The sequence below is a fragment of the Thiogranum longum genome (genome assembly GCF_004339085.1).
Classification (GTDB): domain Bacteria; phylum Pseudomonadota; class Gammaproteobacteria; order DSM-19610; family DSM-19610; genus Thiogranum; species Thiogranum longum.
The window spans coordinates 2,177,413-2,235,083 of sequence record NZ_SMFX01000001.1 but is presented as its reverse complement, the minus strand read 5'-3'; the positions used below and the strand labels follow the sequence as shown (position 1 = coordinate 2,235,083).

Genomic DNA, 57,671 nt, shown 5'->3' with positions numbered 1-57,671 from the left:
CGGCTGCAGGAAGTCCTGTACGAGGTCATGCAGGATGAACGTCTGGGGCACCTGAATGAAGAGCCTGAAGAAGAACAAGGCATTGATGTCGGTGACTTGCCGGTTATTGATGTTGATGAATTCGAGAAGCTGGAATTGCTGGGTGGTGGAGATGACCAGTTTATGCGTGACATCATCACCAACTTCGAAAGTGATGCCAGTCGGGATCTGCGTGCACTTGAGTCTGCTGTAGCCAGTCAGGATCTGATTGTATTCCGTGACAGCGCACATGCCCTGAAGGGGGCGGCAATGTATCTGGGCTTGCAGCAACTGGCCTGGTTGAGTGCACAGGCACAGAACATGACGGAGCAGGACTTCCTTGAAAACGGTATTGATCAGCTGGTGGTTTTACGGCGCGCGACAGACGGCGCGCTGGAAGCCTTGCGGAAACGGGTAAACAGTCCGCGCAAGACGGGCTGATCTGTTACGTCGACGAGGGCTGCCTGCGGTCGATGACCAGCGGAGGATGCTGGGACCGCTGTTGCCGGCTTTGTGCGCGGGCAAAATAGGCCATGAGCCTGCGATTTTTTTCGCTGAGTTGCAGTGCCGTGTCTACCCAGTGCTCCACGATGTCATACAGTTCGTCATAACTGACGGGCATGGCCCGGTCGACAGCCGCCTGGAAGCCGTGCAGTCCGGGTGCAATGTCATTGTGGCGCTGCATATAGTTGGCAACCGCTTCGCGGCCCTCCCCGTCAGCGGCCAGTACATCGATAACGCCCATCTCATAAAGTTCTTCAGCCGTGTGTACCCGTCTGTCCATGATCAGTCGACGAGCCATCGAGGGTGTAATCTTACGTGTCAGCAGGGAAATGGCACCCATGCCTGGAAACATACCGAAGCTTAACTCGGGGAATCCGAAACGGGCCGATTCCTCAGCGATGATGACATTATTTGAAAGTGCGGCTTCAAATCCTCCACCCAGGGCTTCACCCTGTATCAGTGCGATGGTGGTAAACGGGATGTCGTAGTGGGTTACCGAGGCAAACTGGATGTCGATGCATTTTTTTGCATAGGTCAGCAGGCCATCCCGGTCATGTGTCTCGATAAGTTCAATGAAGTGAGTAAGGTCGCCGCCCAGGTTGAATGCGCGTGTATCTGACGAAGCCAGTACCTGGAACAGGAGGCGGTTGTTTATGCCGGACTGATGCTGTTGCTGGGCTGTCTTGCGAATAGAGTGCTGTGCAGTCGCCAGGTCATTCAGTAGTGCCGATGTAAAGCATGGCCGGCCACTGAATCTGAATTCCACCCAGACGGCATTTCGTGCCGGATCACTGGTTACTTTGAGGTGTCGAAGTCTGCGTTGAAGAATATCATCATTGCTGTTTTCCACGTTCTGCCTTCTCCCGTGTCCAGCCAGAATGACTCCGGCCATATCTTGCCCACAGAGGGTGCCAGAAACCCCCGATGTTGTACAACCCTAAATTGGATCGTGTACATAGGATTGTGCCGGTAGTCAGGCGGGGGTGCCTGAAGGTACACTTCAGTCTTCCTGAATGGCTGGGCGCAGCAACGCCATGGCAAAACCAAAACTCGAGTATCAATGCAGTGAATGTGGCGCACTGGCCCCGAAATGGGCGGGCCAGTGTACGGATTGTGGCGCCTGGAATTGTATGAGCGAGGCGCTTGCCGTTGTATCGGGTGATACTGCCAAATCACGATTTACCAGTTATACCGGACAGGCCGGTGCACAAATCCAGAGTCTCGGCTCGGTTGAGCCAGGGCAGGAATCGCGTATCTCGGTGGGTGTTCACGAGCTGGATCGCGTACTGGGCGGTGGGCTCGTCAGTGGTTCGGTCGTACTCATTGGTGGTGACCCCGGTATCGGCAAGTCCACGTTGTTATTGCAGGCGCTGGCGTCGATTTCCGGTGAGCTGAAGTCACTCTATGTGACGGGTGAGGAGTCGCCCGAGCAGGTTTCCCTGCGTGCATGCCGGCTCGATGCCGGTGCGCAGGACATGCGCCTGCTGGCGGAGACATCCGTCGAGCGGATTATAGAACATGCGCGTATTGAAACCCCCAGGGTCATGGTGATCGACTCGATACAGACACTTCATACCGAACTGCTGCAATCTGCGCCCGGCTCGGTTGGGCAGGTGCGCGAGAGCGCTGCCCAGCTGGTGCGATTTGCCAAGCAGACCGGCACGGCCCTGTTCCTGGTCGGTCACGTGACCAAGGAAGGCACGCTGGCCGGCCCGCGTGTACTGGAGCACATGGTTGATACGGTGCTGTATTTCGAGGGTGACCCCGGTGGCCGCTACCGGGTTATACGCGCGATCAAAAACCGCTTCGGCGCTGTCAACGAGCTGGGTGTGTTTGCCATGACTGACAAGGGTCTCAAGGAGGTTCGAAATCCTTCCTCGATTTTCCTGTCACGACACGATCAGCCGGTGGCCGGCAGCGTTATCCTGGTAACCATGGAGGGGACGAGGCCAATGCTGGTCGAGGTGCAGGCGCTGGTGGATGACAGTCAGTTATCCAACCCGCGGCGGGTGACGCTCGGACTGGAGCAGAACCGGCTGGCGATGCTGCTGGCCGTCCAGCACCGTCACGGCGGAGTGGTGATGAGTGATCAGGATGTCTACGTCAATGTGGTTGGTGGTGTACGCGTCACGGAAACTGCGGCTGATCTTTCTGTACTGCTGGCTGTTCTGTCGAGTTTCCGGGACCGCACCTTGCCAAATGATCTTGTCGTGTTCGGAGAGGTCGGGCTGGCCGGCGAGATAAGGCCGGTACCGAACGGCCAGCAACGTTTACACGAGGCGGTAAAGCTTGGGTTCAGGCGTGCGCTTGTCCCTGCGGCCAATGCACCGAAGTCAGACATCGAGGGTCTGGATATCTGTGCGGTATCGCGCTATTCGGAAGTGATGGACTGGTTTTCCGACCTGTAACTCAGGCCGGTTCGGCTGGTGCCAGCGCTGACAGTTCCCGCTCCAGCAGCGCCATGTCGCCAAGGTTCAGTTCGATCAGCCGACGCAGGTGGGTGATACTGTCAAGGTCGATATCATCACAGCGTAGCCCGATCGTTCCTGATTCCTGGTGGGCAACATGAACATCCATGATGATATCCGGTCCGCCTTCCAGGTGTATATTGAGCTGGTACTGTATATCTTCCGCTGCATTGAAGTCTTCGGGGGTATGTATCAGTGCGCCGTGCAGTGAAATATCCGCCAATGTGCTTTCCCAGCTTTTGTCTTCCCTGTGCAGGCTGATACAGACATCGAAAGGGATACGGCTGAACTTTCGCTGGTCGGCGTGATGGTCTTTGCTGTTCACGTTGCCGTCCTCCTGCGAGGTCCGGTCAGGATCCGAGAAAAACTGCACCTGTAATTCTCCAACACAGATGCGATCTCCACTGCAGAGTTTGCGTGCAGTTTCATCGATCTCCTGATCGTTGACGGTCGGGCGTTGTTCACCGTTTAAATGAGAGAGGTAGTGGCCATTGTTGCGACAGGCAATAATAGCAAGGTTACTGTCTGCGCTTCCGATACGGGTAAAGGCCTTGTCGAGTCGAATTGTGCGACCAAGGTGCGCACCGCTCTGGATTTGCAGCCAGTTATGCCCATCAGAAAAAGGTCGAGTCTGTTCGGGGGCGGGGGCAGGTTCTGACTCGCTGGCCGCAACCGGCTCCCTGGAAAATGTCAGGGTGTGTTTGCCAACCTGAATAGCGTCACCCGCGCTGAGTTCATGCGCGGCTTCGATCTGAGTGTCGTTGACAAACACGGCGGCCTCGTCCGCTACAGGTTCGATGGTGCAGGCGTCTGCCTGTTGCCGGACGATGGCGTGTTGTGGATCGATGGCAAGGCTGTCGATGAAAATCGCGCAGTTACTGTCACGGCCTATAACCGTTTCAGTTTCATCCAGTATAAAGATCTTCAGTTTCTGACCCTTGAATGACAATGTCAGTCTGGCCATATTTTACCCCCTGGCAGTTTAACCAGATGCTTCCCGCTATAGACATCGGCAAGCTGGCCTGAATCTGATGCAGGAACGCGCGAAAAGTCATGGTCTTCGCTCAGGCCTGCTCCGTAACTGGCTGGCGTTTTGTCGGGTGGATGCGTAAAGTTTTTACCAGATTCCCCTGGGTCTGGACAATATCGATCGGGTAGCCTGACAGTAACAGGCTGGTACCTGGCTCGGGAATAGCTTCGAGGTATTCCAGCACAAGCCCATTCAGTGTTTTCGGGCCGTCAGTTGGCAGTTCTATATTCAGTGCCCGGTTGAGCTCCCGAATCGTTGCTGTGCCGGTAACCAGGTAACTGCCGTCTTCTTGCGGCATGATGTCCTTGCTGCGGGTGGAGGGGTCAGTCGTGAATTCACCGACGACTTCTTCAAGTATATCTTCCAGAGTAACGAGTCCCTGTATGTCACCGTATTCGTCGACTACAAGCCCGACGCGCCGTCGTTCACGCTGAAAATTCAGTAACTGTCGATTCAGGGGTGTGTTTTCCGGGATAAACAGTGGTTCGCGGATTGATTTTTCCAGTGCTTCCTTGTCGAGTTCATCAAGTTTCAGCAGGGGAAGGATCTTGCGCAAGTGGATAAAGCCGACAACGTGGTCGATACTGCCCCGGTACACCGGCAGGCGCGTGTACTGGCTGGAGATGATCTGGCGCATGATGGTGCTCCATTCCTCTTCAAGGTCGATACCGGTGATTTCCTTGCGCGGCACCATGATGTCCTCAACGGTGACTTTCTCCAGGTCGATAATATTAAGCAGCATGTCCTGGTGGCGCTTCGGAATCATGGCGCCGGCTTCCAGTACCACGGTACGCAATTCTTCCTGGCTGAGGGTATGCGTTGCATCCTGTTCGGGACGGATGCCCATCATGCGCAATATCGAATTCGCAAAGATGTTGACTACCCATACAAACGGGTAGAGCACGGTCAGCAGTGGTCCATAGATAAAAGCGGCGGGGAAGGCGACCCGCTCGGGGTGCAGGGCGGCAAGGGTTTTTGGCGTTACTTCGGAAAATATCAGTATCACAAGGGTAAGCAGTGCAGCACCTGCCATCAGTCCGGCTTCCCCGGCGATGCGAAAGGCAATAACGGCCGTCAGTGTAGAGGCAAGAATATTGACGAAATTATTGCCGAGCAGGATAAGTCCAATCAGGCGATCCGGACGTTCAAGCAGTTTTTGTGCACGCACGGCGCCGCGGTGGCGTGCGCGAACCAGGTGCCGCAGTCGATAGCGGTTCAGCGTCATCAGTCCGGTTTCTGAACCGGAAAAGAATGCCGATAGTATGATCAGGAGCGCGAGTATGCCGAACAGGACGCTAAGAGGTATGTCGTCCAAGGAGTCAGAACCTTGTTGCTGCAGATAATGTCATTGTAGGCCGGCCTGGCCGGTTTGTCAGGCGTTGCCTGCCAGAATGAGTTCGAGTACCAGCTTGCTGCCGAAATAGGCGAGTGCCAGCAGTGCAAAGCCGCTCAGCGTCCAGCGGATGGCTGTCCGTCCGCGCCAGCCGAATCGCCAGCGTCCCCATAGCAGTATGCCGAAGATGACCCAACCGGCAATCGACAGGATAGTCTTGTGCACCAGGTGTTGCGCGAAAATATCTTCAAGAAAGAAAAAGCCGGTCAGCAGGGCGACGCTCAGCAGGATGAAGCCGGCACCGATCATCTGGAACAGCAGTTTTTCCATGACCTGTAGTGGCGGTAGCGCGCGGATCAGGCCGCCCGGCTGGCGGTTACGCAAGTGACGTTCCTGGATAGCCAACAAAACGGCCTGGAAGGCCGCCAGCACGAACAGGCTGTAGGCCAGTACCGAGAACAGGATGTGGGTATCGAGCTGCCAGCTGGCTGATGTGATGGCGTGCTGGCTGGGATAGGCAGCCGCCAGCCCCAGCGTCGCCGCCGTGACAGGTAATAACGGGATGCCGATGGATTCAACCGGTTGCCAGATAGCGACCAGCAGTAACAGGATAACGGTCAGCAAGGCCGTCAGCGAGGCGGCGTTGAAGAAGCCCAGGTTGATACCATGGCCGGTAATCAGTTCAGGGTAGAGTACCAGGGCATGCAGGACCACGGCCCCGATACCGGGCAGGAGGATAATCTTTCGACTGGCACACAGCGAGGACTCGCAGCCACCAAGACGCATGGCCAGTCCGACAGTGGTCAGCAGGTAGAGCAGTATGGCGGGTAGGGCGAGTCCTGTCGCATTCATTTGGCAATGATGGCACAAGCTACCGGGTGCTTAAAGCCTTGCCGTGTTGCCGTGTGGAAATCGCCCGCCAGTGTCACCAGTGGCTGACGTACAGCGTCAGTTGTGTTTTCTATGTTGCATGGGTCACGTATATGAGGCCGAAAAAGGCCTGAAACTGTGAGCCGGTTCACATTTTCCTTGTGAATTGCCGTGGCACGGTACTCGCATTACCGGTATCAGGTGATAACCGGAATCAAGACAATGGAACTGAGAATACTTGGATGCAGCGGTGGTATCGGTACAGAAATGACCACAACTTCCTTGCTGGTTGACGGCGATATCCTGATCGATGGCGGGACCGGTCTGACCGAGCTCGAACTCGATGAGATGAAAGCCATTCGGCATATCTTTGTCACGCATTCGCACCTGGATCATATTGCCGGCATCCCCATGCTGCTTGATTCTGTATTTGACTATATTCGTGAACCGGTCGTGCTGCACGCCCGGGCGGAGACACTGCGCGCCCTGAAGGATCACATCTTTAACTGGCAGATCTGGCCGGATTTCTCCTGCCTGCCCAGTGCTGATGCACCGGTGCTGCGCTTTGAGGAGATGAAGCCGGGTGAACGGATTCAGGTCGGCAACCGGAGTATTGAAATGATTGCGGTCAACCATGCGGTACCGGCGGCCGGTTACCGGGTCCAGAATGGTGTCGGCAGTTTTGCGTTCAGTGGCGATACCACCAGTAACGAAGGCTTCTGGACGGCGCTCAACCGTCACGATGCGCTGGATATGCTGATTGTCGAAAGTGCCTTTCCTGATGAGGATCGAGAACTGAGCAGCAAGGCGCGGCATTACTGTCCAGGGCTTCTGGCGGCCGACCTGAAAAAACTGCGCCATCGGCCACAGCTGTTTCTGACCCACCTCAAGCCTGGCAGTGAAGAACGAATTATCGACCAGTGTCGCGACCAGATCGAGTTCCTGGACGTGCAGCGTCTGTGCGGGGGCGATCGCTTCACGCTATAATCCCGCCATCAATCAGCGGGAAGATTTTTCATGTTCGAGAATCTGACAGATCGCCTGTCCGGCACGATCAAGCGCCTGCGCGGGCAGGGGCGCCTCAGTGAAGACAATATCAAGGAGGCCCTGCGCGAAGTGCGCATGGCCCTGCTTGAGGCCGACGTGGCGTTGCCGGTCGTCAAGGAGTTCATCGACAAGGTGCGCGAGCGTGCCGTCGGACAGGAGGTCATGCAAAGCCTGACGCCGGGTCAGGCGCTGGTCAAGATCGTCAACGACGAGCTGGTCGCACTGATGGGCGAGGCCTGCGACGAACTGCAGCTCAATGTGCAGCCTCCCGCCGTGGTGTTGATGGCGGGCCTGCAGGGTTCCGGTAAAACCACATCCACAGCCAAGCTTGCGCGCTGGTTGAAAGAGCGCAAGAACAAGTCAGTTATGGTGGCGAGTTGCGATATTTATCGTCCGGCCGCCATCGAGCAGTTGAAAACGCTGGCCGGTGAGGTGGGTGCCGCTTTCTTCCCCAGCAGTTCCGAGCAGGACCCGGTGGCGATTGCGCAAGCGGCGCTCGAGCAGGCACGCAAGCAGCATGTTGATGTATTGATTATCGATACCGCCGGCCGGCTTCATATCGATGAGCAAATGATGGATGAGATCCAGCGCATCCATGCTGCGGTTCAGCCGGTCGAAACCCTGTTTGTGGTCGACAGCATGACCGGTCAGGATGCCGCAAACACGGCGCGTGCCTTCCATGATGCCTTGCCCCTGAGTGGCGTCATTCTGACCAAGACAGATGGTGATGCACGGGGTGGTGCGGCGCTGTCTATCCGCGCCATTACCGGCAAGCCGATCAAGTTTCTCGGTGTTGGTGAAAAGACCGAAGCACTGGAGCCGTTCCACCCGGATCGTCTGGCATCGCGTATTCTGGGGATGGGAGATGTGCTCAGCCTGGTCGAAGAGGTCGAGCGCAAGGTCGACAAGGACAAGGCCACAAGGCTTGCGAAAAAGCTGCACAAGGGCAAACGCTTCGATCTGACAGACTTTCATGACCAGCTGGAGCAGATGGCGGGTATGGGCGGTCTCGGTGGCCTGATGGACAAGCTGCCCGGCATGAGTCAGTTGCCAAAGAATGTGCGTGAACAGGTCAACGACAAGGATATGGACCGCATGCTCGCCATTATTCGCTCCATGACCCTGAAAGAACGGGCCTTTCCGGATATCATCAAGGGTTCGCGGCGTCGGCGTATTGCGGCTGGCTCAGGAACCCGGGTGCAGGATGTTAATCGGCTACTTAAGCAGTTTACCCAGATGCAGAAAATGATGAAGAAGATGTCCAAGGGTGGGATGAAAAACATGATGCGCGGCCTGAAGGGTAAAATGCCGCAGGGATTTCCTTTCCCCTGAAATAAAAAACGGCGAGCCAGTGGCTCGCCGTAGCAGTAGGACTTTTATAATCTTTCCCCCCTGCCGTCAGTGCTGATTCTCTATTATTTCTGACGGAAGGACTTATCGATTGCCGCGGGCCGTTCTTTAAGACTGCTGGCGTTCAATCGCCCCTTCTACCAACATTATTCCCTAATTGTTACTGACATCGTTCCCTCAACTGACAAACTGAGCAATCTCTATGCCATAAACGTCAAATTCAATAAAAACAACCTGTTACACTAAAGAGACTTCCAGGCTCAAATGTCCGACATAATTCTATGTAAATAATATCGACAATTGGAGGGTTATCCCATAGTCTGAAGGATGTTATTAACTTATTGTAAACAATATGATTGCAGTATATTTGTTGGTATATTTTCGACGCAATTCGGTAGTAAAGAAGATCGACATTTTGTGGAAAATCTTCCGATTCTTGCTTGTCCGCCCCATTTTAGGCAGGCAAAGTACCTGGAGTGGATGGGCTTGACGTATTATTTCTCTGCAAGCCCTTCACTTTCTGTCGGATTCGCGTAAAATGCCCGCTTTTCCGCGCAGGGGATTGCCTTGCGCGTAACTTAAAATTTGTTGTATTTAGAGGTTTTATCCCGATGGTAACAATTCGACTGTCGCGCGGTGGTGCGAAAAAACGACCCTTCTACCATGTGGTGGTCACCGATTCCCGCAATCGTCGTGACGGACGCTACCTTGAGCGTGTCGGTTATTTCAATCCGGTCGCCACGGGTGGCGAGACACGTTTGAAGATCGATGCCGAACGTGTACAGCACTGGGTCAGTCTGGGTGCCCGGACCTCGGATCGCGTCGCCAAACTGCTCAAGGATCAGCAGCAGTAAGCCAACGCGATACAGATTCGCAAATTATTCCGCTGGGCCGAATATCAGGGGTCTACGGGGTGCGTGGCTGGGTTCGGGTCTTTTCCTATACACAGCCGCGCGAAAACATTGTCACATACAAGCCCTGGTTCCTGCGTCGTGACAGCGGCGAATGGCGGGAAACCACCCTGGAAGAGGGGCGCGCCCATGGCAAGGGTGTTGTCGCGAGGCTCGCGGATTGCACTGATCGCGATCAGGCGCAACGGCTGATCGGCTACGAGATCGGTGTTGACCGCAACCGGTTGCCGGTATTGCCACCGGGTGAATACTACTGGAAAGACCTGATTGGTTTGCAGGTCGTGAATACACAGGGTGACGACTTCGGCAAGGTGGATCACCTGCTGGAAACCGGCGCCAATGATGTCCTGGTCGTGAAAGGTGACCGGGAAAGGCTGATCCCCTTCGTGATGAAGCAGGTGATCGTCGAAGTGAACCCTGACCAGGGCCGGATTCTGGTCGACTGGGACAAGGAATTCTAGGGTGACCACACGCATTGATGTGGTGACCCTGTTTCCCGATATGATTCGGGATGCGTGCAGCTGGGGTATCCCGCGCATTGCACAGGAAAAACAGTTGCTGGAACTGGGCCTGTGGAACCCGCGCGACTATACGGATGACCGTAACCGCCGGGTCGATGACCGGCCATACGGTGGTGGCCCTGGCATGGTGATGCAGGTGCAACCGGTGCATGATGCGCTGCAGGCGGCACGAACTGCAGGTAAGGGTCCGGTGATTTACCTGAGTCCGCAGGGTCGACGTTTCGACCAGGCGGCAGCCAGACGGTTTGCAGAACTGCCGCACATGATATTGCTGGCAGGACGCTACGAAGGCATCGATGAGCGTGTTGTCGAGCAGGATGTCGATGAAGAATGGTCTGTCGGTGATTATGTGCTGAGTGGTGGCGAAGCGGCAGCACTGGTATGGATTGACGCCCTTGCGCGCTTGTTACCGGGCGCGTTGGGTGACGAGGATTCGGCAGGGCAGGACTCCTTTATGGACGGCCTGCTGGACTACCCGCATTACACGCGGCCCGAAGTGGTAAACGGCAAGGCCGTGCCGGATGTTCTGACAGGCGGTAACCACGCCGACATAGAACGCTGGCGAAAGAAACAGTCGCTGGGGCGAACCTGGAAACGCAGGCCTGACCTGCTGAAACAGCTTAAGCTCAGTGGTGAACAGAAGGCGCTGCTTGAGGAATATATTCGCGAGCAGCAATCGGCAGAATCGGAACAGGACCCTGGCAGGGGATAGAGAACATGAGCAACATCATTGAAGAACTCGAAAAGGAACAGATGACCCGGGAAGTACCGGAATTTTCACCCGGCGATACCGTGGTCGTACAGGTCAAGGTGAAGGAAGGCAACCGCGAACGCCTGCAGGCGTTCGAAGGTGTTGTCATTGCCAGGCGTAACCGTGGCCTGAACTCGGCATTTACAGTGCGGAAGATCTCTCACGGTGAGGGTGTGGAACGTGTCTTCCAGACCTACAGCCAGAGCATCGACAGTATTACCGTGAAGCGTCGTGGTGATGTACGTCGTGCCAAGCTGTACTATCTCCGTGAACGCTCCGGCAAGTCTGCGCGTATCAAAGAGAAGCTCTGACGTCATGCGGCAGCCTTTGGCTACCGCCCCGACGCAGCACAACGGGCAACCTGACCGCAGGTTGCCCGTTTTTGTTTGTGGCATAAGGAAATACTACCCTGGTCTGGTGGCCGGCCTGTGTTTGCTGGTGTATGCAGCGCTTGCGTTGGCTGTCGATATGTCGGCTCTGCGAGAAATTTCACTGCTCGCAAGCAGCGGTGCACCACAACTTGCGCTGCGTCGTATGGATGCGGAGCAGCCGGCATTCGCGAACAACCCGGTTGACTGGATGACATGGGAACGTGAGCGCTTGCAGATACTCCGTGGCCAGAATATGGACGCTGCATTGGTCAGGCGCATTGAATCCCTGCCTGATGGTATTGATGAGCGGTTCCTGCATTTTGCCAAAACACTCGGTGTCGAATCACAACTTCAGCTCGGAGACATCGACGCAGCACTGGCAGGAACGCGCGATCTGATCTGGCAGCATGGCGCACACGCGGAAGCCGAGCAGCTGGAACAATGGCGGCGTATCGTGGTTCGCGCCTATGTACGCGAAAACCGTGTTGAAGATGCACGCCTTGCACTGTTGCGCTACCGGCAGGATTACGGCACGGATAACAGTGAGTGGCGCTGGTTGAGCGCACGTGTTTCCCTTCAGGCCGGACACCCGCGTTCTGCATTGAAACGGCTGACCGGGGTTGATGATCCTCGTGGCAGGTTTTTGTACAAGCTGGCGGCGCTGGATGCCGGTGAAGAGACTGCAACCCGTATTGCTGAACAGGCCGCCAAACAGGCGACTGATGTCAGCATGCCGGGTTTGCAACGCGCCTGGTGGTCACTGGCAGCACGAGCTGCTGCAAAGGCAAACAAGCCCTACGATGAAGTACGCTATCTGGAGCACGCGCTTGCCCTGCCCTCTGATCCGGAGCTGGCACTGCTGTTTCCTGAAGTGAAAGCAGACACGCTCTGGCAGCGCTACCTTGAACTGGGGCAACAGATTGGCAACGAGGAACAACGTCTGCTCGGCAATGATGACGACTGGTATTTTCCGGCCACCGAGGCAATGGAAAAAGACCCGTTGCGCGCACGGATTTTCTTCGCAGTGCTTGCCGAATATGCGGGTGGCGGGCAACGTCGCTCACTCGCGCACGAGTACCTGGTCGGTCTGCTCGATGAACTCCCGGAAGGCAAGCAACTGGTCCGTACGCTGTATCTCGAAGCTTCACGCTACGCGGAAGCGGATCAACTTCCTGCCATCGTCCGTTACCGTCTGATTGACGAGGCGCTGGAGACGGGGGATCTCGAGACTGCCTCGCGGCTGATGGATGGTCTGGCCGAACCACCGCGCGGGCAAGACCGCTTTGAATGGACGTTGCGCCGCGCCCGGGTCGCTATATATGCGGGCGATGTACCAGCCGGAGTCGCCCTGTTGCAGCAACTTCTGGCAGGGGATGAAGCAGATGACTGGGACAGCAAGCGTGCCGATCGGCTGTTACAGATTCTGTTTGACCTGCAAACCGTGCAACATCATAGCGAAGCTCTGAATCTGTTCGATTTACTGCTGGAAAAGCCGCTGGAAACACAGCAGCGCCGGGAGCTTCTGTTCTGGATGGCGGAGTCATTACAGGCGCTGAAACAGTTTGACCAGGCAGCATACCTGTATATCAAGTCGGCTACATTGACTGACCTGCAGGCCATGGACCCCTGGGCGCAGACGGCACGTTACCGTGCAGCCAAGGCGCTGGTCGAGGCCGGTTTGCTGGATGATGCCCGGAGGATCTATACCAGTCTCATGCGTGCGACACGCGATGCCAGTCGCAAGGCTGTACTGAACAGCGAAATTCAGCGCCTGCGATTGCTGGGTGCTGTAAAAACGGAGGGTAAGTGATGCAATATTCTGCACACCTGTCTTTTGATACAGTTTTCAACAGCCCTGTAGGCCGCCTTGGTATTGTGCTCGATGGTAGCAGTCTGCATACCTTGCGCTTTGTCGATGGCAGAACCGCCATTCGGCCGGCTGTCAATGCGTCGACACGTCGTATACAACAGGCAATACTGCATTACCTCGAATCGCCGGGTGTACTGCCATCAATCCCTCTGTCTGTCGAAGGAACACCGTTTCAGCGCCGTGTGTGGGCCGCCCTGCAAGCAATTCCGGCCGGACAGGTGATGACATACGGGGAACTCGCCGCACAACTGCACAGTGGTGCCCGGGCCGTAGGGAATGCCTGCCGGCACAATCCGACACCCTTGGCCGTGCCCTGTCACCGGGTGGTTCCGAGCCGGGGAATCGGTGGATTTGCAGGCCAGGTGTCGGGCCGGCTGGTTGCGGTTAAACGCCAGTTACTGGCACGAGAGGGTGTTGAAATCCACTGAAAGTGCCCCCATTTGAGTCGGGACAACTTTCGAAACCCGTCATTGCGAGCGTAGCGCGGCAATCTCCCGCAGGCCGGTGCCAGACCGGAAAGATTGCTCCACTGGCCATCAATGACATTACATTTATTTCAGATTTTTAAAGGTCCAGAACATGAGCGTAGAAACACAGAAAGAAACTATGGAATTTCAGGCGGAAGTCCGTCAGCTGATGAAGCTGATGATCCATTCTCTGTATTCCAACAAGGAAATCTTCCTGCGCGAACTGATTTCCAACGCCTCTGATGCCTGCGACAAGCTGCGTTTCGAGGCCCTCTCCAACGATGCGCTGTACGATGGTGACAGTGACCTGAAGATCCGGGTCAATTTCGACAAGGAAGCGCGCACCATAACCGTCAGTGATAACGGTGTCGGAATGTCGCGTGACGAGGTTGTCGACAATATCGGTACGATTGCAAAGTCGGGTACAAAACAGTTTTTCGAGTCACTGACCGGTGACCAGAGCCATGATCTCGAGTTGATCGGGCAGTTCGGCGTCGGTTTCTATTCCTGCTTTATCGTGGCCGACAAGGTCACACTGACCACGCGTCGCGCCGGTGCACCGGCTGACCAGGCGGTTCAGTGGGAGTCTGATGGTGAAGGCAGTTACAGCCTGACCAATGCCGCGAAGGACGGTCGGGGTACAGACATTGTGCTGCACATGCGCGAAGGGGAAGACGAGTTCCTCGATGCGTGGCGCTTGCGCTCCATCATTACGCGCTACTCTGACCATATCTCCATCCCGATCGAAATGCCGTCACAGGAAGAAGGCAAGGAGGGTGAGTACGAGGTTATCAACAGTGCCTCTGCGCTGTGGAAGCGCCCGAAGAAAGAGATCAGCGAAGAGGAATACAAGGAGTTCTACAAGCATGTGGCGCATGACTTCGGTGAGCCGCTGGCCTGGACCCATAACCAGGTGGAGGGTACCCAGTCCTATACCAGCCTGCTGTACATACCGAAAACTGCACCGTTCGACCTGTGGGACCGCGATCGTCGTCACGGTATCAAGTTGTACGTACGCCGCGTGTTTATCATGGATGACGCAGAACACCTGATGCCGCAGTACCTGCGTTTTGTGAGGGGACTGGTGGACTCCGATGATCTTCCGCTCAATGTGTCGCGTGAAATTCTCCAGCAGAATAAATTTATCGACAGTATTCGTGCCGCCTCGGTGAAAAAAATACTCGGCCTGCTGGAAAAAATGGCAAACAACGAACCGGAGAAATATGCGGAGTTCTGGAAACAGTTCGGCCAGGTCATGAAAGAGGGGCCGGCCGAGGATTTTGCCAACCGTGAGCGCATCGCGAAGCTGCTGCGTTTCTCATCGACATATACCGACAGCGAGGAGCAGAACGTTTCTCTGGAAGACTATGTCAGCCGTATGCCGGACGGGCAGGACAAGATCTACTATATTACAGCTGACAGTTTCTCTGCAGCGAAGAACAGTCCGCACCTGGAAGTGTTCCGCAAGAAAGGTATCGAGGTGCTGTTGCTGAGCGACCGTGTTGATGAGTGGCTGGTCTCTCACCTGACCGAATTTGACGGCAAGCCACTGGTTTCCGTCGCCAAGGGCGACCTCGACCTTGGGAAACTGGGTAATGACAAAGAGGAAAAGAAAGATGACAAGGCTGAAGAGGACTACAAGGCCTTCCTCGACAAGCTGAAAGACGTGCTGGCCGATGAAGTCAGTGAAGTGCGAAGCAGCCAGCGTCTGACTGACTCTCCGTCCTGTCTCGTGCTCGGCGAACAGGAAATGGCCATGCACATGCAGCAGCTGCTCAAGCAGGCGGGTCACGATGTGCCGGACAGCAAGCCAATACTGGAGATCAACATGGATCATCCACTGGTCAAACGCCTGCGCGAGGAAACCGATGAGACACGCTTCGCGGACTGGACGCGCCTGTTGTTTGAGCAGGCCATGCTCAGCCAGGGTGGCCAGTTGCAAGACCCTGCTTCATTTGTGAAGCGGCTGAATGAAATCCTTGTCGAGATAGCCGACTGATTGTGGCTTCAGCCGAGGCGAGTGGTGATGTAACAGAAGGGGCGGGCAAGCCGTCGTTGAAAGTCACGGTGTTCAGCGACTATATCTGCCCGTTCTGCTACATCGGGGATCTGCGCCTCAACCGCTTACGTGAACAGTTCGACTTGCGTGTTAACTGGTGTGCCATCGAGATTCACCCCGGCACATCACCGGATGGCCAGCCCATTGAGTCACTGGGTTATGACAGTGAACGCTGGCAGGCCATGATGGCATCGCTGAAGGACATGGCGGCACAGGAAGGCGTGCTTCTGAAGGAGCATGATTTCACAACCCGTTCGCGTTCGGCTCTGTTGCTGGCCGAGTCAGCCAAGCTGCTGGGGCGAGACGTTTTCTACCACTTGCACAATGCACTGTTCGAGGCATTTTTTGTGGAAGGTCGCAATATCGGTGACAGGATGGTTCTCGAGGAACTGGCGCGTAATGCCGGTATGACGGATAGCCAGATTACCGCGGCGTGGGATGAGCCTGAATCAGGCGAAAAACTGGCCCGGTACCGCCAGGCAGCACTTGATCTGGGTGTGAATGCTACCCCCACTTTTTTTGTGGGCGAGCAACGCCTGGATGGCGCCGTACCGTACGCGCAATTACTCGAAGCCGCACACGCTGCCAGTAAATGAGTGAACCGGTACGCATCGACAAATGGTTATGGGCTGCTCGTTTTTACAAAACGCGCAGCATTGCGGCACATGCTGTTTCCGGTGGCAAGGTGCAGCTCAATGGTGATCGTGTAAAACCGTCGCGAACTGTCAGGGTCGGAGACAGCCTGGAGATAAATCGTAATGGACTCAGCTGGCAGATCGAGGTGCTGATCCTGTCTGCGCGACGTGGTCCGGCCAGTGTGGCGCAAGCGTTGTACCAGGAGTCGGAAGAGAGTGTTCGCAAGCGCGAGGCCGTTACCGAGCAGTTCCGGTTGGCATCGGCCAGTACTCCACGCCCGCAGGGTAAACCTGACAAGAAGTCGCGGCGCCAGCTACGCAGTCTGAAATGGTAGTCGCCTGGTGAATCGGCCGGAAACACCGTTGTTGACGGTAGACATTATTATCGAACTGGCCGGCCATCCAGAGCACCCCATTGTTTTAATAGAACGCAAGTATGAACCTTATGGGTGGGCCTTGCCCGGTGGTTTTGTCGATGTCGGGGAAACACTGGAACAGGCGGCGAGGCGCGAGGCGATGGAAGAAACTTCGCTACAGGTTACGCTGACAGCGTTGCTTGGATGTTATTCTGATCCTGCCCGTGATCGTAGAGGGCACACGGTAAGTGCTGTTTACGTGGCAACGGCGCACGGTACTCCGAAAGCGCAGGATGATGCGGCAGCGCTGGCGTTATTCGACCCGGAAAAGTGCCCGCCGCTGGCGTTCGATCATGCATTGATTATCAAGGATTACCTGGTGTTCCGGGAAACCGGCCAGCCGGCGCCGTTACGTGGTTAACAATACGCGGGTTGGTGGATGAAAGCAGGGCGACGCAGGTTGTTAAGAATATTGAGTACCGGATCATCGTGCGGATCTGTGCTGATCTCGAGTGGTTGGCTAACTGTCAGTGTGTTCCGCCAGCTGATGTTGGTCTGTGGAACATCGGTACGGATCAATGCCAGGTCATAGTCTCGTAGCGCCATGGCGATCTGTGCTTCCTGCGCTGACCTGGCACGGAACAGCTGGGTCTGGTTGCCAATCGTGTTTTGTACCAGGTCTGCCAGGCTGTCGTCATCTTCGATATGAAGAATTTTGGGAGGTCTGCCGGCGGCACGTTGACCGGCCTGCTTCAGGGCAAAAATCAGACGGGCATAATCCGCGGAACGTGACAGCCAGTCAGGGCCACTGTCTTTCTTTTCGGTTTCGCGCGTGGTGGAAATAACCAGAACGGAGGTGCGGGGGTGTTCCTGCCGCAGTTCCATGGCAAAAGAAATACCGTCACGATCTGCCAGTAACAGATCTATGGCGATGCCGTCATAGTGATGCTGCCAGAGCAGTTGCCGGGCATCCTCTGCTCGCGTCACACAATCCACCTGGATGCCAGCGGCACTAAAGCGTTTGCGGAGTGGTTCGAGTTTTCCCCTGTCGGACGAGCAAAGTAAAAGGCGCGTAAAACTGATGTCTTGTGAAGGCATGTAGCGTCTGTTTGGTTGGAATTAGATAATCACCCGTAACGGCTGTGCGGGGGAAAAATTAAGCCAAATCGGAGTGTTTCGAGGGTTCTTTTTATATACGTGTTTAACCCCTTGTGTTTTGATGTATTTTTGAAGCAGTCATGCATTTCTGCGCGGCTTTCAGTAACATATGGCGCCTTTGCAGGAAGTGGCAAACCGCCACGGTATAACCGGAGCCAACATGCGCCCATTGCAGCTTTTAACGATCCTTGAAACAGAATTCGAGAGTGTTCAGCACGGCCAGCACACGCCGGTAATGCTGTGGGGGCCACCCGGTGTCGGGAAGTCCCAGATTGTCGCCCAGATTGCCGCCCGCCACGAGGTGCCGGTGATTGATATCCGGTTGTCGCAAATGGAGCCGACCGACCTGCGGGGCATCCCTTTCCGTACCGGCGACAGTGTCGAATGGGCAGTGCCAGCCATGCTTCCGGACAGCGAACGCCATGGCGAAAAAGGGATTTTGTTTCTTGATGAAATAACGTCCGTACCCCCCAGCGTATCGGCGGCCGCGTATCAGCTGATCCTGGACCGTCGGCTGGGAGCCTACGAGGTCCCGGAGGGATGGGCGATTTTTGCTGCGGGCAACCGCCAGGGTGATCGCGGTGTGACCTACAGCATGCCGGCGCCATTGGCCAACCGTTTCTCACACTACGAGCTGGACGTGAATCTCGATGATTGGGTCGCCTGGGCCTACGCCAATGGCATAGACGAACGTCTGATTGCTTTTCTGCGGTTCCGGCCGGAATTGTTGTTTGAATTCGACCCGGCCCATAACCCGGTGGCCTTTCCTTCGCCGCGCTCCTGGGAGTTTGCACACCGTGCGCTGCAGAAGTTTGGCAGTAACTCTGCCGTACTGGTGGAAGCCCTGCAGGCGTGCGTGGGGCCGGCTGCCGGAATTGAACTGCATGCCTTTGTCGATAACCTCGACAAGCTGCCGGACATCGATGCCATAACGCGGGGTGAAAAAGTCGGTGTACCGAAGGAAACCGACCTGCAGTATGCCGTAGCGTCGGCGTTGGTGGGTCGCGCCATCCGTGTTCGTGATGACGAGGACGCAGAAAAAATCTTCGGTAATATCATCGATTATGCAGGCTTCTTCCCCCAGCGCGAAATGGGTGTGATGCTGATTTCCGATATGCACCGTGCCATCGGGCAGGACCTGTTCCAGGTGCCACAGTTTTCCAGGTGGGCCAAGGCTGTCGCTGATGTGATGCTGTTCGATATGTAGCATGTCAGACGATATCGAAACCAAACTCAGTGCTGCACGCACCCGGTTAATCCTTGACCGGCCGTTTCTCGGTGCGCTGGTATTGCGTCTGCCAATGCATGCGACAAAACCGGAGCGCTGCCGGACGATCGGTACCGATGTGCGCGCGCTTTACTACAACCCCGAATACATCAGCCAGCTATCGCTGGATCAAACCCAGTTCGTACTCGCACACGAGGCGTTGCATTGTGCCCTGTCGCATTTTGCCCGTCGCCAGCACCGCGTCAAACAGCGCTGGGATGTGGCCTGCGACCTGGCGATTAATCCCCTGTTGATCCAGGACGGCCTGAAGCCACCCCCCGGCGTGCTGTTGAGAAGCGGGTTCGAAGGCATGATGGCCGAGGAAATCTATCCTTTTATCGAAGAGGATACCGAGGAAGAAACGCATGACGACCACTTGTATGACCAGGAAAATAATTCAAAGGGATCTTCATCTGGCGGGTCTTCATCGGAAGATGATTCTCGATCCGGGGATGGGAGCAGCCAGGATAATGATTCCGAACCGGAACAGGGTGGTCAGCCGCAGCCACTGAGCGAGACAGAGCAGGAGCAGCTTGCCGTGCAATGGCGTCAGCGACTTGCAGGTGCGGCGCAACAGGCCAAGCAGGCAGGCAAGCTGGGCGCAGCCATGATGCGGCTGGTCGATCACCTGCTACAACCTCAACTGCCATGGCGCATGTTACTGGCACGTTACATGACAGCCGCTGCACGCGATGACTATAGCTACCAGCGTCCGTCAAGACGCGAGGGCGACGCCATACTGCCTACTCTGAAGAGTGCCCAGGTCAACGTGGCTGTGGTGCTGGACACCAGCGGTTCTGTCAACGATACCGAGATGATGGAATTTGTCACCGAAATTGATGCTATCAAGGGCCAGATTCGTGCCCGGCTGATGTTGCATGCCTGTGATGCGGCGTTATGCAAAAACGGGCCGTGGATTTACGAGCCCTGGGAAGCCTTTACGCTGCCTGAAGGCATTTATGGCCGGGGTGGTACACGCTTTGTCCCGGTTTTCGAGTGGCTGGATCATATCGATCAAAAGCCTGACTTGCTGGTGTACTTCACCGATGCACAGGGTGAATTTCCCAAAACAGAGCCCGCCTATCCTGTGCTTTGGTTGGTCAAGGGCAAGGCCAAAGTGCCCTGGGGTCAGAGAATCCAGCTCAACTGAGCGAATTTCCCGCTGCTCCAGCTTCATAAATCTTCCGCATCCCCTTATATATTCTATTGTGTGTCGTTCATGCGCGGGGCTGAGGATAATTGCTGTACCTGTTATCATCCCGGTGGCAGCTGGTTATAGCTTACTGCCAGGACAGCGTGGAAGGAGGAACCAATATGAGAATTATTTTACTGGGCGGCCCCGGTGCGGGCAAAGGTACGCAGGCCAACTTCATCAAGGAACGCTACGGAATTCCGCAGATCTCCACGGGCGATATGTTACGCGCTGCAGTCAAGGCGGGAACTCCGCTCGGTATCGAGGCCAAAAAAGTGATGGATGCCGGTGGCCTGGTTTCTGACGACATAATCCTGGGCCTGGTCAAGGAGCGCATTGCCCAGGACGACTGCAAGAACGGTTTCCTGCTCGATGGTTTTCCACGCACACTCGCGCAGGCAGAGGCGCTGCGCGAACAGGGTATTGATATTGACGCGGTCGTTGAAATTGATGTCGATGACGAGGAAATCATCAAACGCATGAGTGGTCGTCGTGTGCACCCGGACTCGGGGCGTACCTACCATGTGGTTTTCAATCCACCGAAAGTGGAGGGCAAGGACGATGTCACCGGTGAGCCGCTGGTGCAGCGAGACGATGACAAGGAAGAAACGGTGCGTAAGCGTTTACAGGTTTACCATGAACAGACGGAACCCCTGATCGGCTACTACTCCAGATGGGCGGATGAAGGTGGCCCGGGTGCGCCGCGTTATATTCGTGTTCCCGGTGTCGGTAAAGTCGAGGAAATTCGCGACGCAATTTTCTCGGCGCTCGGCTGATGCGCTGAATTCGACTACCCGGCTGATTTCACAAGGCGATTCCCGACCCGTTTTTGTCAGAAAACTGTCGTCCGGGGCGCCTTTGTCGCGCAGAAATGCAGTCGAGATATGCAGTGCAATGATTCAGAAATTAGCCTTTTTATTGTAAGAAAATGTCTATATAGGCGTACGGCCATAAAATTTCAGTGGGTATGATCCAGTCACAAATCTCCGCTATTTCACTGATATAACTGTCAAAAAATTGCCGCGTTAATGTTTTGTGGCGGAATTCAAAAAAATCACCTTTGTTCAATAATTTCAAATGCTTTATGAAAGGACGCAGATATCTGTCCAGGTGTCGATTGTCCTTTTGATGTAACCAGAGTAACTTTCTGGACTGAGTAAAAAATTGAATTTCCGGCAGGGCCGGCAAAAAAACAACAATCGGTTAAACAACAATAAAACGATAGAGCCCGACAGGGCGATGGTGTCGTAGGAGTTTTGGTCAACAGAATGGGCGCAACAAATCTCAGTGGGATTGAAGCGGCTGGTGTGCACAAGATATTGAGCATGCTGGATGCGCTGCGCCATTCGCAGACCGGGAGTGTTATCTACCGGCAGGTCGAGCGCATGCTCGATGATGTGGTTGATAACCAGCATGTTGTCGAGCGTGCCTACGTCACCTTGATCAACCAGTTGCTGAGCGCCTATCTTAACCATCTCCGGGAGGGGTCCCCGTTACAGGTGCAGGTGCGCTTGCTTCAGGCCCGCCTCCAGCCTCCACTGACGGCAGGTGACCTGGAAATCCTGCGTGATTATGTCGAGCTTTACGCTACCCAGATCGAAGCGATTCGTAACCTTGATTCAGGCCTTTTCCAGAATGCAGTCAATCCGCTGCTGGAGTCATTCGGCATTATCGATACACAGCCTGTCGCAGAGGTGCCCGCACAGGAAACGCCTGTCGAAGCTGAACCGGTTCCTGAGCCCGTCGAGATTGCTGAGCCTGAAGCAGCTGCACCCGTCGAGCAGGCCTATACCGAAGCAAGACAATCGGCTGAGCCGCCGTCTGCCCGGCTGGACCGGGTAGACGTCGAAGAGGAGCACGAATGGCCGTTCAGTCGTGCTGATGATCGCGCCGAGGCGCGCCGGGCGGAAGAACAGCAGGAGCAGGATTCAGGCGAAGTGCACCCCGACCAGTCTGACCAGGACGAATCCATACCCCTGGAACAGGGCACAGCCGTTGCAGATGAAAACCAGGTCGATAACACATACCGCAGTCACCTGGATTCAAAACGCCGTGATATCCAGAAACTCCAGTCAACACTGAACGAACAGGTGAAAGGTACCATTGCGCAGAACGAGGAGTTCGGGGTGCTGCTGGAAGTTGTCCTCGGCGAACTGCGTCATGCCGGTGAAGGCAAGGAGCTGGAAGACCTTCGCTGGACCCTGATTCGCGAGATCGAAAAGCTGACCAAGGGCCATCATGATCTTGCCGAGAAGCTGGACAATACACATCATTACTTGCAATTGATCGAATCTGACAGTCGTCAGCTCAGTGACGAACTGACGCGTGTCAGGCTGCTCAGTCTTACCGATGAATTGACCGGGTTGCCGAACCGACGTGCCTTCCTGCGTCGTATCGAGGATGAAGTTGCGCGTGTGCAGCGCTATGGTTTCCCGCTGTCGCTGGCATTGATTGACCTCGACCATTTCAAGCAGATCAACGACAAATATGGCCATGCAGGCGGCGATGAAGTGTTGCAATTGTATTCCAAGAGCATTCTTTCCATCTTCCGGCATCATGACCTGGTGGCACGCTATGGCGGGGAAGAGTTTGCTGTGTTGTTACCCAATACTGATGCAGAAGGGTCGATGCGCGCCCTGACCAAGGTAAGAAAGCGTGCCCAGGAAACTCGCTGGCAGGCGAATGGCGAGATGATTCCGATTCCGACTTTTTCTTCCGGTGTATCCCTGTACAAGCCGGGTGAGACCGCGAGTGCGTTTATCGAACGTGCAGACAAGGCCTTGTATCGGGCCAAACGGCTGGGCCGTAACCGGGTTGAACTTGATGCGACCTATAGCGGGGATACCGAGTCTGAACATGATGAACCATCATCGTCGGATGACCAGTCCGGTGAACGTCACCAGCGTGGCGATAACTGATTCCCTCTCTACTCTTCCTTTCGTTTGTTTTCAAGGTTTTTCCTGCCTGAAGTGCTTGCTACACTGGCGTCACTTCCACTACTGATGTAACAGGATTGCACATGGCGACGATTGAACTCACGAAGGATAATTTCAAGGAAACGATCGAGAACAATGATATTGTATTTCTCGATTTCTGGGCATCGTGGTGCGGTCCCTGTCAGAGTTTTGCCCCGGTATTTGAAGCAGCGTCAGAAGCCAATCCCGATATTGCCTTCGGCAAGGTGGATACCGAGGCCCAGCCGGAACTGGCTGCGAATTTCCAGGTACGCTCCATTCCCATGTTGGCAATCCTGCGTGAGGGAATCATGGTGTTTTCCCAGGCCGGCGCCTTGCCAGCCTCTGCGCTCGACCAGTTAATTGAGCAGGTCAGGGCGCTGGACATGGAAAAGGTACGTGCCGATATCGCTGAACAGCAGGCTGGCAAGAGCGAGCAGTAAGGCTTACCGGAATTCGTCCCGTTTATTGCTCCCCGAGATCACAGAAGGGCTGAACCAGTACATTCTCGCCTTCACTGGCACCGGTGCTCTCCGCCGGGAGCAGAATAAAGCAATTGGCCAGGCTCATGGATCTGAGTACATGCGACCCTTGTAGCCCGGTTGTCGATACCTGCCAGCTGCCATCCATACTGTGTTGAAGTACGCCACGCTGAAATTCCGTGCGGCCAGGTGCCTTTTTTAGCGGGTTGGCACAACGTGCTTCAAAAACCAGTGGCTCGCGCATCTGTATGCCACCCATCTTGCGAATGGCGGGCAAAACAAACTGGTAAAAGGTCACCATTGCCGATACCGGGTTTCCCGGCAGCCCGAAAAAAACCGCGTCGTCCAGTTTGCCAAACGCCAGTGGTTTGCCCGGTTTCATGGCCATGCGCCAGAAGTTGATTTCACCCAGCTCTTCCAGTGTTTCGGTGACAAAGTCGGCTTCGCCGACGGATACACCACCGGAGGTCAGTACCAGGTCCGCCATATCGGCGGCCTGCCTGAAAGCATCACGCACGGCTTCGCGCTGGTCCGGGATAACGCCGAGGTCATGGAAATCGATCCCGGCATTGCTCAGCAGGCCGTACAGTGCATAGCGGTTGCTGTCATAGATCTGGCCGGCCTGCAAAGGCGTGCCGATACTGGCAAGTTCATCGCCGGTCGAGAAGAAAGCTACACGCAGCCTGCGCCAGACACGGATTTCACCGACGCCGACCGATGCCAGCAAACCCAGTTCGGCCGGACCCAGCACCTTGCCCGGTTCGAGCACACTCTGGCCAGTGCGGGTGTCCTCGCCGGCATAGCGCACGTGCTGTCCTGCTTTTACCCCGGCCGGGTCAAACTGAATCTTTTCGCCATCGCGCTCGACCGTTTCCTGCATCAAAACAGTATCTGCTCCATCCGGCATGACTGCACCTGTCATGATGCGGATACATTGGCCCGCTTTTACTTCGCCTGTAAAGGGAGTGCCTGCAAACGATGTGCCGATTATATTCAATGTGCAGGGTGATGCCGTTGAGCAGTCTTCGTGGCGTATGGCATAGCCATCCATGGCCGAGTTTGCAAACGGTGGTACATCGATGGCTGAAACTACGGGTTCGGCCAGTACGCGGTTCAATGCAGCACGTAAATGCAGTTGCTCATGATCTGCGATGACGGGTACGGCGTCGAGAATACGCTGGCGGCCCTGTTCAACGCTGAGCAGTTTTTGTGACGGATCGGCGCAGCAGTCTTTGGTGGTGTCGTTCATGTCTGGGTACCTGTCCGGTTGGTGGCAATGGTTTCGAGAATAAATTCGGCGACCGTCTGTGGCTGGTTTATGTCCAGGCAGGGTAATGTGGTGTCCAGCGGTTCATCCGTGGCAATGGCTATAATGGAAGGGTCTTCAGGGTACAGCAGTGGTTTCCCGGTTGCGGTGCGGTGCAGTTCAATTTTGGGGAATTCGACGTGTCTGAACCCTTCTACCAGTACCAGGTCAACACTGTCCGGCATAATCCGCGCTAGCAGAGCGGCGAGTTGCGGCTCACGAGGTTGTGTATTTTCACCGATCCATACAGTGCGGTGTGGCGATGCGATCAGGATCTGCTGCGCACCGGCTGCCCGCAGGCGATAACTGTCCTTGCCGGGTTTGTCGATTTCAAAATCGTGGTGTGAATGTTTGATCATACCAATACGCAATCCCTGCGCAGACAGCGCAGGCAGCAGCTGTGTCAGCAGGGTAGTTTTACCGGTTCCACTGTAAGCGGCAAAACCGATAACCGGGAAGGGTGCAGTATATTGATTCATGGTCGTGTCAGTGTGGTGATGATGTCAGATACGGCTGCAATTTTTTCTGATCCTGCTCAACATTCAGGTTGATGAACTGTTGTGGTGAATCGGAAAAATCGACGGGTACGGCTCCGATCTCACCAAGCCAGCCGTTGACGGAGCGCTGACCACGTTCGAGATAATCCCGTAATGCCGGTGCAAGCGTAGCATCGAGCAGACAGAACACCGGTTCGATACGCTGGTTGAGGCTGGCAACACAGGCATTGCTGCCGCATTCGGAAAATGCAGCGGCCATACGTGCCGGGTAGTCGTTGTGAACCAGTGGTGCATCGACGGGCAGTGTTAGCAGGTAACGGCCCGGCGCAGCTACGAGACCGGCCAGCATGCCGGCCAGAGGGCCGGGGAAGTTACCCGAGGCGTCTTCGAGTACCGGGTAACCATAGTCGGCGTACTGTTTCAGGTTGCGGTTTGCACTGATCATAAGAGGGCCAGGATGCGTGGCGAAGCGCTCAAGCAGGTGCTCGATAGCGGGTTTCCCGGCAATGTCCATCAGTCCCTTGTCGTGCCCTCCCATACGGCTACCCTTGCCACCAGCGAGAACAAGCAGACTGATTTCCGTGAGAGGTATGGGGTTTCGTGCAGTCATAACGTGTCGGGTTCCGGAAGCCGGAGTCTAGCACGGCATCACTGAAGGGGCGCGATTGTGATACGGTATTGCAGAGTTTCGGACAAACAACAGAGCCATGCCAGCCAGTCTTTCAGGAACAGAACCCGCTGTACCAGGCAGCGAAGCAGACAATGCAGTGATCGAGCGCTTTGTCGATGCCCTGTGGGTGGAAAACGGTTTAAGTGAGAATACCCTGGCGGCCTACCGCCGGGACCTGGCAGGTTTTGCCGGTTGGTTGAAGACACAGGGCGTGCCGTTGGCCGATGCCGGAGCACTCGAACTTAATGCCTACCTTTCCGCGCAGTATCGTTCAGGTCGAAAACTGCGCAGTAATGCCCGGCTCCTGTCGACTATGCGGCGTTTTTATCGTTACCTGGTACGCGAAGGCCGCCGCAAGGATGACCCGACTGCCAGCATACCCTCTCCCAAAATGGATCGACCGCTTCCGCACACATTGAGTGAACGTCAGGTCGAACAGTTGCTTGCTGCACCGGATACTGACCAGCCTATCGGGATACGCGACCGCGCCATGCTGGAACTGTTGTATGCCAGCGGGCTGCGGGTTTCGGAACTGGTGTCACTGACGGCTGACCGGATCAACCTCAACCAGGGCGTCGTCAAAGTGCTCGGCAAGGGCAACAAGGAACGTCTGGTACCGGTCGGTGACGAAGCATTGCGCTGGATGGCCCGCTACCTGGAAGCGTCGCGCCCGGTATTGTTGCGTGGCGCCTCGGTCGAACCGGTGTTCGTCTCGCGCAAGGCCAGCGCCATGACCCGACAGGCATTCTGGTACCGGATCCGGCAATATGCCTTAAAAGTAAAGATTTCCACGCATTTGTCGCCGCATACCTTGCGGCACGCGTTTGCCACGCACCTGGTGAATCATGGCGCTGACCTGCGTGTCGTACAGATGCTGCTCGGACATAGCGACCTGTCTACCACACAGATTTATACCCATGTCGCCCGCGAAAGACTCAGGCAGCTGCATGAACGCCATCACCCCAGAGGCTGAGTCTGGGTTAGAATGCTGAACCGATACACGGAATCACTGTCCAATCCCGGAACCGATTCTAGAATGACAGGTCAAGTTATTGTGAATGCAGTTAAAATAGCCCTTATGGCATTGATGATTCTGTGCTTTCCCACGTTTGTCAGTGCTGATGAGGCAGCTGACAAGGCCGCCATCCGCACCGCATTGGGCGGTGCCGGCGTCACCTCCATCGAAGCAACGCCTGTAGCCGGGCTTTACGAAGTGGTGATTGGTACCCAGGTGGTTTATATCAGCAACGATGGTCATTACCTGTTGCAGGGTGATCTCATCGATTTCAGGACCCGGAAGAGCCTGACCGAGGCGAAACGGGCCAACCTCAGGAAACAGCTCGTCAGCGCGCTCGACGAAAGCAAGATGATTATCTTCAAGCCGGAAAAAGTAAAGCACGTTGTAACCGTGTTTACGGATATTGATTGTGGTTATTGTCGCAAGTTGCACAGCCAGATGGATGAATACCTGGCCAGGGGGATTGAAATTCGTTACCTGTTTTTCCCGCGCTCCGGTGCGCACACAGCGTCTTATGACAAGGCGGTATCGGTCTGGTGCGCGGATGATCGAAAACAGGCACTGACAGATTCAAAGAATCGACGCCCGGTGCCGAAAAAGACCTGTAGTAACCCGATCGACGAGCACATGCGCCTCGCTGAGCAGCTGGGGTTGCGCGGGACACCTTATATTCTGTTCGAGAACGGTCAGTCAGCTCCGGGTTATGTGCCGCCAAAGCAGATGGCCGAAATGCTTGATCAGGTCAGGGTTGGGAGCAAGTAGGCAACACCATCCAACTGGTTCAGGGAGCGAAGATGGAATCCATACTGGATACTCACCGCAAGGCGCGGACAATAAATCTGGACGACGGGAAATACGGTACGATTGCGGAAATTGGTGCGGGGCAGGAAACCGCGCGATGGTTCTTCCAGGTCGGGGGTGCAGCGGGCACTATTGCCAAGGCCATGTCTGCCTACGACATGACCTTCAGTGATTCGATCTACGGCAGTTGCAAGCGTTATGTCAGCCGCGAGCGTTTGCAGGCCATGCTGAAGCATGAATACAGGCTGGTCAACGAACGTTTGCAGAAGAAACGTGGTGATTCCAGCGCGTTTTTTGCATTTGCCAATACGGTAGCCACGCACAGTTTTGTACGCCAGCAGGCGGGGCACGGCTGGCTCGGTATTCGCTTCCAGACGCGATCCGGCGAAGAGGCTTCACAGATCGATGTACACGTGTGTCTGCGCGGGCAGGAAAGTCTTCAGGACCAGGAAACACTCGGCATTCTCGGCGTCAACCTGATTTTTGGCGCGCTCTACCTTCATGAAAAACCCGAGGCGCTGATCAGGTCATTGCTCGATCAACTTTCCTCCGAATTGCTGGAAATCGATATGATCGATTTCAGTGGCCCTGCATTTTCCGATATTGATAATCGCCTGATGGCATTGCGACTGGTGCAATACGGCTTGTCCAGTGCTGCCATGTTCCAGGCTGATGGCAATGTGGTACAGCCAGCCGATGCGCTGTATAAAAAAGCGGTACTGGTTGAGCGCAGTCGTTTCCGCCCACCGACCCACCTCAACATGAATCTGCTCGACAGCGCACATGCAGCGTTTGGCAAAGAGCCTGATGTTAATCCTGATGATGTCATCGTGTTGAGTGAAATGACCCTGCACAATCTGGTCGAGGGAGAAGAAATCGATGTGGAGGATTATCTGCATCGTGCAGAAATTCTTTGTGCGCTGGGCAAGCATGTAATGATTTCAGACTGTGGAGCATTTTACAGATTGGCGGAATACCTGTTTCGTTATACGCAGTGTCCGGTTGGAATAGTGCTTGGTGTGCCGACACTGGAACAGGTATTTGACGAGAAATATTATGAAAGCCTGGAAGGCGGTATCCTGGAATCGTTCGGGCGCATGTTCAGGAATGACCTCCGGCTGTACGCCGGCCCGGCACTGGGCAAGGACGACAATGACCTGGTAACTGTTCACAATCTGAGTATTCCATCACATCTCAAGCACCTGTATCTATATCTTCTGGAGAATGGCTATATCCGCGAATTGTCCGATATCCGCCGCGAATATCTGTCCATATTTTCTCATTCGGTACTGGAGAAAATTCGCCAGGGAGATGACAGCTGGATTGATATGGTTCCGGGTGCCGTTGCGGAGATTATCCGCAAAAAACGCCTGTTCCAGTGTGAGAGCTAGCGAGACGCCAGCCAGTATCTGACAGACATCGTGACAGAATCGTGAGATTTGCGTGATAGCCGCGTGAACTCCGGGCGGTACAAAGTAGCCCGGAGATCATTCCGCATCACACAAATCTACAAGGAGCACGTCATGATGAAAAAATTGATCACAGGCCTGGTACTGGCCGGGGGGCTCAGCGCAACAGCACAGGCACGGGAGCTGACCGTTGAAGTTACCAACCTGACCAATGGGATCTATTACACCCCGCTACTGGTTTCGACGCATAACGGAAACACAGACCTGTTCGAGCCCGGTGAACCTGCTTCAGCCAGTTTGCAGGCAATGGCAGAGGGTGGTGACATCTCCGGCCTGATTTCAGACCTGAAGACGGCAGATGCCGATATTTCGGCCGACCCGGCAGAAGGCCTGCTTGGTCCGGGCGAAACAGCGACCGCTTACCTGAAAACACACAAGCGTAATCGTTATTTGTCGATTGTTGCCATGTTGCTGCCAACCAATGACGGGTTTATGGGGCTGGACGCGCAGCGTATTCCCAAACGCCGCGGTACCTATACCTATTACATCAACGGATACGATGCCGGCACCGAAGCCAACAGTGAAATCATCAATGGTGGGGGCGCTCCGGGTGTTCCCGGCATCCCGGCTGACCCGGGTGGCAACAGTGGAACCGGTGCAACGGGCGTTACCGACAGTGAGCAGAATTCGCTGGTACACATCCATCGCGGTGTTTTGGGTGATATGGATGCAAATGGTGGTATCAGTGACCTGAATGCTGCTGTACACCACTGGTTGAACCCTGTGGCAAAGGTGACTGTTACCGTGCGTTAGAAACCACCTTCTGTCAGCTATTATCCGGAAAGGCTCCCGGTATGCCCGGGAGCCTTTCTTTCAAGACTGTGGCTATAATGACAACAACCCGAATTTCGAGTATTACAGCAGATGGCTTACCGCTTACTTATCGTCGAAGACAATGCCGATATCGCCCAGCTGATCCAGTTTCACGTCCGTGACCTGGGTTGCGATGCAGACATTGCAGGTGACGGAAATACAGCGCTTGAGCTGTTTCGGGAGAACAGTTATCAACTGGTTGTGCTGGACCTTATGCTGCCAGGGCTGGACGGACTGGAGGTGTGCCGGCAATTACGGGTTCATTCATCCCGTGTGCCAATCCTGATGCTGACTTCACGTAGCGCTGAGCAGGATCGCGTCGCAGGCCTGGAAACCGGGGCTGATGATTACATCACCAAGCCTTTCAGTTTCCCGGAACTTATGGCGCGTATCAAGGCACAGTTTCGTCGTATGGAGGCACACGGAAAGCAGGATAACGGGCGGACCATGCCGGTGAATGCGGGTGATATCCTGATCGACACGGCGAGACGGCAAGTGAAGGTTTCCGGGAAGGAAGTTGTGCTGACAGCGCGTGAGTTTGACCTGTTGCTGCATTTCGCCAGTCACCCCGGACAGGTGTTCTCGCGTACGCAGTTGCTTGAAAAGGTCTGGGGATACCATTATGAAGGTTACGAGCACACCGTAAACTCCCACATCAACCGCTTGCGCTCCAAGATCGAGAAAAATCCTGCCGAGCCACACTACATCCTTACAGTATGGGGTGTGGGGTATCGCTTCAACGAAGTGCTGAACTGATGTTTCCCCGTACCCTTTTTTCCAGACTGGCATTGTCACTTACCTTGTTGCTGGCAGGCATCGGTTTGTTGTATGTGCTTCTCAGTACCAGTATGACGCGGCACTACCAGCAGGAGTTTGTTCAAAGTCTGAACCGGGACCTTGCCAGCAAGCTGGTGATTGGCCGCAACCTGCTCAAGGATGGCATGCTGGATCAGAAGGCACTCAAGGAAACCTTCAATCACTACATGATGGTCAACCCGGATATCGAGATCTATCTGCTCGACAGATCCGGTCGTATTCTTTCCTATTCCGCTGACCCTGGCCAGGTGAAACGGGAACGTGTTGACCTCACACCCGTGAAGCAATTTTTTTCTGGTGAAGCGTTTCCGCTGCTGGGTGATGATCCGCGCAGTTATGAAAGACGCAAGGTTTTCTCGGCTGCACGCCTGACGATGGATGACGGGACACCCGCTTACCTTTATGTTGTGTTGCGCGGTCAGGAATATGAACGTCTTGAGGAATTATTCCAGAATAATTTCCTGTTGCAATTGTCAGGAGCTTCTCTGCTGGCCAGTCTTGTGGTCGGGCTGTTGTTTGGCCTTGTGGTATTTCGTCTTCTTACCCGTCGACTCAACCGTTTGGCGGGGCTGATGCAACGTTTCAGCGAGAGTGATTTCGGAGAACCTGTTCGCTGGCCGGTGGAATCACGGCGCAGTGATGAGATCGAGTCGCTGGGCGAAAGTTTTAACCGTATGGCCGAGTGCATTCAGGAACAGATCGAGGCGTTGAAAAAGCAGGACAGCCTGCGCCGTGAACTGGTGGCCAACGTGTCACACGATCTGCGTACGCCACTGGCAGCATTGCATGGCTATATTGAAACCCTGCAGATCAAGGCAGAGGCCTTTGATGCGGAAACACGCTCCAGCTACCTTCATATTGCGTTGCAGCACAGTCGGCGATTGACGAGACTGGTTGACGAGCTGTTTGAACTGGCAAAACTGGACGCAAGTGACTCGCCGGTACAAACAGAGCCATTCGCCGTTGCCGAGCTGGCGCAGGATATTATCCAGAAGTTTCAGCTGCAGGCGGAGCAAAAGGGTGTCCGGCTAAGTCTCGAGTGTGACGACAGCCTTCCGTTTGTCGATGGCGATATTGCACTGATTGACAGAGTTCTGGTCAACCTGATTTCGAATGCCTTGCGGCATACACCGGAAGGGGGGCGTATTACAGTTTCCCTGCGTCAGGAAGACTCCGCTGTGCGAATCCAGGTGGAAGACACCGGTAGCGGGATACCGGAAGAAGATATCCCGAAAATATTTGAACGTTTCTATCGAGGAGATAACGCTGCCCGAAGCGGGCACCACGCGGGCCTGGGGCTGGCAATTGCCCGGCATATTGTCCGGCTGCATGGTGGTGTGATCCGCGTCAGCAGCAAGCCGGGTCAGGGTGCCCGTTTCGAGTTCTCGCTAAATGCCAGTGTTATGGCTTCCTGAAGCTGCTATTCAACAATTACCAGTGTCGCGCTGTGTGTAAACAGAAGATAGCAGCGGACCTTGTATTCCGGCCACAGGCGTACCACTGCCTCACGGTACAATTCAAGCTGCGGACGGTAGTGCTTCACCAGCGCACCGGGGTTTTTCATGTCTGTGATGCGGTGTGACTTGTAGTCGATCAGGTGGACAGTCGTGTCTGTTACCAGCAAGCGATCGATGATGCCGTATACCGTACGGTTATCCTTTCTGTATTGCACCGGGACCTCGTTCCACTGCCGGGAATCCTGCGCGAATATCCAGCCAAGTTCTTCCTTGTCAAACAGGGTCTGCACTTCTTCACGACAGGCAGCAAGCAGACTGTCATCAGGCCGGATACCCTGTTCTTTCGCAATACGGTCGATTATCGTGCTATTGACCGCTTTCTGGCCAGTAGCCAGTTGTAACATGCGATGGATGATAATGCCCCGCAGTTGCCCCGACGCTTCGCCTGAACAAAGTGCATTATCGTCAGCGCTGCGACTGGGTGCGATTTCATACTCAGGTTGTCCGATACAGATTGGCTGTTGCAGGCGTTCATCGACCAGCACTTCACTCTCCGGCGATTCGGTCGCCGAAGCGGGTTTCACGACAGGTGTTCCAAAGCGGTGCCGCCAAACAGTCTCCGGTTGCGTTGTTCCACAGAGGGGGTTGCTGATCTGGCCGTACCAGCCGAGCTGATCACCGCGCGATGGTCGACAGCCGGAAATGATCAGCATATTCCGCGCCCGGGTCAGGGCAACATATAACAGGTTGGCGGATTCCCGGGTATCTTCAACGCGCTCCAGCTGAAAACATTCTTCAGTAATACTATCGCGCTGCGATTTGTTGCCGGGCAGCAGAAAATCCGTAGGGCGATCCGAACCGGCAGGCCAGCGCACCAGTGTAGTGGTGCCGGGCGGACTACCCTGACTGGTGGTGTCACAAAGGAATACTACAGGTGCTTCCAGCCCTTTGGCGGCGTGAATGGTGAGCAGATTGACACGTTGTTGCCCGGCCTCGGGTGTTGCCTTGCTCAGGCCTTCCTTGTCCAGTCCTCGCAGGCGTTTAACGCGTTCGAGGAAACGCGGCAGTGTCGGATAACGTCCACTATCAACTTCCAGTGCCAGCTCAATAAAGCGACCCAGGTTGGCATCGACCTGTGCAGCCTGTGTGCCGGGTACTGCTGCGCGATAGCGAGCGGTCACATTTGCCTGGTGAAAGATCTGCTCCAGTAAATCGTGAATCGGGATACGCCCGGCCAGTACTCGCCAGTGTGTGAGCAGGTGGGCTGCACGCTGAATGTCAGGCGCGCAATCCTGTTGCGCTGCCAGTACACTGAGGCGTTCAAGCCAGACACCACCAGCAGGTCGTGAAAGCTCGCACAATACGGAATCGTCCAGTGAAAACAGGGGTGAGCGCAGTACCTGTGCCAGAGCAAGATTGTCCTGCGGTGTCATTAATACGGTCAGCAATGCTTCCATGTCACGGATTTCCAGGCTTTCCAGCAAGGTGCCCCGGTCACGACTCAGGTAGGGGATGCCATGCTCACGCAGTGCGGTCTCGTAGTCCGACAGGTGCGTGCGCGAACGCATCAGCACCAGGATGTCGCCGTATTCTGCAACCTGTTCCTGCACCAGTTGCTCGATACGCCCGGCGATCTGTTGCCCCTCGTGGTAGTGGCGCAAATCCCGCGTGTCTGGTCGCGGCGTCTGCAACGGGTTGCGAAGATAACCGGTTCCGGGGCGATCCTCGTTGCCCGGTGCCGTGATCAGGGGCCACACCTCCACCTGACCCCAGGTGTCCTTCAGGTGGGTGCTGTGAGGCTGGAAGCCGGGAAGTAACGGTTGCATGTCGGGGTCAGTAAATATTGTGTTGACCACATCAATAATTGCCGGTGAGGAGCGTCGTGACTGGTCAAGGTGAAGACTGCTGGCATCAAGGTGCCGGTTCATCCAGTCGGCAGCACAATCCAGCAGGGCCGGGTTTCCCCGTCGGAAGCGATAGATAGACTGCTTGCGGTCACCCACGATAAACACGCTGCGCCGGCGCTCGCTGCCGGCTGCCATTTCTTCCAGTAGCGGCAGGATCATTTGCCACTGGGTCGGATTGGTATCCTGGAATTCGTCGATCAACAGGTGGTCGATGCGTTGGTCGAGTTTATACTGTATCCAGTGCGCATGATCCGGATCATTCAGCAAGCTGAAGGTCTTCCATTCCAGGTCGGAAAAATCCAGTAGCCGGCGCTCCCGCTTGATGCGTTGAAAATGTTCGAGCATGCGTTGACCGGCGAGATACCAGGCGCTGTTGACACGCAGGGTGCGCCTGCGATTTTCCACTTCCCGTATGGCCTGCAGTTGCGAACAGAAGTCTTCATGCAATTCAATAAAATGCTGTGCGCCTGCGTCGCTCATTTTTTTCTGCAGTGTGGCAGTTACACTGCGTTTCCGGGGTTCGAATTTCCCGGTCATGAAGACACCCGTAATTTGTGATATGGCTGTCGGTGCATCCATCGGCCGGGTCAGGCAGGGTTCAAGTTGATCAATGTGTTTGAGATTAGCTGTGGTGGTGTGCAATCCCAGCAGCCGGGAGAACTCCGCGAGTTTTTCGCGTGTTTCATCACACCAGAATTGTTCCGGAATTTTGTCCTGCTGATCGAGTTCCAGCTGTGAAGCCAGCTTCCGGGTAGCGTAGTCTGCAGGGTCACCGGCGCCGCGAGTCAGGGCCCACCAGTCACTGCGGTGTTCGACGAACTGATGCAGCGCGCTACGCGTGCTGTACAGGGAGCCGAGTTCTTCAAACAGCCGCTCCAGTGCATTCGCCAGTTCACTGCCGGTTTCCCGGGTGGCTTCCGCAAACAGCGCATCCCAGCTTTCATCTACCAGTATTTCTGTCGTTTCGGTAAGTTCAAAGGAGGGTGGCAGGCCGGCTTCCAGCGGGAAGCGCTGCAACAACTCCTGGCAGAAGCTGTGGAAGGTGGTGGTACGCAAGGTGTGCTCACTGCGCAGCCAGCCTTCCAGAAGGCCACGTGCCCGGTGACATGTAGCCGGAGTGGATGTTTCGCCGATTTCCTCGAGCATGTTCTTCAGCGTAGTGTCATCGGCCTCCAGTAATGCTTCGAGGCGTTCACCGAGTCGCTGCTGCATTTCACCGGCAGCCTTGCGCGTAAAGGTGATGGCGAGGATGCTGTCGGGTGCGGCATCGGCCAGCAGAAGACGCGTCAGTCGTGCAACCAGTTGCCAGGTTTTTCCTGTACCGGCGGAGGCCAGTACGCTGAAGCTTGCAGAGGGGTCGGTGGCCAGTGGTGTGTCAGTCATCTTCCGGGGCCTTTCGCTGCCACATGCCACGACGGCAAAGACCGTCAAACTCACACCAGTTACACGTCTTGTCGTCACCCCAGGCCGGCAGGGCAGCCTGCTGTTGCAGGCTGGTGTCAAGCGTGAGCAGTCGTTGTAGCAGGGCCGGCAGTAATGCTCCGAGGGTTTCACGGTCGGCGCAGGTTGTCGGCTTGATGGTGTCCTTGCCGATTTTCAGGTAATCGAGTTGTATGACATCGTTTACAGCCAGTGCGTAGCTGGGCAATTGAACGGCCTCGCCATCCTGAACCTGCTGTGCGGAAGGTGTGGCACCGGTTTTGTAGTCCACCAGTGCAACAGCGCTGCTGTTTCGGTCGAGTCGGTCAATGCGTCCGCCAATTTTCAGGGTGTCTGTCAGTGATTTCCCGACATTGATTTCTGATTCATGCCACGGCCATGCCTCACGTCGTTTGATTTCCCAGTCGAGGTATTCTGACAGCACGCTGCTCCACTGTATGTACCAGCTGCGCGCCTCGAAGTTTTCGGTCATGGCATCCGTAAAGACATTCAGGCTGATGTGTTTGAGCAACGCCTGTGCATCATCACGCCGGGACTCATCAATCGAACCCTGCCAGGGACCGGGTAGCCCGTCTACATCACTGTTGAAAGCCTGGATAATGCGGTGCACCAGTGAGCCATAATCAGCCTTGCTGAGTGCCTCGGTAATTTCTTCTGCAGGTTTCAGGCGCAGCGCATCGGCGGCAAAAAAGCGATAGGGACAATCGATAATACGCTGGTGCGTGGAAGCCGACCATCGGTCGGGCAGGAGCGCAGGTCGTGAAGGTGGCGCAGGCGGGAGCGTGATGTGCGGGAGGGGTCTGTCATCCGGTGTAGCCGGAAATACCTGTGGTTGTTTTAGCAGAGTGCCCAGTGAGGTATCAGCCAGTGACGTGCCAAAGGCGTTACGATAAAAAACTTCCAGTAATTCCAGCCAGGGACTGGCCGCAACCGGTTCGCCGTCCTGTTCAAGGTGGCGAGTGAGCAGCATCCGGCTGTTGCCGGACAGCAGGCGACAGAAATGGTGCAGGCGTTCGGCGAGTGTCTGTGACCAGGCAGGAAGCCCAAGCTCACTACGAACACGCTGGTTAAAGAAGGCGTGCGTGCCCGGCTTCCCGGGCAACTGGTCCCTGCTGCAGCCGGCAAACACCACGCCGGAAAAGCGTTGTAGACGACTTTGTTCCAGTGTAAGCAGTCTTACCGGGCTGCCATTGTTGGCCGGGTGAAAATGGCTGCGCTCCAGGTTGCGTCCTAGCCAGTCGCGGAACTCGCGCCAGCTGAGCCCCGCCGGGCTGAACTGGCTGGCAGTTTGTAATTCATCGAGCAGTACAAGCAACTGCTGGCCAGCGTCATCGGATTGCAACGCTTCAGTGGCGCCGAGTTCATCGAGACTTTCTGCCAGGGCATTGAGGAAAATAGCGGCGGGATGAATCTCTTCCAGTGCAGCCAGTAACGGGCTGGCGGCATGATCAAGATGGTTCAACAGTTCATGCAGCGCCTGCCTGGAGGCTTCACCCCAGTCCGGCAGACGTGCACTGCGGCGATCGAGATGATGGCGATAACGATCCAGACCGCGTGCAATATTTTCATGCAGGATAATATCCTGTTCCAGGCGGCGTACCTGCTCGAGGTGTTCATCATGCTTGTCACCAAACAGGAAAGGTGATTTGAGAACATCCAGCAGCGGTGCGCAGGCAAAATCTTCCTCAACCGTTTCCAGCCAGCGCTCCAGCAGGGCGGCGGCACTGGTGGTGGAGAGGGCCCAGCCACCGGCATCGTCGAGCGATATCTGTGAGTTTTCCAGCAAGGCTCGCACGCGCCGTGCAAGGCGCCGGTCTCCGGTGACAATGGCTATGGATCCATGCGGATCATCCAGTAGCCAGAGCCGAATCTGCATCGCCACAGCCTGGGCTTCCTGCTCGGGGTTGTCAGCGCAGAAGGTTTTCAGCCGGTCGACAAAAGGATTACCGTGGCCGCTATCCGCAAACAACCGTGCACGTTCAGCCAGATGTTGTGTGGTATCGCCGAACAGTGCATTGATAAAGGCGTCAGTTCCCTTTTTCGGGGTAGTCGAAACAGGTGCTTCCAGGTTCAGCTGCACAAGCAGGTCGTTTAGAGGGGTATGTGGATGATAACCCTCTCCCTGCGTGTCGCCGTGCAGGATCAGGCGCGCTTCACCGCGCTGCAGGCGTTCCTCCAGCCAGCGGCTCTCTGCCGGGCTAAAGCGGGTAAAGCCGACCAGCCAAAGAATTTGACTGCTGGTGCGGTTTGCGTCGTCTTCCAGTTGCTGGCGGCGTGCACTGGCAGGGTCGGTCAACTGGTCTTCATCCAGTTGCTGTCTCCATGCACACCATAGTGTGTACAGCATCCAGGCTTCCTGCTGTAGCACAGGGCTGGGCTGGCGAAGGCCATACGCCTTCTGCAACTGTTCCTCGAAGGCGTCATAGTCCTCCGGCATCAGTTCAGCACGGGTCATATCGTCGAACAGGGTGAGTAACTCATCGGCCAGCAGCCAGGGGTCGGTATCAGCGTAGAGCGATTTGCTGTTGCGGAGCGCTTCGGCGAGGATCAGTTCACGCGAGGGGCGGTCGATGACAGTCTTGCGGGGAGGAGTGGAACTTGCCAGCCAACTGTCCAGTGTATCGATCCGGGGTCCGAGCAGGGCCGGGTAACCCAGTGCATCAGCCTGATCCAGTAAAACGGCGCGCAGCGACGGTGCGCACTGCATATCGGGCAGAAGGATCTGGCAACGACTCAGATCAGGCAGCTTGTCACGGTAGTGTTCGAGCACCTGCTGCGCGGTGGCAGCAAGCGGGTCTGCTGAAAACGGAACAAGCTGGCAGGCCGTCAACGTTCCAGCAGTTTGAGTTTGCCTTCCTTGCCTAGCCAGTCGTCGGCATCGGGTGGCGGATCTTTTTGCTGGGTGATGACCGGCCACTGCCGGGCGAGTTCTTCATTCAGCTCAAGAAATGCTTCCTGACCTTCCGGAAGGTCGTCTTCCGGAAAAATGGCCTCGGCGGGGCATTCCGGTTCACACAGGGTGCAATCGATACATTCTTCCGGGTCTATGACCAGGAAATTCGGACCTTCATGGAAGCAGTCCACCGGGCAGACCTCGACACAATCCGTGTATTTGCACTTGATACAGTTTTCACCTACTACAAAGGTCATGACAGGCTCCTGATTCAACAGTCGCACATGATACACGGTTTAGGGGGGGTGTTTCTAACCTTCAGACGGACGCGCGTTCTTTTTCTTCGCCCTGGGCAGGGTTTGAGGATTCCACGCGATTTCGACCGGCTTCCTTGGCGCGGTACAACGCCTTGTCAGCGGCTTCCACCAGACGGTCGGGCTTGTCCCTGTCACCCGGGCTCAGAGTGGCTACACCAATACTGAGAGTGACCCGGTCGTGTTGATCTGTATTCTCGTGTGGGATGTTAAGAGCCTTGATGCTATCGAGTACCTTCTCGGCTACCGTCACTGCGCCTTCAAGCGTGGTATCTGGCAACACCATAACAAATTCTTCGCCGCCATAGCGACTGACCAGGTCGGCCGGCCTGTGCACAGTCATTGATAGTGCGCCGGCCACTTTCTTCAATGTGTCATCACCGGCCTGATGGCCGTAATGATCATTGTAGCGTTTGAAGAAATCGATGTCGGCAAAAATCAGCGACAGGGGCATATCAGTGCGTTGTGCACGTTGCCATTCCTGATCCAGGGTCTCATCAAACTGGCGACGATTGGCAACGCCTGTCAGTCCGTCGAGTGAGGACAACCTTTGCAGTTCCTGGTTACTGTGCGCCAGCTCATGATTCATGATTTCAAGTTGTTCCTGCATTTTTCTCAGGGATTTAAACGCCTGATCACGTTCTTTCTGAGCCAGGTAACTCTTGGCATGAGCGCGTATACGTGCCAGCAATTCAACCTTCTCCGGTAGCTTGACCAGGTAATCAGTGGCGCCCTGGTTGAAGGCATCACTCTTTATATTGGGGTCATCCTTGCTGGACAGTACGATGACGGGTACGTCTCGTGTGGCAGGGTTGTTACGATAGAAGCGTACCAGTGTCATGCCGTCAATTTCAGGCATTACGAGGTCCTGCAGAATGACCGTCGCCTTCACTTTGGTGGCGTCCCTCAGTGCCTGCTTCGGGTCAGAGCAGTAGTGGAATTCGATGTCGGGTTCGTCTGCAATCATACGCCGTATACCCTCGGCGACCATTGGCTGGTCGTCGACGAGTAGCACTACAGCCCAACGTGCGTTGTCGCTGTTGATATCAGGTTCTGACTGATCGTTTTCCATGTTCATTCCGGTTTCCGTTTCCCCGGCCTCCGGAAGAGGCCTTTCCCCCTGGGCTCCCTTTTGCCCCAGGGCCATCCTCTTGGGCGGTCGCCCTTACTTTTTCCGTCCATTGGGCGAGTCTTGGCCCAATGTCCCCCAGTGCCAGAATTTCTGCTGCTGCATCAAGCTCTTTTGCAGCCTTTGGCATACCGTAAACGGCACAGCTGTCCTGATCTTGAGCCAATGTATGCCAGCCTTTTTCGCGGAGCATTTTCAGGCCCCTGGCGCCGTCTTTCCCCATGCCGGTGAGGAGTACTGCAAGTGACTGTATTCTATAGTTTTTTGACAAGCTTTCGAAAAATACATCAACGGATGGTCGATACACCTGCTCAATGGGATGCGGTGTGTAATCAAGACTGCCGGCGGATGTCATTATCAGGTGGTCTTCACGGCCGCACACCAGAACTTCGTTGGCCTGGAAGTGATCACCGGGACGGGCGGCACGTACAGACAGTGAGGAGTAATCGTTAAGCCAGTTAATAAAGCTCGCAGTAAACTGTTCATCAACGTGCTGAATGATGGCAATGGCGGCTCCCGAATCTTGTGGAATTGCCTGGAGAATTTCACGAAGTGCTGCCGGTCCTCCGGTAGATGCGCCGATGGCGATCAGTGGCACCTCTGGTATATCTGCATGGCTTGCCTGAGCGGTGTGCTCTCCGGATTTCCTGCATGAGGGTTTGTCACTTATCAGCATTGTAATGGTTCTGATTTTCCGGATCAGTGAAGTGGCACCTTCGCCACTACCCGATGTGCCGAGCACCGGTGTATTAATGGCATCGAGCGCGCCTGCACCCATGGCTTCGAAAACACGTCCGGCATAACCTTCGACGATGGCTGTGACTACGAGTATGGCGCAATCGTGACGCGAGCTGATGATACGTGTGGCTTCGATACCATCCATCTTTGGCATTATCAGATCCATGAGGATAATGTCAGGGCAGTGCTGGTCACAGCGGGCAACAGCCTCTTCGCCATCGTTTGCCACCCATAGTAACTGGTATTCGGGGATGTCATGGAGGACGCGTCGAAGACTTTCAACGGCCAGCATGGAGTCGTTCACGATAGCGATTTTGACCATATTTCCGGCTTATTCCGCTGTTCCGATAAGGTCTATGACAGCATCGATCAGGGTCTCATCGTGGAAACTTCCTTTTGCCAGGTAGTAATCAGCGCCGGCTTCAAGTCCGCTTTGCCGGTCTTCCTCGCGGTCCTTGTATGAAACTATCATTACCGGCGTAGCGTGTAGTCTGTCGTCCTGTTTTATGAGCCGGACAAATTCAAATCCGTTCATGCGAGGCATATCGACATCGCTGATAATCAGGTCATAGTCGTTCATGCGAACTGCGTTCCACCCGTCCATGCCATCGACTGCAACGTCTACGTGGTAGCCTCGTGTTGCGAGCATATTACGTTCAACTTCGCGAACCGTAATGGAATCATCGACGACAAGGATACGTTTCCCGGCATGTGTGGTTGTGGTGGTATCACCGTTATTGATTCGGTCAAGTCGCCCTCCGGCGATAAGAATATCAATAGATCTCAGCATGTCATCAACATCGATAATCAGGCAGGGATCACCGTTCTCAAGAACACTGGCAGCGCTGATGTCCTGTACTTTTCCAAGACGTGGATCCAGTGCATGTACTACCAGACTGCGTTCTCCCATGAAGCGGTCAACAACAAGGCCAGAGCGGTTCAGGCGTTCCCCCAGCACGACAACCGGGAGCTCGTCGTAGACTGTTGGAGTAACTTTGCTGCCGAGAACCTGGCTGGCGAACACAACACCGACATGTTGATTGTCGATAGTGAAGTATTGCCGGTTTTCCAGAGACTCGATCCGGCTGGTGTCGAGTTTCATTGTACGGTCAATGCGTGCCAGCGGGATAGCGTAGGGTTCGCCACTGATCTCCACGAGCAGCACGCGTACTACGGAAAGTGTGATGGGCAACTGCAGGTGAAAGCGGGTACCGTTACCAGGTTCTGTTGTGGCGCGTGCTACACCGCGCATTTTCTGGATTGTGCTGTGCACAACATCCAGCCCTACACCCCGGCCTGATATTTCGGTGACTTTCTCCCTGGTTGAGAAACCGGGTAAAAACAGGAATTCCAGCAGCTCTGTCTCGGAAAGTTCCCTGGCCATGGTTTCAGTGACCATGCCACGCCTGGTAATTTTCTCTCTTAATGCTGCGGTGTCGATGCCACGACCATCGTCCTGTACCTGTATAGACAGCATGCCGGCATTGTGTGTTGCGGTGACGGTCAGTGTAGCCCGTTCCGGCTTGCCAGCGGCGAGACGCTGTTCAGGTGCTTCGATACCGTGATCCAGGGCGTTGCGTATCAGGTGGTTGAGTGGCGCATCAATAGATTCAAGAATGTCCCGGTCAACCTGGGTGCTCAAGCCTTCGATCTTGAGCTCAACCTGTTTGCCGAGTTGTCGGGCCATGTCCCGTACCAGCCGTGGGTAGCCTTTTGTTGCATCAGAGAAAGGCCGCATACGGCTTGCAATAACCTCGCTGTGAAGACGATTGCCCAGTCCATACAGGCGACGGTCGAATTCATCCAGTTCCATCAGTCTGTCAGACAACAGGTGGCGACAGCGGTTTGCCTTGGTATGAATTTCACCAGCCAGTGTCCGGCTGTACTCGTCGCTTTTACTGGTCAGCAGGCTGTCGTTCAGGTGGTCCAGCAGTTCGATCAGCTCTGCCTGGCGATGTTTCACCTGTTGCAATGCATTGGAAAATGGATGCAACCAGCGTGCCTCCACCTGTACTTCGCCCGCGAGTCCAACAAGTCGGTTCAGGCTTTCAGCAGAGACACGTACTGCATCTGCGACTTTATCACCGGAGGTAGCAGATAAGACAGCCCGGGGTTTTGCGTCGGTAGTGGATGTCTCATCGGATACAGGTTCTTCCGGCGGTGAGGTGCTGACGAAGTTGTCACTGTTGGCCGGCTCGGCGTAAACAGGTATTGTGTCTGCACCGACTTCATTTTCAGGGGAGGGGAGTGCGCTGATATTCGAGATGCTGTCTGAAAGTCTGTCGACCTGTTCCGCTTTGGCCTCATCCCTTGATACGGCTACCAGGAGGTCAACGCCTTCCAGTAGCAAGTCAATCTGCTGTGGTTTCAAAACCAGATCATTGTTCTGGGCGGCCACAAAACAGTCTTCCATAGCGTGTGCAAGCCTGACACCAGAATCGATGTCCACCATACGTGCAGCACCCTTTATGGAGTGCGCGGCACGCATAAGGGCTTCCAGCTGTTTTGAAGGATCGTCCTGTTGTTCCAGGGACAGCAGGCCATCGCTCAGGATGGCCGCCTGGTTATCGACCTCCAGGCGAAACAACTCGAGCATGGAAAAGTTACCGAGATCCTCGCTCATTGCAGATCCTTTGATAAGGCATAGAAAACCAGTTCGGTATCCAGTACGCCGATATGCCGGTCACGCCATTCCAGGATTCCGGTGGTAAAGCTTGATTTGGAGCGGGAAACAGTAGTGGGCGAGGCCTGTAACGCATCCTCACTGTAATGATGGATGCCGTATACCTCGCTGGCAGGAAACACGAAGCTTTGATCACCCCGGGAGAGAGATATCATTCGCTCATGAATTTCCCGGTCTTCGATATAGTCTTCGCGTGCTTTATCCAGTTGCAGCATTGCGCCAAGGGAAACACATAGTTTTAGCTCACCACGAATATTTACCAGGCCTTTGACGAGGGTTCCCTCTGTGCGTGGCAGGCTATGGATAGAGCGTAATGGAGTAATCTCATCGATGCAGTTGCTTTGCATTGCCAACCACTCATCTCCGAGCCGAAACAACAGGGTTGACTGTGTCTTGCAATTTTCTTCCTGGCGAGGGATGGCAAAGCGTTCTGTCCACTCGTGCCGGTAGTCATCCGATGTCGGTCGATCCAGAACCTTGCGCCCGGCAGCAGAGTACAGGGCACAGTTACGGCAGTGCACGACATTTTCCAGTTCCGGGCAGCTCGCCCGGCCAGTACTCCAGACACCGATACGGTTCCAGCAGTCATCCAGCTGTTGAGCGCTGTTGTCTTTGCAGTCAGTCATTTCACTGCTTCTGTTGTCAGCGGTTTGGTTGTACGTGTGGCGCGATTTCGAAAGCGGATTGCATTCGTGTCATCTCCAAGCTGTTCACAGATAATTCCAAGATGTACCAGTGCTTCATGGTGTACCGGGTCAAGGTATACAGCCTTGCGCAACAGTTGTTCTGCCTCGATAAGGTTTCCGGTGGATTCGCGAATCAGCCCGAGCAAGTAATAAGCATCGGCCTGGTTATCATATGTCGTCAGCAGGGCCTCACATTGCTCTGCTGCCTCTCCCAGGTGACCTTCGTCGGCGAGCTGAAAAGCCTGCTGAAGTAATGTACCCGGATTGTTGCTGGCAGTAGTATCTGCCTTGACGGAGGCAACTGGCTTTATGTCAGAGAATGGCAGTGGTTCAGCTGTTCTGGAGGGGGCGACAGTTTGTCGGTTTAACTGACTGCGCTTTGGCCTGGGCCTGGAATTTTGTTTGTTTTCTGTCAGTTCCGTATCGCGATAAAAGCCGAAACAACGCGGATTCTTCAGTGGTGAAAATTCCCGGTTAAGTAACAATGCGGTTTCCGAGTGACCGAGAAAGAGTAGCCCGTCGGGTTGTAATAGCATCTGGAGGCGGTCAATCGCTGTATCCTGTGTTTTACGATCAAAATAGATCAGCAGGTTGCGGCAGAAGATAACATTGTAGGAGTCGCGGTTACGGGTAAAGCTGTCATCGAGCAGGTTGGCTTGTTTAAAACTGATGTATTCACGAATCTGATCATTAATTCTATAACGGTTCCCGGAAGGCTGGAAATGCCTGTCCCGGAAGTCCAGGGAGTTACCACGAAAGGAGTTTCTGCCGTATTCACCCATGATGGCTTTTTCTATATTGGTGTGGCTGATATCGATGGCGTCGATACGAGCCCTGTCAGGAGGTATGCCTGTATCAGACAGGCACATGGCAAGTGTGTAGGCTTCCTCACCGCTCGAACATGGCACACTCAATATACGCAGGGTGCTGCCGGCATGCTCAGGTTGCCAGACTTCCTGCAGCCATTGTTTGAATGCAGCAAACGGGTTTGCGTCCCTGAAAAACCAGGTTTCCGGTATGATGACAGTGTCAGTCAGTGCATCCAGTTCGGTAGCTGAACATGAAAGTACCCGTGCGTAGTCATTCACATCTTCAGTACCGCATGCCCGCATACGCTGTTCCACGGCAAGCTGGATCGTACTCACTCCAACCGTGGAACTGTATAGCCCCATACGCTCCTGCAGTAATTGTGCAATAGAGGCGAGCGACACGTCAGGCTGCCCCGCTCGAGTACAGTTGGGATTGTACATCTGCAGGCACCAGCTCGGTTATGGACAGCTGCTGTACCAGTCCCTGGTCAGAGTGTGCGGCACGTCCGATAAAGGGTGCCTCGGGGATGCTGATGCCGGTATCGGTGAAATCCTGCTCATCAATTCGAAGTGTCTCGGTTACGCGCTCGGCCAGTAGCCCCAGTATGCGCGTGCCGCCGTTCGTCAGCGGGAAATTAACCAGGATCATGCGTGTGGTAATGAGATTGCTGCAGGCGCGCTTGTTGAGTAACTGGCACAGATCCATTACCGGCACATGCTGCCCACGGTAATTGAACAGGCCTGCAATGTAGCCAGGCGTCATTGGCAGGGGGTCCAGCTCAACCATCGAAGCGATTTCGACGACCTCATGGGCCGGTATCGCGTAGCGACTGTTGCCCAACTGGAATAACAGCATCAACATCTGCGCGATCTCAGGAGTTCACCCGGAAGTGTGATGCGCCTTCCTGAAGGCGCTGGGCTGCTTCGTTGAGTTGCATGATGGCGCCGTTGGACTGGCGTAGTGAATCAGCTGTTTGTTGTGCAGATTCACTCAGCTGGACTATCGAGTCACGGATCTGGTTGCCACCCTGAGATTGGGAAATCATCCCCTCGTTGACCTCCTCAAAGCGTGGTATCAGGGTCTCGACCTGTTCGATAATACTGGCCAGCTGCGAGCCGACCTGACGCACATCGTCGACACCGCGGCGGACTTCTTCAGAAAACTTTTCCATACCCATGACACCTGCTGAAACAGCAGATTGCATTTCCTTGACCATTTGCTCGATGTCCCAGGTGGCTACAGCGGTCTGGTCAGCAAGGCGACGTATTTCCGTGGCGACCACGGCAAACCCGACCCCGTATTCGCCTGCCTTCTCGGCCTCTATCGCCGCGTTCAGCGAAAGCAGGTTTGTCTGATCGGCCACGCGGTTGATGGTGGTGACCACGGTATTGATGTTGCCGGCTTTTTCACTTAATACGGACAGCTTGGAACCGATCGACTCTGTGGCATCCATCATCTGATGCATGGTTGATTCCATGCGTTGCAGGGACGAGCGACCGGTGTTGGCATTTTCCGAGGTCTTCCACGCGACCTCTGTAACCTCGCTCATGGTATTGACAAGTTCTTTCGAGGTGGCAGTGATTTCCGTGACCGTTGCCTTGATTTCATTGGTAGTAGCCGCCTGCTCCGTCACCGTGGCTTCCTGCTGTTTGGCTGTTGCCGCGATTTCAGTTGCCGAGGAGGTAACTTGTACGCCAGACTGCTGGATACGTGCCACCAGTGAGTTGAGGCTGTCGAGCATTTGCTGGATTCCACCCGCCAGCTCGGAAATGATGTCCTGGTCCCGGTACACCATGATTTGCCCGGTCAGATCGCCTTCGGCGGCCATGGCAACGACTTCCTGTATCAGCTCCACTTTGCCACGAATGTCTTCCGAAGCCTGGCGCTCGCGTTCAATAATGCTTTCCACCTTGCGGTTAGTGGCGTTGAATGTATCCGCCAGCAGTTGGAGTTCTTTCAGGGCATGGTTGTTGACCTGGACACTCGTGTCGCCCTGTGCGACGCGATGCATATCCTCAAGCATTGCGCTGAGTGGACGGAACAGAAACCGGTCAAGCAGTATGATTACGACAAGTAGTGCAATACCCAGCACAGCGATAAATATACCGGTGGTCGAATTACGTTCTTCACGGGCGGCTTTGTAAAGTGCGGAAAGATCGTCAAGTGCGGCCAGTTGCGCCAGTGGTGGTCCGTTCTCCGGTGTTACCAGCAGGGTGACTTCCGGTGTCGCTTCACCTGGCGCTGTCCACTCTGGACTTTCATAGAGAGGCACCCCGCTTATTGTATTGATATGCACCGGCAGGCCGGTGAGGTTTGTTACTGACTGCAGTGCGTAGACGGGGTCAAAGCGTAATTCCAGGTAGCCTTTGCCTGCATTTTTTCCGATCGGGCGCAGGATTGAATAGCGGGGCAGGTCACCGTCCAGCCAGAATCCCTGTGCAGACTGCTCAAGGTCATCACCTTTCAGCAAGGGGCTGTCGAGACCGGCTCCTTCTCCGCTGGACATGAGAAGTTGCCTGCTGCTGTTGTAGAGATGAGTCGATACAGGCCGGAGTCGTGGCAGATCCGTGTCAAGTGGAGCGCGAAGCAGCTTTGCCAGTACAGGGTTAGCTGTGCCTGCCGGTGCCTCGGCCAGATAGCTCGCAAGTCCGGGTTGGCGGGAAAAGGTTTTGATGGCGGCGCTGGCGAGGTGTGAAGCATTGGCTTCCATTTCCGAGAGTGCAGCACGACTGGTTGCGTCGAGTATTTGTGCCACCGTTTCGACATGCGCTCGGGTTGCTGCATCCCGGTATGCATTTTCGGTGATGAACGAGGTGCTGATGCCGATGCCCCCTATCAACAACACGGCGCCTATGGTCAATGCCTTGATTGAAAAATTTTCGATTCGCATAGCGGGTTCTCGTTGTTTATGTCAGTGGATCCTTAAAACGTATGATGAGAACTGCAATTTGCTTGCCAGTGCGAGGAAGTGCTGTCCAGGGTCGGAATGGGCCTCCGGAAACGGAATTTTTCCTGGTTGCTTCAGGGAGAACTTGAAACAGTGAGCAAGGATTACGCATAGTCAAACCTTACATAAAAACTATAACATGTTGTTAATAAAGTAATAAAATCAAATTTGCTGTGATAATCCCGGCCAGCGTAGTGCTCACACCCAGACGCCCCGTGAGAAGGGTGGGTCAATAGCTATCAATCTCCCGCCAAACTTGCCGCTGACCTCGTAACGACAGAAAATTGTCACTGTAGTGGGGTGGTCATGTTTTCACTGAGATCAAAATGGGTAGGTGCACTACTCAGCCTGTTGATGGCCGGGACAGTCCTGGCTGATTCATACAGAATTATCCCCATGAACCAGAAACGCCTTGCGACCTACTACGTACAGGCCAGTATGCATGGTAGTGGCGATGTTGAATTTATGGTGGATACAGGTGCCGGTTATACCACTATCAACGAATACACATTGGCGCTACTGATAGAGGCAGGAAATGCCACACCCGTTGGTGAACTTACCGGTGTACTGGCCGATGGAAGTGAGCTTCGGCTCCCGCTCTACCGGATCAAACGACTGGTGCTGGGTGAGGACTGCGTTCTAAATGACGTCGACGCCGCTGTTTTTCCACAGGAAACCCGAATGCTGCTGGGGTTGAGTGCGCTGGAAAAGGCAGCCCCCTTTGTTTTCTCTACCAACCCACCGCGTTTGAGCCTGAGTAACTGCGGTGCACTTGCCGGGTAAAACCGCCGCATTTATCGTTGCTTCTGCCCCGTGACTGCTGGAAAATAGCCCCTGAATAATAATGCAGTTTTACGAGGGGAATAAGATGAATAACAAGGTATGCACCCTGCTTGTCGCCGGCTGCAGTCTGGCAGCCGGTTATGCACATGCGGGGATGGGTTACGTCAGTGACAGCTCGGAAACAGTTACCCGTACCGGATTTGGTGAATGTGTACACACTGTGCGCTGGTCGGAACAGGTTGCCGTGGTCGAGTGTGAACCTGCAGTGGTAGCGGCCCGTGAGGCAGCAAAGCTGGCGGCCGTTGAAGTTGTCATCGTCAAGGAACTCAAACCGGTTCAGCTTGAAGCCGATACACTGTTTGGTTTCGATAGCGCAGATCTGACAGATGATGGCAAGCAGCTACTCAATGCACTACTGGGAAGTCTTACTGCAACAGATTTAAAAGACGAGAAAATCCGGATCACCGGTCATACCGATATGATTGGCGATGACGTCTATAATATTGAGCTTTCAAAGCGTCGTGCTGCAGCGGTTCGCAATTACCTGGTTACCCGCGGCGTGGTCCCTTCTTTTATCGAGACCAGTGGTGTGGGTGAGGCCGACCCGGTGGTAAGTTGCGAAGGTAAGCGTGGTGCCGCATTGATACAGTGCCTGGCACCTAACCGGCGTGCCGAGGTGGAGCTTTCAGCCATGGAGCTGATCGAAGTGGAAGAGATAGTAAGTCCCGAGCAGTAATTTCGGAGAAGTAACAAATCTGAACTACTATGCCAGGGTTTAATACCAGGATTCCCTGTTGGAATCGTCTCCAGAAAGCTTGAGCAGTCACTAAATCATCGCAATTTCGCATGAGGTTAGAATAATGGCTGTAAAACGATCATCATGCAGAATTGCACTTGCCTGCCTCCTGGCGGCGCTCCCGGGCATGGTGTATGGGGAGGCCAACTACCCGCCCAGCACCTCGATCACGGGTATATCGTTTGATATGACAACTCTTCGAAACGTGGTGCCTGGCAATGGTGTGGAGGCAGACGAATCGGATAACTGGGCAATAACCTGGGCTGACGATGATCACCAGTACGCGTCGTTTGGAGATGGCCAGGGTTTCCGGACAACCAACACGGTCAGGGGGTCGCTTGGCGTTAGCCGAATCGAGGGTGACAAGCTTGACTACAGTGCATTCGACGTGTTTAAAGTCGGTGTGGAAACCGGAGGTTGCGGAGGTAAAAGCGTTGGTATCCTGGCTGTAGGCAGTGCCCTGTACATGTTTCGAAACGGTACAGGCAGCGGAGGGAGTGCATTCAGGCGTACCGAGTTGTATGAATCCACCAACAAAGGCAAGTCCTGGTCCTTTACCGGGGTTAAATGGGTAAATAATAATTTCATTGGCAGCGATGGTTTCTTTTCTCCATCTTTTCTGCAATTTGGCAAAGGCTACGCTGGTGCACGTGATGAATTTGTTTATGTCTATGCACCCGAAGAAACCACATCGGTGGATACTGATACCTGGAATGTTCAGATTCCAGGAAAAATCTCACTCCTCCGGGTACCGAAGGTATCACTGACCGATCAAAGCACCTACGAGTATTTTGCGGGACTCGACGGCGCAGGGAATCCTTTGTGGACAACCGACATTAATGGCCGCTTGCCGGCCTTTGAGGATCCGGTGAACGGAATAATGCGCACGAGCGTCAGTTTTAATGCAGGACTGGGGCGATACTTGCTGATCACCCAGCAGGTGAACCGATTCCGAAACGGTAATTTTCATATCGGAATCTATGAAGCCCCCGAGCCCTGGGGACCCTGGCAGACAATCCTGTTTGAAAACGCAGAACAGGCAGGCCCCGGTCTCAATGTTGGAAAAAAAACGGTGTTCTGGAATTTTTCCAACAAATGGCTGAGTCCTGACGGCAGGAACTTTGTCCTGGTGTACACAGGGCCTGGTGCCGATCAGTGGGGTACGGTGGAAGGTACTTTTCTTACACCACCCTGAAATCCGGGTAAAATCCCACTCGTTCTGTAATCTGTATCTGGCCTTTATAAAGACAGCTGCTAATCTGTAAATGTAAAAAACAGTTTCCCCCCTGGCAGTTGGTGGAAAGACTTCTCCTGTGTGGATGCGCCGGTGACCTGCGGCGAAGGACATGATGGCCCGTCAATGGGTATTCTGCCCAAACAGTTAATTTATGTAACGATTTTTCTTGCCCTGTTCACGGCAGGAAGGACCACTGCCAAAGCTGCCCGGCCTTTGGTCGCGGCCGTATTATCCGCAGACATACAACATCTGCTCACGCAGATCGAGCAACAACCGGCACGCAAAACAGTCCCAACTACCATTATCCTTAAGGTGCCGGCAACCCGGGACATCAGTGCCATATTGCAGTTGCATGGCGCCACATCCGGCCATGCAAGAGATTCCCTGGTACAGGTATCCGTTCAGGGAGATCAGCTTGCCGGTCTGCTGCAATCACTACCGGAAGATGTTATTGGCCGTCTTGCCTATCCGCATCATCCCTCGGAAGTGATCAGTCAGGGCACCGGTATTAGCGGTGCTATCGATTATCATGGAATGGGCACCGACGGTGCTGGTGTCAAGATTGGAATTATAGACACTGGTTTTGTCGGGCTTACCGGTTCACAAGCAAATGGTGAGCTTCCGGCAGGCCAGCAATTCACCGATTACACTGTATTCCCACCGGTACTCATGAGCGAGGATACCGGGTCCGATCACGGTACAAACGTCGCCGAGATAGTCCATGATATTGCGCCCGGCGCAGCGTTATATCTCGCCAGGATCAGCACGGACCTGGAACTTGCCGTAGCGGTTGATGACATGATCGCTGCTGGAGTAAACGTCGTTCACCATACCCTCGTCTGGTTCGGTGCAGCGTTCTACGATGGCACCGGGCCAATTTGTGACATAACAAATAGCGCTGAAGCTGCAGGGATTCTGTGGACAAATCCCGCCGGTAATCAGCGGCTAAATCATTATCTGGGCACCTTCTCGGATGCAGACAGTGATTTACGCCATGAGTTTGCAGTCAGCCAGAACTACAATACGGTAACGTTGCAAGTGGGAAACCCGGTTAGTCTGACACTCAATTGGGATGCGTATCAGTTGCCAGTGCCACCTGACTACGACCTGTTCCTGTATGATGGCGATCCGGATAACGGCGGTATGCTTGTTGCTTCATCGGAAAATATGCAGTCGGGTGGTTTTCCACTCCCGTATGAAACGCTTGACTACCTGCCGGCTACGTCCGGTACGTTCTATATCGTGGTCAGCAAGCAATCAGGTTTGACACCGGATATGCCACTGAGTTTATTCTCATTCAGTCATCCCTTCAGCGTTAGCGTGACGGCCAGCAGCATTGCCCAGCCGGCTGACTGTACTTCGGTAGTCACCGTGGGCGCCACTGCCCTCGATGATACGCCTGAACCAACCTCATCCGAGGGTCCGACTACAGATGGACGAAACAAGCCCGATATTGCCGCGCCGACGGGCGTAGAAACTTCCCGGACTACAGTATTTACCGGCACGTCAGCATCGTCCTCTCACGTCGCCGGTGCTGCCGCACTACTATTCGCACAAAAAGCGTTCTGTTCTTTGTCAGTGAGCGATATGCGCAATGATCTTGTTGGCTCGGCTGAAGATGTGAGTATTCCGGGATTCGATTTCCGAACCGGCAACGGTCGAATCAGCCTGGATGCGGACGGTGATGGTTTCAACCACGATACAGATAACTGCGTGATTATTGCCAACTTGAGTCAACTCGATACGGATGGCGACCAACTTGGAGATGCATGCGATACAGATGACGACAATGATGGACTGACTGATGTCGCAGAAGCCGGGATCGGAACCGACCCCCTGGCTGCCGACACTGATATAGATGGGCTTATCGATGGCGATGAGGTAAATGTCCATGCTACTGATCCTTTGCTCCCGGATACAGACGCAGATGGGCTTATCGATGGCGATGAAGTCAATATCTACACTACTGCTCCGTTGATCTCTGATACAGATATAGATGGGTTGAACGATGGAGACGAGATTAATATTCACACAACAAATCCGCTACTCACAGACACAGAAGGGGATGGAGCGGGAGATGGGACAGAAGTGGCTGCCGGAACCGATCCGCTGGATATCACGTCCTTTCCGATTCTTATGGACGGTGATCTGAATGATGACGGACAGGTAGGTGTTAGCGATATTTTAATTGGTCTACGTGTTCTCATGGGTGATGTTACGCTCTCCCCCTTCCAGAACGGGCGCGGTGACGTTGCCCCGCTTGTCAGCGGAGTACCTGCGCCCGACAATCAATTTAATCTGGGAGACATATTGGTCATCCAGCGCAAAGCTTTGGGGTTGGTGACGTTCTGATCGAATTCACAAGCGTTTAGTCAATATCATTCTAAACAACCGCTTATCGCCTGAATCTCCATTGACTTGATAGCTGGAGTTTGTTTTCTGTGGATTACGCGGGTAATGTCCGACTAAGTGGTCATGTCAATGTTGTATGGCTGTCTGTACAACGTAAAAATATTTGTGGAATTCTAATCGGAACAGTAACCCTGATTCAGAATACCAACTTATCGTTATCGGCTAATTATTATAAAAACGGGAGGATACGATGAATGCGCGAATCGGAAATATTTCTTTAATGGGCTGGTTGCTTGCGATACTGCTGGCAACGCTGGCCTTTCCTGGAATCGGTAATGCGGGTTTTAGTAACGTAACCACCCCGGCTGGTTTGGGAGGCATTAGTAGTTCACGCAGCGCCTCCTGGGGCGATTACGATAATAATGGTTGTGTTGATCTTTTTGTGACGGGTGAAGTTGCAAGTGCACTGTACTGGAACGATTGCAACGGTGCTTTTCAGAATGTAACCACGTCGGCGGGTGCAGGTGGGATTGATGAAGCCTGGAGTGCCGCCTGGGCCGACTACGATGCCGATGGCGACCTCGATCTTTATATAGGAAGACAGGGTCGGGCCAACACGTTGTTAAGCAATGACGGGAGCGGGATCTTTACGGATGTGGCGGTATCTGCGGGCGTTAATGATACACGCGCGACTGCCGGAGTATCCTGGGCCGACTATGATGAGGATGGCGATCTGGATTTGTTCGTGGCCAACCGCTTTGGCTCCGGAGACCTTACAGACAGGCTTTACAATAATAACGGCGATGGCACTTTTACGGATGTGGCGGTTGCCGCAGGTGTTGCCGGCAATGCGCTGCGTAAAACCTTCATGGGGATCTGGTTCGATTACGATAACAACGGCCTGCTGGATCTTTATCTGGCAGTCGACTTTGGCAACGACATTCTTTACCGGAACAATGGCAATGGGACATTCTCTGACGTCTCGGCAGTGGCCGGGATTACCGATCCGCAGCACGGCATGGGTGCAAACGTCGGTGATATCAATAATGACGGATGTCTGGATATTCTGTCATCCAACAATACCCAGGGGATAGAGAGTGATGTCGAACACAATTCGACAGCCCTTTATATCAACAACTGCGACGGCACTTTCAGCCGTCAATCCGATGCGATGGGTATTCTTGATCGCGCAGTCGTTGAGTGGGGTCTCAATTTCATCGATTTCGATAATGACATGGATCTGGATGTTTCCATTGTGGCCGGGGGTATGCTCAGCGCGGGTGAGCCCAATGTGCTCTATGAGAATTCAGGGTCCTGTAGTGGATCGCTTTTTGACGTAACGACCAAATCCGGAGTTGGTGATACCGGGCAGGCGTTTGGTTCTGGCTGGGCCGATTACGACAATGACGGTGATCTTGACTGGTTTGTTGCGAATGCTAACGGCGAAAACGTTTTATACCGCAATGACGGGCCCAGCGGTAACTACCTCAAACTTGATTTGATTGGCGCCGGTGCCAATACCGGTGCTATAGGTACAACGGTCAAGGTTACAGCCGGTGGGGTAACGCAAACTCGAATCGTCCAGGCGGGCAACAGCTACGTCTCAATGGACGAGAATGCACCCTTTTTCGGACTTGGCGTGAAGGATGCAGCAGACCAGGTTGTCATCGTATGGCCGACGGGCACACAGACCACGCTGAACAATATTGCGGCCAACCAGGTATTGCAGGTAACAGAGTCGGGCGCGCCACCGCCACCGCCACCGCCGCCACCACCACCAGCAGATCTGGCACTGGTCACCGGCACTACATTCAATTCATCAGGGGTACCGGAAGAAGGCGTGCGGGTCAGGGCCCTGGATCCGGATACACGTGCCGAATTTGCCAGGGTGTTCAGTGATGTCAATGGCCTTTACAGTATAGATCTGAACCCGGGTACCTACGATATCAGGGCGAATAAAACGGGTTGGGGAGCTTCAAGCATATTCGTCACTGTGGGCGCCGGCGAGACGCATACCGTTGATTTTGGCAGTGGTACACCACCGCCACCGCCACCACCGCCGCCACCGGCAGATCTTGCGCTGGTAACCGGGACGACATTCAACAATGCGGCCGGTGTACCGGAAGAGGGGGTGCGGGTAAGGGCCCTGGATCCGGTAACGCGTGCTGAATCCGCAAGAGTTTTCAGTGATGCCAATGGCCTTTACAGCCTTGATCTGCCAGCCGGAACATATGATATCAGGGCCAACAAATCCGGTTGGGGTGCTATAAGCGTTTTTGTCACTGTGGTGGCTGGAGAGACGCGGACAGTTGATATCAGTCAGTAAATACACCAAGTCGACAACAGCCGATTTTTACTCGGCATGATGCGAGCTTGATGAAAGGGAATACAGCCTCACCATGGCCTGGCCACGGCGAGGCTGTTTTTTTTCAGGTCGGCGTTTTTTGTGTGTGCCAATAGATACTTTAAGTCCCCGGGGCTGCACGTTTGCATTAAGGGTTATTGCTTTCTACCTGTAATCACCCTGTGAGTGGGCTATGCTTTACTAATGGCTGGGAGAGTTCGTGAACTTGGCTATCCACGTGTGAAACGATCAACTCAGAGGAGTTTATTATTTAGAGTGTCCTGGTCGTAGCGTGTCTTCGGGGCACATTATTCCTGTAATGCCAATAAGAACGAATCGGGGGAGCTATGATTAAAAATAACAAGTTCTATCGCCTATATTGCCTTGGAATTCCTGTATTGCTCGGATATTTCAGTATTGCGGCACATGCAACTGTGCAATTCAGCGACGTAACCCAGCAGTCCGGTGTGGGAGGTATGACCTACCGGGCCAGCACCAATCACACACTGGGTATGTGCTGGATCGATTTTAATAGCGATGGTTGGCCTGACCTCTTTGCGGTAAACGGTTACGCGCCAGGTCAGGCAGTTGCGCATCTTTATCAAAATGACACGGACGGAACCTTCAGCCGTGTGGACTCACTGCTCCCACCACTCCCGGCTGTGGAAATGGCCGGCTGCGTATTCGCGGATTATGACAACGACGGCGATTCGGATATTTTCATTCAAACCCATAACGAATTCTGGTCGCTTTGGGGGAGTAACCCGCTGGATGGTCCACCAAGCCTGCTGTTAAAGAACCAGTGGGTCGAGAACGGAAACCAGACGATAGCTGGGCAGCCGCTATTTCAGGAAATAGCGGCCAGCGCGAAGGTGGACGGGGTTGTTCCGATACCGCTGGGACCCAACTACCCGGCCCGCAGCAGTATGACGGGAGGCTGGCTGGACTATGATCGCGATGGCTGTATTGATCTGTATGTCGGTCAGATGATTCTGCAGGCCGGTGGAGATGCTGCCAATACCGACACCCTGTACAGAAACGACTGCGATGGAACTTTCTCCGACCAGACGGTAGCGAGTGGGGTCAACCCGGGCACAGATCCGGATACTTATCGCCCGGCACTGGCATTTGTCGGCGCCCACCTGGATGGAGATCTTTGGCCTGACATGGTCGTGGTCAATGTCCATGAGCCCGCGCCACATTTCGAGGACTTTATCTACCGAAACAACGGTAACGGAACCTTTGACAGTATTAGCAGCCTGAGTCCGGGCGTTGGCGATGACGCTGGCAGCGGCATGGGTATAGACGTCAGTGACCTGGATAACAACGGCACCTGGGATATGTACATTACCGATGTTTTCAGTAGCACAAACGATGCACAGCCACTCGGTAACGTGTTGTACCTGGGTAATGGCGACGGCACCTTCAAGGAAAATTCAGCTGTTTCGGCGGGTGTCGAAGCCAAATTCTCATGGGGTACCAATTTCCTGGATGTTGACCAGGATGGTTTTGTGGACCTCTACGTAGGAACGAGGGAGGGCATCCTCTACGAAAACAACGGTAATGGCACATTCGCCGAGCGCCAGGTTTTCTCCAGCTTTGGGAGTCAGCCGAAGGGTAGTGCCACTGCCGACTATGACCGCGACGGCGACCTCGACCTGGCGATTATCAATGCAGGTGACGGTGGTCCCGGGGAAGGACTTCAGTTATTCCGCAACGATTCGACCAACCAGGGCCATTGGCTGCAATTAAAGCTGGTCGGCTCAGGAGCGCCACAGAGTAACCGTGATGCAATCGGCTCTGTGGTCAAGCTGAGCGCCGGCGGGCTCAATATGATGCGCCAGGTTAAGGGTGGCTCCAGTACCCATTCGCAGGACAGCCTGGTGGTGCACTTTGGACTTGGCAATGCTACGAGTGCTGACACGCTTGATGTTATGTGGCCGAGCGGTATCACCACTGCGCTCAGTGATGTAGTAGCCGACGCGTGCTACACAGTTACCGAGAGCGGAACGGTTTCATCCGATGACAGTTGTACGCCGGGCAACACGGGAGGTAGTAGTGATCCGCTGGGTTTATCCGGTGTTTCACCAGGCAGTGTTGTTGCGGGCAGTACTCTGGACATGACCATCACCGGCACGGGCATACAGGACG

The 57,671-nt window shown here is 54.7% G+C and carries 49 protein-coding genes (1 of these 49 running past the window's edge); 31 read left to right on the top strand and 18 right to left on the bottom strand.

Features of this window, described 5'->3' with window-relative positions:
• Positions 1 to 459, top strand: partial view of an ATP-binding protein gene (locus DFR30_RS10940; protein WP_132973172.1) — the final stretch only. Its footprint begins 2,058 nt before the window's first position; only the last 459 of its 2,517 coding nucleotides appear in the window; its start codon lies beyond the left edge, outside the window; the stop codon is at positions 457 to 459.
• Between the two features lie 4 nt (positions 460 to 463).
• On the opposite strand, the gene DFR30_RS10935 is transcribed toward DFR30_RS10940, so the two are convergent.
• Entirely contained in the window at positions 464 to 1,372 is a 909-nt protein-coding gene (locus DFR30_RS10935) for a crotonase/enoyl-CoA hydratase family protein (protein WP_165869177.1), read from the bottom strand.
• A gap of 184 nt (positions 1,373 to 1,556) precedes the next feature.
• Here DFR30_RS10935 and radA point away from each other — a divergent pair, with 184 nt between their 5' ends.
• Positions 1,557 to 2,930, top strand: a complete 1,374-nt coding sequence (radA, locus tag DFR30_RS10930) for a DNA repair protein RadA (protein ID WP_132973168.1) — start codon at positions 1,557 to 1,559, stop codon at positions 2,928 to 2,930.
• 1 nt (position 2,931) lies between these two features.
• Here radA and DFR30_RS10925 read toward each other — a convergent pair whose 3' ends face one another.
• The 3 genes from DFR30_RS10925 to DFR30_RS10915 all read right to left on the bottom strand — a co-directional run bounded on the left by DFR30_RS10925 (position 2,932) and on the right by DFR30_RS10915 (position 6,205).
• On the bottom strand, positions 2,932 to 3,954 hold the full coding sequence (locus DFR30_RS10925; RefSeq protein ID WP_132973166.1) for a PilZ domain-containing protein: 1,023 nt from the start codon (positions 3,952 to 3,954) through the stop codon (positions 2,932 to 2,934).
• Between the two features lie 100 nt (positions 3,955 to 4,054).
• Positions 4,055 to 5,335: an HlyC/CorC family transporter gene (locus DFR30_RS10920; protein ID WP_132973164.1), complete on the bottom strand. Its 1,281-nt coding sequence runs from the start codon at positions 5,333 to 5,335 to the stop codon at positions 4,055 to 4,057.
• A gap of 57 nt (positions 5,336 to 5,392) precedes the next feature.
• A complete protein-coding gene (locus DFR30_RS10915; RefSeq protein ID WP_132973162.1) occupies positions 5,393 to 6,205 on the bottom strand; it encodes a cytochrome C assembly family protein in 813 nt (270 codons plus the stop codon).
• A 240-nt stretch (positions 6,206 to 6,445) separates the two neighbouring features.
• Here DFR30_RS10915 and DFR30_RS10910 point away from each other — a divergent pair, with 240 nt between their 5' ends.
• The 12 genes from DFR30_RS10910 (at position 6,446) to DFR30_RS10855 (ending at position 16,982) form a co-directional block, all read left to right on the top strand.
• Entirely contained in the window at positions 6,446 to 7,210 is a 765-nt protein-coding gene (locus DFR30_RS10910; protein WP_132973160.1) for an MBL fold metallo-hydrolase, read from the top strand.
• Positions 7,211 to 7,240: 30 nt separating this feature from the next.
• The gene (gene ffh / locus DFR30_RS10905) at positions 7,241 to 8,602 is read left to right on the top strand and encodes a signal recognition particle protein (protein WP_132973158.1); all 1,362 of its coding nucleotides are present in this window, start codon (positions 7,241 to 7,243) and stop codon (positions 8,600 to 8,602) included.
• 629 nt (positions 8,603 to 9,231) lie between these two features.
• Positions 9,232 to 9,474 carry a 30S ribosomal protein S16 gene (gene rpsP, locus DFR30_RS10900; RefSeq protein ID WP_132973156.1) on the top strand — a complete coding sequence of 81 codons (243 nt, stop codon included), beginning with the start codon at positions 9,232 to 9,234 and terminating at the stop codon, positions 9,472 to 9,474.
• Between the two features lie 23 nt (positions 9,475 to 9,497).
• Positions 9,498 to 9,992: a ribosome maturation factor RimM gene (gene rimM / locus DFR30_RS10895; RefSeq protein ID WP_279386919.1), complete on the top strand. Its 495-nt coding sequence runs from the start codon at positions 9,498 to 9,500 to the stop codon at positions 9,990 to 9,992.
• 1 nt (position 9,993) lies between these two features.
• Positions 9,994 to 10,764 (top strand): tRNA (guanosine(37)-N1)-methyltransferase TrmD, encoded by a 771-nt coding sequence (gene trmD, locus DFR30_RS10890; RefSeq protein WP_279386906.1) that lies wholly within the window; start codon positions 9,994 to 9,996, stop codon positions 10,762 to 10,764.
• Positions 10,765 to 10,769: 5 nt separating this feature from the next.
• On the top strand, positions 10,770 to 11,114 hold the full coding sequence (gene rplS, locus DFR30_RS10885) for a 50S ribosomal protein L19 (RefSeq protein WP_132973152.1): 345 nt from the start codon (positions 10,770 to 10,772) through the stop codon (positions 11,112 to 11,114).
• Positions 11,115 to 11,118: 4 nt separating this feature from the next.
• Positions 11,119 to 12,984: a tetratricopeptide repeat protein gene (locus DFR30_RS10880; protein WP_132973150.1), complete on the top strand. Its 1,866-nt coding sequence runs from the start codon at positions 11,119 to 11,121 to the stop codon at positions 12,982 to 12,984.
• Positions 12,984 to 13,472, top strand: coding sequence for a methylated-DNA--[protein]-cysteine S-methyltransferase (locus DFR30_RS10875; protein ID WP_132973148.1), 489 nt, complete (start codon positions 12,984 to 12,986; stop codon positions 13,470 to 13,472). The genes DFR30_RS10880 and DFR30_RS10875 overlap by 1 nt, the downstream gene beginning before the upstream one ends.
• Positions 13,473 to 13,623: 151 nt before the next feature.
• Entirely contained in the window at positions 13,624 to 15,510 is a 1,887-nt protein-coding gene (gene htpG, locus DFR30_RS10870) for a molecular chaperone HtpG (RefSeq protein ID WP_132973146.1), read from the top strand.
• 2 nt (positions 15,511 to 15,512) lie between these two features.
• On the top strand, positions 15,513 to 16,166 hold the full coding sequence (locus tag DFR30_RS10865) for a DsbA family oxidoreductase (protein WP_165869175.1): 654 nt from the start codon (positions 15,513 to 15,515) through the stop codon (positions 16,164 to 16,166).
• The gene (locus tag DFR30_RS10860; protein WP_132973142.1) at positions 16,163 to 16,540 is read left to right on the top strand and encodes an RNA-binding S4 domain-containing protein; all 378 of its coding nucleotides are present in this window, start codon (positions 16,163 to 16,165) and stop codon (positions 16,538 to 16,540) included. Before DFR30_RS10865 ends, DFR30_RS10860 begins: the two co-directional genes overlap by 4 nt.
• A gap of 7 nt (positions 16,541 to 16,547) precedes the next feature.
• Positions 16,548 to 16,982, top strand: coding sequence for an NUDIX domain-containing protein (locus tag DFR30_RS10855; RefSeq protein WP_132973140.1), 435 nt, complete (start codon positions 16,548 to 16,550; stop codon positions 16,980 to 16,982).
• Here DFR30_RS10855 and DFR30_RS10850 read toward each other — a convergent pair.
• Positions 16,979 to 17,659: a response regulator gene (locus tag DFR30_RS10850; protein ID WP_132973138.1), complete on the bottom strand. Its 681-nt coding sequence runs from the start codon at positions 17,657 to 17,659 to the stop codon at positions 16,979 to 16,981. The genes DFR30_RS10855 and DFR30_RS10850 overlap by 4 nt on opposite strands.
• 220 nt (positions 17,660 to 17,879) lie before the next feature.
• On the opposite strand from DFR30_RS10850, the gene DFR30_RS10845 reads away from it, so the two are divergent.
• From DFR30_RS10845 to trxA, 5 genes are all read left to right on the top strand, one after another.
• Positions 17,880 to 18,926 (top strand): AAA family ATPase, encoded by a 1,047-nt coding sequence (locus tag DFR30_RS10845; RefSeq protein WP_132973136.1) that lies wholly within the window; start codon positions 17,880 to 17,882, stop codon positions 18,924 to 18,926.
• A 1-nt stretch (position 18,927) separates the two neighbouring features.
• Positions 18,928 to 20,136: a vWA domain-containing protein gene (locus DFR30_RS10840; RefSeq protein WP_132973134.1), complete on the top strand. Its 1,209-nt coding sequence runs from the start codon at positions 18,928 to 18,930 to the stop codon at positions 20,134 to 20,136.
• A 164-nt stretch (positions 20,137 to 20,300) separates the two neighbouring features.
• Complete coding sequence (gene adk, locus DFR30_RS10835) at positions 20,301 to 20,954, top strand: adenylate kinase (protein WP_132973132.1); 654 nt, start codon at positions 20,301 to 20,303, stop codon at positions 20,952 to 20,954.
• Positions 20,955 to 21,446: 492 nt separating this feature from the next.
• Positions 21,447 to 23,096: a GGDEF domain-containing protein gene (locus DFR30_RS10830; protein ID WP_132973130.1), complete on the top strand. Its 1,650-nt coding sequence runs from the start codon at positions 21,447 to 21,449 to the stop codon at positions 23,094 to 23,096.
• A gap of 101 nt (positions 23,097 to 23,197) precedes the next feature.
• Complete coding sequence (gene trxA, locus DFR30_RS10825) at positions 23,198 to 23,575, top strand: thioredoxin (RefSeq protein WP_132973128.1); 378 nt, start codon at positions 23,198 to 23,200, stop codon at positions 23,573 to 23,575.
• A gap of 22 nt (positions 23,576 to 23,597) precedes the next feature.
• Here the strand turns inward: trxA and moeA are convergent, their stop codons facing one another.
• The 3 genes from moeA to mobA are packed head-to-tail and all read right to left on the bottom strand — an operon-like array spanning position 23,598 to position 26,027.
• On the bottom strand, positions 23,598 to 24,863 hold the full coding sequence (gene moeA / locus DFR30_RS10820; protein ID WP_132973126.1) for a molybdopterin molybdotransferase MoeA: 1,266 nt from the start codon (positions 24,861 to 24,863) through the stop codon (positions 23,598 to 23,600).
• Positions 24,860 to 25,399, bottom strand: a complete 540-nt coding sequence (gene mobB / locus DFR30_RS10815) for a molybdopterin-guanine dinucleotide biosynthesis protein B (protein ID WP_132973124.1) — start codon at positions 25,397 to 25,399, stop codon at positions 24,860 to 24,862. Before mobB ends, moeA begins: the two co-directional genes overlap by 4 nt.
• Before the next feature lie 7 nt (positions 25,400 to 25,406).
• Positions 25,407 to 26,027, bottom strand: a complete 621-nt coding sequence (gene mobA / locus DFR30_RS10810) for a molybdenum cofactor guanylyltransferase MobA (protein WP_132973122.1) — start codon at positions 26,025 to 26,027, stop codon at positions 25,407 to 25,409.
• 97 nt (positions 26,028 to 26,124) lie between these two features.
• On the opposite strand from mobA, the gene xerD reads away from it, so the two are divergent.
• The 6 genes from xerD to DFR30_RS10780 all read left to right on the top strand — a co-directional run bounded on the left by xerD (position 26,125) and on the right by DFR30_RS10780 (position 32,419).
• Positions 26,125 to 27,060: a site-specific tyrosine recombinase XerD gene (gene xerD, locus DFR30_RS10805; RefSeq protein ID WP_132973120.1), complete on the top strand. Its 936-nt coding sequence runs from the start codon at positions 26,125 to 26,127 to the stop codon at positions 27,058 to 27,060.
• A gap of 63 nt (positions 27,061 to 27,123) precedes the next feature.
• Positions 27,124 to 27,867 (top strand): DsbC family protein, encoded by a 744-nt coding sequence (locus DFR30_RS10800; RefSeq protein ID WP_207891879.1) that lies wholly within the window; start codon positions 27,124 to 27,126, stop codon positions 27,865 to 27,867.
• A gap of 32 nt (positions 27,868 to 27,899) precedes the next feature.
• Positions 27,900 to 29,297, top strand: coding sequence for a TonB-dependent receptor (locus DFR30_RS10795; RefSeq protein WP_132973118.1), 1,398 nt, complete (start codon positions 27,900 to 27,902; stop codon positions 29,295 to 29,297).
• Positions 29,298 to 29,429: 132 nt separating this feature from the next.
• Entirely contained in the window at positions 29,430 to 30,128 is a 699-nt protein-coding gene (locus DFR30_RS10790; protein WP_132973116.1) for a spondin domain-containing protein, read from the top strand.
• A 111-nt stretch (positions 30,129 to 30,239) separates the two neighbouring features.
• A complete protein-coding gene (locus DFR30_RS10785) occupies positions 30,240 to 30,944 on the top strand; it encodes a response regulator transcription factor (protein WP_132973114.1) in 705 nt (234 codons plus the stop codon).
• On the top strand, positions 30,944 to 32,419 hold the full coding sequence (locus tag DFR30_RS10780) for a sensor histidine kinase (protein ID WP_132973112.1): 1,476 nt from the start codon (positions 30,944 to 30,946) through the stop codon (positions 32,417 to 32,419). Before DFR30_RS10785 ends, DFR30_RS10780 begins: the two co-directional genes overlap by 1 nt.
• A 5-nt stretch (positions 32,420 to 32,424) precedes the next feature.
• Here the strand turns inward: DFR30_RS10780 and DFR30_RS10775 are convergent, their stop codons facing one another.
• The 10 genes from DFR30_RS10775 to DFR30_RS14680 all read right to left on the bottom strand — a co-directional run bounded on the left by DFR30_RS10775 (position 32,425) and on the right by DFR30_RS14680 (position 47,951).
• Positions 32,425 to 35,751 carry a UvrD-helicase domain-containing protein gene (locus DFR30_RS10775; RefSeq protein WP_132973110.1) on the bottom strand — a complete coding sequence of 1,109 codons (3,327 nt, stop codon included), beginning with the start codon at positions 35,749 to 35,751 and terminating at the stop codon, positions 32,425 to 32,427.
• Complete coding sequence (locus DFR30_RS10770) at positions 35,744 to 38,638, bottom strand: PD-(D/E)XK nuclease family protein (protein ID WP_132973108.1); 2,895 nt, start codon at positions 38,636 to 38,638, stop codon at positions 35,744 to 35,746. The genes DFR30_RS10775 and DFR30_RS10770 overlap by 8 nt, the downstream gene beginning before the upstream one ends.
• Entirely contained in the window at positions 38,635 to 38,958 is a 324-nt protein-coding gene (gene fdxA / locus DFR30_RS10765; protein ID WP_132973106.1) for a ferredoxin FdxA, read from the bottom strand. Before fdxA ends, DFR30_RS10770 begins: the two co-directional genes overlap by 4 nt.
• Before the next feature lie 61 nt (positions 38,959 to 39,019).
• Positions 39,020 to 40,093, bottom strand: a complete 1,074-nt coding sequence (locus DFR30_RS10760; RefSeq protein WP_279386905.1) for a GGDEF domain-containing response regulator — start codon at positions 40,091 to 40,093, stop codon at positions 39,020 to 39,022.
• Positions 40,062 to 41,204 carry a chemotaxis response regulator protein-glutamate methylesterase gene (gene cheB, locus DFR30_RS10755; protein WP_132973104.1) on the bottom strand — a complete coding sequence of 381 codons (1,143 nt, stop codon included), beginning with the start codon at positions 41,202 to 41,204 and terminating at the stop codon, positions 40,062 to 40,064. Before cheB ends, DFR30_RS10760 begins: the two co-directional genes overlap by 32 nt.
• Positions 41,205 to 41,213: 9 nt before the next feature.
• Positions 41,214 to 43,505 carry a hybrid sensor histidine kinase/response regulator gene (locus DFR30_RS10750; protein ID WP_132973102.1) on the bottom strand — a complete coding sequence of 764 codons (2,292 nt, stop codon included), beginning with the start codon at positions 43,503 to 43,505 and terminating at the stop codon, positions 41,214 to 41,216.
• Complete coding sequence (locus DFR30_RS10745) at positions 43,502 to 44,191, bottom strand: chemotaxis protein CheW (RefSeq protein WP_132973100.1); 690 nt, start codon at positions 44,189 to 44,191, stop codon at positions 43,502 to 43,504. The genes DFR30_RS10750 and DFR30_RS10745 overlap by 4 nt, the downstream gene beginning before the upstream one ends.
• The gene (locus tag DFR30_RS10740; RefSeq protein ID WP_132973098.1) at positions 44,188 to 45,501 is read right to left on the bottom strand and encodes a CheR family methyltransferase; all 1,314 of its coding nucleotides are present in this window, start codon (positions 45,499 to 45,501) and stop codon (positions 44,188 to 44,190) included. The genes DFR30_RS10745 and DFR30_RS10740 overlap by 4 nt, the downstream gene beginning before the upstream one ends.
• A complete protein-coding gene (locus tag DFR30_RS10735; protein WP_132973096.1) occupies positions 45,464 to 45,922 on the bottom strand; it encodes a chemotaxis protein CheW in 459 nt (152 codons plus the stop codon). The genes DFR30_RS10740 and DFR30_RS10735 overlap by 38 nt, the downstream gene beginning before the upstream one ends.
• A 10-nt stretch (positions 45,923 to 45,932) precedes the next feature.
• Positions 45,933 to 47,951 (bottom strand): methyl-accepting chemotaxis protein, encoded by a 2,019-nt coding sequence (locus DFR30_RS14680; protein ID WP_132973094.1) that lies wholly within the window; start codon positions 47,949 to 47,951, stop codon positions 45,933 to 45,935.
• A gap of 363 nt (positions 47,952 to 48,314) precedes the next feature.
• On the opposite strand from DFR30_RS14680, the gene DFR30_RS10725 reads away from it, so the two are divergent.
• The 6 genes from DFR30_RS10725 to DFR30_RS10700 all read left to right on the top strand — a co-directional run.
• Entirely contained in the window at positions 48,315 to 48,791 is a 477-nt protein-coding gene (locus DFR30_RS10725) for a retropepsin-like aspartic protease (protein WP_132973092.1), read from the top strand.
• An 85-nt stretch (positions 48,792 to 48,876) separates the two neighbouring features.
• Positions 48,877 to 49,527: an OmpA family protein gene (locus DFR30_RS10720; RefSeq protein WP_165869174.1), complete on the top strand. Its 651-nt coding sequence runs from the start codon at positions 48,877 to 48,879 to the stop codon at positions 49,525 to 49,527.
• Between the two features lie 247 nt (positions 49,528 to 49,774).
• Positions 49,775 to 50,782, top strand: a complete 1,008-nt coding sequence (locus DFR30_RS10715; RefSeq protein ID WP_165869173.1) for a DUF4185 domain-containing protein — start codon at positions 49,775 to 49,777, stop codon at positions 50,780 to 50,782.
• Positions 50,783 to 50,914: 132 nt separating this feature from the next.
• Complete coding sequence (locus DFR30_RS10710; RefSeq protein WP_132973086.1) at positions 50,915 to 53,176, top strand: S8 family serine peptidase; 2,262 nt, start codon at positions 50,915 to 50,917, stop codon at positions 53,174 to 53,176.
• A gap of 250 nt (positions 53,177 to 53,426) precedes the next feature.
• Complete coding sequence (locus DFR30_RS10705) at positions 53,427 to 55,502, top strand: FG-GAP-like repeat-containing protein (protein ID WP_132973084.1); 2,076 nt, start codon at positions 53,427 to 53,429, stop codon at positions 55,500 to 55,502.
• 365 nt (positions 55,503 to 55,867) lie between these two features.
• On the top strand, positions 55,868 to 57,671 hold a 1,804-nt coding region (locus DFR30_RS10700; RefSeq protein WP_132973082.1), incomplete at its 3' end, for a CRTAC1 family protein.

Coding starts and splice junctions, on each gene's coding strand:
- trxA (WP_132973128.1), top strand. CDS start 23,198: ATGGCGACGATTGAACTCACGAAGGATAATTTCAAGGAAACGATCGAG.
- DFR30_RS10780 (WP_132973112.1), top strand. CDS start 30,944: ATGTTTCCCCGTACCCTTTTTTCCAGACTGGCATTGTCACTTACCTTG.
- DFR30_RS10745 (WP_132973100.1), bottom strand. CDS start 44,191: ATGACTGACTGCAAAGACAACAGCGCTCAACAGCTGGATGACTGCTGG.
- DFR30_RS10860 (WP_132973142.1), top strand. CDS start 16,163: ATGAGTGAACCGGTACGCATCGACAAATGGTTATGGGCTGCTCGTTTT.
- DFR30_RS10725 (WP_132973092.1), top strand. CDS start 48,315: ATGTTTTCACTGAGATCAAAATGGGTAGGTGCACTACTCAGCCTGTTG.
- adk (WP_132973132.1), top strand. CDS start 20,301: ATGAGAATTATTTTACTGGGCGGCCCCGGTGCGGGCAAAGGTACGCAG.
- DFR30_RS10845 (WP_132973136.1), top strand. CDS start 17,880: ATGCGCCCATTGCAGCTTTTAACGATCCTTGAAACAGAATTCGAGAGT.
- radA (WP_132973168.1), top strand. CDS start 1,557: ATGGCAAAACCAAAACTCGAGTATCAATGCAGTGAATGTGGCGCACTG.
- mobB (WP_132973124.1), bottom strand. CDS start 25,399: ATGAATCAATATACTGCACCCTTCCCGGTTATCGGTTTTGCCGCTTAC.
- DFR30_RS10715 (WP_165869173.1), top strand. CDS start 49,775: ATGACAACTCTTCGAAACGTGGTGCCTGGCAATGGTGTGGAGGCAGAC.
- htpG (WP_132973146.1), top strand. CDS start 13,624: ATGAGCGTAGAAACACAGAAAGAAACTATGGAATTTCAGGCGGAAGTC.
- rplS (WP_132973152.1), top strand. CDS start 10,770: ATGAGCAACATCATTGAAGAACTCGAAAAGGAACAGATGACCCGGGAA.
- DFR30_RS10705 (WP_132973084.1), top strand. CDS start 53,427: ATGAATGCGCGAATCGGAAATATTTCTTTAATGGGCTGGTTGCTTGCG.
- mobA (WP_132973122.1), bottom strand. CDS start 26,027: ATGACTGCACGAAACCCCATACCTCTCACGGAAATCAGTCTGCTTGTT.
- DFR30_RS10915 (WP_132973162.1), bottom strand. CDS start 6,205: ATGAATGCGACAGGACTCGCCCTACCCGCCATACTGCTCTACCTGCTG.
- DFR30_RS10795 (WP_132973118.1), top strand. CDS start 27,900: ATGGAATCCATACTGGATACTCACCGCAAGGCGCGGACAATAAATCTG.
- DFR30_RS10830 (WP_132973130.1), top strand. CDS start 21,447: ATGGGCGCAACAAATCTCAGTGGGATTGAAGCGGCTGGTGTGCACAAG.
- rpsP (WP_132973156.1), top strand. CDS start 9,232: ATGGTAACAATTCGACTGTCGCGCGGTGGTGCGAAAAAACGACCCTTC.
- DFR30_RS10875 (WP_132973148.1), top strand. CDS start 12,984: ATGCAATATTCTGCACACCTGTCTTTTGATACAGTTTTCAACAGCCCT.
- DFR30_RS10880 (WP_132973150.1), top strand. CDS start 11,119: ATGCGGCAGCCTTTGGCTACCGCCCCGACGCAGCACAACGGGCAACCT.
- DFR30_RS10735 (WP_132973096.1), bottom strand. CDS start 45,922: ATGTTGATGCTGTTATTCCAGTTGGGCAACAGTCGCTACGCGATACCG.
- DFR30_RS10925 (WP_132973166.1), bottom strand. CDS start 3,954: ATGGCCAGACTGACATTGTCATTCAAGGGTCAGAAACTGAAGATCTTT.
- cheB (WP_132973104.1), bottom strand. CDS start 41,204: ATGGTCAAAATCGCTATCGTGAACGACTCCATGCTGGCCGTTGAAAGT.
- DFR30_RS10800 (WP_207891879.1), top strand. CDS start 27,124: ATGACAGGTCAAGTTATTGTGAATGCAGTTAAAATAGCCCTTATGGCA.
- DFR30_RS10750 (WP_132973102.1), bottom strand. CDS start 43,505: ATGAGCGAGGATCTCGGTAACTTTTCCATGCTCGAGTTGTTTCGCCTG.
- moeA (WP_132973126.1), bottom strand. CDS start 24,863: ATGAACGACACCACCAAAGACTGCTGCGCCGATCCGTCACAAAAACTG.
- DFR30_RS10720 (WP_165869174.1), top strand. CDS start 48,877: ATGAATAACAAGGTATGCACCCTGCTTGTCGCCGGCTGCAGTCTGGCA.
- DFR30_RS10760 (WP_279386905.1), bottom strand. CDS start 40,093: ATGAACATGGAAAACGATCAGTCAGAACCTGATATCAACAGCGACAAC.
- DFR30_RS10910 (WP_132973160.1), top strand. CDS start 6,446: ATGGAACTGAGAATACTTGGATGCAGCGGTGGTATCGGTACAGAAATG.
- DFR30_RS10850 (WP_132973138.1), bottom strand. CDS start 17,659: ATGCCTTCACAAGACATCAGTTTTACGCGCCTTTTACTTTGCTCGTCC.
- xerD (WP_132973120.1), top strand. CDS start 26,125: ATGCCAGCCAGTCTTTCAGGAACAGAACCCGCTGTACCAGGCAGCGAA.
- ffh (WP_132973158.1), top strand. CDS start 7,241: ATGTTCGAGAATCTGACAGATCGCCTGTCCGGCACGATCAAGCGCCTG.
- DFR30_RS14680 (WP_132973094.1), bottom strand. CDS start 47,951: ATGCGAATCGAAAATTTTTCAATCAAGGCATTGACCATAGGCGCCGTG.
- DFR30_RS10785 (WP_132973114.1), top strand. CDS start 30,240: ATGGCTTACCGCTTACTTATCGTCGAAGACAATGCCGATATCGCCCAG.
- DFR30_RS10790 (WP_132973116.1), top strand. CDS start 29,430: ATGATGAAAAAATTGATCACAGGCCTGGTACTGGCCGGGGGGCTCAGC.
- fdxA (WP_132973106.1), bottom strand. CDS start 38,958: ATGACCTTTGTAGTAGGTGAAAACTGTATCAAGTGCAAATACACGGAT.
- DFR30_RS10840 (WP_132973134.1), top strand. CDS start 18,928: ATGTCAGACGATATCGAAACCAAACTCAGTGCTGCACGCACCCGGTTA.
- DFR30_RS10740 (WP_132973098.1), bottom strand. CDS start 45,501: ATGTACAATCCCAACTGTACTCGAGCGGGGCAGCCTGACGTGTCGCTC.
- DFR30_RS10775 (WP_132973110.1), bottom strand. CDS start 35,751: ATGACTGACACACCACTGGCCACCGACCCCTCTGCAAGCTTCAGCGTA.